The following is a 57,671-nucleotide window of genomic DNA, read 5'->3' on the forward strand; positions in this document are numbered from 1 at the left end:
CCACATACTCCCCCCACACCTCTCAGCGTATTGCAGATCTCACCGAGCGTGATGTCATTCTCCACGCACTCAATGAACAACGGCATCAAATTCTCTGTGCCTTTGGCCGCATCCACCAATTTGCCTAATAACTCATCAACTCGTTCCTGATTTCTCGTCTCTCTCAGCTTCTTCAACTTCTCGCGCTGTCCCAACTCAATCGACGGGTCAACCTGCAAACGTTCCAACGTGAGAACCTCGTCCACGTTGAATTGATTGACACCGACAACGATATCTTCTTTTCTTTCAATGGCTTGCTGCGCGGCGTAGGCGGCGTTTTGGATTTCGTTTTGCATGTATCCGCGTTCAATGGATTGCAGCGCGCCGCCCATCTCGTCGATCTTGGCGATGTAGTCGAGCGCGCCTTTTTCGATCTCGTCGGTCAGATGTTCGATCAGGTACGAACCCGCCAGCGGATCGATCGAGTCCGCTACGCCTGATTCGTAGGCGATGATCTGCTGGGTACGCAGCGCCACGCGGACAGATTTCTCGGTCGGCAACCACAAGGCTTCATCCATTGAATTGGTATGCAAACTTTGCGTTCCGCCGAGGACGGCGGACAGAGCCTGAAGCGTGACACGCACTACATTATTTTCAGGCTGCTGCGCGGTGAGCGTGGAGCCTGCGGTCTGTGTGTGGAAACGCAATTGCCAACTGGACGGCTTCTTTGCCTTGAACCGTTCGCGCATGATCCTTGCCCACATGCGGCGCGCGGCGCGGAACTTGGCGACTTCTTCGAGCAGGTTGTTGTGCGCGTTGAAGAAGAACGAAAGCTGGCCCGCGAAGGCGTCCACGTCCAAACCAGCTTTGAGCGCGGCTTCCACATAGGCAATGCCGTCCGCAAGCGTGAAGGCCACTTCCTGCACAGCGGTGGAGCCAGCCTCGCGGATGTGATAGCCCGAGATCGAGATCGTGTTCCAATACGGAACTTCTTTTGCACAGAAAGAAAAAATATCGGTGATGAGCCGCATGGACGGAGCAGGCGGGAAAATATACGTCCCGCGCGCCACGTACTCTTTGAGGATGTCATTCTGGATCGTGCCGCGCAACTGGTGCATGTCCGCACCCTGGCGCTTCGCCACCGCAATGTACATCGCCAGCAAAACGCCCGCAGGCGCGTTGATGGTCATGGATGTTGAAACTTTATCAAGCGGAATCTGATCGTACAACTGCATCATGTCATGGATGGAAGAAATGGACACGCCCACCTTCCCGACCTCTCCCTGCGCGATCGGATCATCCGCATCATACCCAATTTGAGTTGGGAGGTCGAAAGCGACACTCAGCCCCGTTTGGCCTTGTGCGAGCAAATAGCGATAGCGCTTGTTGGACTCTTCCGCTGTGGAAAAGCCCGCATACTGACGCATCGTCCAAAAGCGCGAACGATACATCGTCGGCTGCACTCCGCGGGTGTAGGGATATTCTCCAGGGAAGCCTAATTTCTCCTCGTAAGCAGAGTCAGCTTCGGGCGGGAGCGAGAGGCGCGGCACTTCAAGTCCAGATGAATATTCAAAGCGTTCCTTGCGCTCTTTGAATTTTTCCAAAGACTTCTTGAGCGTGTTTTCTTTCCATTTGTTGTATTGATCGTTAAGGGTCATTTTTCACCTATTCTGGAGTCCGACAGCTTGCTGTCGAAGGAAAGATTTTAAGTAAATCGTGCTCCTTCATTCCTTCGATCCAAAGTTTTCTTCAAGTATAAAGCCAACCCAAAATTAGATGTAGGACAAGTGGCACGCTATTCAATGAGCAATGTCCCCATTATTTATCGTACTCCCGTGCTAGAATTCTTCCATCCCGCTTCGAGGCGATCAATGAATCTCATTTCCCGTATCAAACAATCATCCCGTGAACTCATCCTCTTTGCTTCCGCCGCGCTGATGCTTGGCATGGCATTCAGCATGGTCGATGCGACCTTTAATAATTTTCTCAACGACAAATTTGCGTTGACAGGCTTTCAGCGTTCCTTTTTGGAGTTTCCGCGCGAACTGCCTGGATTTTTGGTGGTCTTTGTCTCGGCGGCATTGTGGTTCTTCTGCTCACGCCGACTCAGCATGGTGGCGATGATCCTCAGCGCCGTGGGGGCCGCATTGATCGGTTTTGCATCATCGAATTATTGGTTGATGATCGCCTGGCTTTTCATCTACAGCATGGGACAGCATCTCTTCATGCCGCTCGCCTCCACCATCGGCATGGAACTTGCGCGCGAGGGACAGGATGGGCGCCGTCTGGGACAGATCAACTCCATCCGCAACCTGGCCGCCATTCTGGGAAGTTTCAGCGTGGTATTGGGATTCAAATATCTCGGGTTCACTTTCCAGCACACCTTCGCCATTGCCGCTGTGCTTTTGGGTATCGCCGCTTTCCTGTTGTTCATGATGAAGCCTGAACCAGTCGTCGAAAAGCGCGGCTTTTTACAACTGCATAAGGAATACCGTTTGTATTACATCCTGAATGTGCTGTCGGGTGCGCGCAAGCAGCTCTTCATCACCTTTGCCCCCTGGGTATTGGTCAGCGTATTGAAACAGCCGACCCAGCTCATGGCAACGCTATTCACCATTGGCGGCGTGATCGGGATCCTTTTCCAGCCGCTGCTTGGCTGGGCCATTGACAAACTCGGCGAGCGGATCGTACTGGCTTCAGAAGCGGTCATCCTTGTTTTTGTCTGCATCGGCTATGGATTTGCAAAATTCATCTTCCCCGCTGATACCGCCTATCTGGTGGTGTGCGCCTGCTTCCTGATCGACCAGATGATCTTCTCGGTCGGCATGGCGCGCGCGACCTACATGAAAAAGATCGCACTCCAGCCCGATCATATTCAACCCGCATTGACCGCCGCTGTGACGATTGACCATGTCTTCTCCATCACCGCCGCGCTGGTGGGTGGACTCATCTGGAATACATTCGGTTTCCAGTACGTTTTTCTGCTCGGCATGCTGATCGCTGTGGTTAATTTCTTTACTGCGCTTCGGGTGCGCATTCCAGCCAAAGCCGCAGCCTAGCCTGTCAATTTGACTTTGCTTCACTCGCATAGTATCGATATAAGAACCACACGGATATGGCGCCTAATATGTGCCACAGGGCATGTCCCTGCATGAGACTGCGTTCAAAGCATACGGTGCGGGTATTGTCCAATATCCAAATGATATATGCGCCCGCCAGAAGACCGATACCAACTTGTAATAACCGTAAATCAATTTGCGGTTTATTTTTTGCTCGGAAATAATACTCAAAGACCAGCGCAATGATCAGCACGATGGCAAAGGCGTATCTGCGCGTATCGGGGATGGCGATCTGTAACCAGCTTAGAAAAATGTTGAGGGTTAGAAACAGGCCAAGGGTTGTAATGATGCGCAGCTTCCAGATCCGCTCGAAGGCGTAGACCAGCATAAATGCCGCGAGCAGGAACATCCCAAAGACATCGAAGAACTGACCGATGAAGGTCAATGAGGCGTGATAGAACGCGCTGCCAACGCCGACGATGATGCTGGCGATTCCCATCAGGATGGAATACCCAACTGACAAACGATTTCCTTTGCGTGCAGAAGCAATGATGAACATCCCGCTGAATACAAATGCCAAAGATGAGTAAGTGTTCGCCGCCTGCCGAATGGGACTGTGCGTGTTGGAGGCTTCGCAAAAGCAGCCTGTCTTCAAACAAGTGGCGGGATACCAGCTTTCCCAAGTGTTCGGATTTAACGATAAAAAGATGGCGATTGTTAGCGCCGAGATCAGAATGGCTGCCAGGAGGGGGAACGCAAAGCGTGAGGGTTTATTCATTTACCTTATGTAAAAATTGGAGCGCGGACTTCAGTCCGCGTTTTCCCAATGTCTAACCACGGAGGCGCTGAGACACTGAGAAAACCATTCAAAACTCTGTACCTCCGTGTCTCAGTGGTTCAAAACCAGAGGAGCGAATTGCTCGGTTTATTTGTTATTCTGCAAAAGTCGCAGTCCGAAAAAAAATAGGCTGTTCGAAAAAAGTACGTAAGGTGCGTTATCTGGAGAATTACTGGCAGCCGATCCTACTTCTTATAACGCGTCATGCCATCCAGCAAGTCCAAAACCATTTCCTTCAAGTCGCCGCGATTGGGCAGGGATCCGATCAAGCCGTACATGGGAGCCATCTTGCTCGGCAATCCGCCTCCGCCCCCAAGCAGGGACGAGGCTTTGTCCATCAGGCGCGTGACCCACGCTTCGGGCAGGATCTTGACGAGAAAATTTGCGGTCTTGACCAGCAATTGATTGGCGGTCTTTTCAATGCTCGGCTTGCGGACTGCGCTCGCCGCGTCCGCGAGATCATTCAAAAATTCATCCACCACTTCAACATGTCCGAACTGCACGGTCATGTGCAATGTGGGCGGGAACTGCTGGCGGTCAAGATGCCAGTTGCGTTTTGTCAATTCATCGGCCAGGGCGTACACATCCAGACCGTCGGAGCCGATCGCGAAGACGCTCATCTCCGGGTCGCTGATGACTTTTATTCCGGGCGTGGCATTCACGCCGTCCTGAAAACGCCGCGCAGCTTTCATGACCAGGTCGGTCATTTCGAGATAGCCCGATTCACCCAGATAATTAAGCACGGCCCACGCCGCCGCGATCGGAGCGCCGGGGCGTGTTCCGCCCATGGATGGTGACGGATAAATTCCGCCGGGCCAATTGATCGAGACGAACATTTGATGACGGCGTAACTCCGCTGTTTTGTACAAAATGACCGACGCGCCTTTGGCGGCGTACGCGTACTTGTGCAGGTCCGCTGAGATCGAGGTCACGCCCGGCACAGACAGATCAAAGTCAGGCACGGGATAGCCAAGCTTACGCACAAAAGGCAGCATGAATCCGCCGACGCAGGCATCCGTGTGAAAGAGGAATCCGTGCTCCTGGGCGATCGCCGCCATCTCGCGGATCGGGTCGATCACTCCGTGCGGATAGGCCGGGGCGGAGCCGACCATCAGGATGGTGTTGGCAGTCACAGCCTGACGCGCTGACTCTACATCGGCGCGGTAATCAGCCCGCAGCGCGGTGCGGACCGGCTTCACATCAAAATACTGCGCAGCTTTTTCGAAGGCGGGATGTCCGCTGAGCGGCAGGATCATCTCCGGTTGTGTGATCTCGGGACGGTTTTTTCTTGCCCAATCGCGCGCGGTCTTGACCGTCATCAGGAGTGATTCTGTTCCCCCGGAAGTGACCGTGCCTGCGGCATTGTCGTCCCCGCCCAAAAGCGAAGCCGCCATTGAAACGATCTCGGTTTCAAATTTTCTTAGTGAAGGAAAGGCTGTGGGATTCAAACCGTTCTCGGAGAAAAATAAAAGCGACGCTTCCTTGAGCAGGTCATCCACATCGTGCCCGGCGTGATAGACCAGACTGAAGGCGCGTCCCTTTTGCCATTGCACATCATGGTCGCGCGCGGCGCGCATGGCGGCAAGGACTTCATCTTTGGTTTTACCAGTGGAAGGGAAAGGGAGTGTCATGCGAATAGTTTAGCATGCTTCATTCGCATTTACAAAAAAATCTCTTGCGCATGTCATTGCGAGGAGGGTGCTCTCCCCGACGAAGCAATCTCCTTCGCGCATGGAATTGCTTCGGGCACACCTGCCCTGGCGGGCGGTGTCAGGGAAAACAAAATCGCCCTCGCAATGACATAAACTAAGGCAACGGATGCCAAAGCATCGCGAATAAAATTGCCAGCGAGGCAAACAGCGCGCCGATGGCTGTAAAGATCACACTGATCTCAGTGGTCTCAGTAATCGTCATTAATCGCGTGGGAAGATTTTTAAAAACTTCCTCCAATTCACTTGCGCTCGCGGCGAGATGATACGTGCCGCCGGTCAAGTCAGACACCTGCTTGAGCGTTTCTTCATCGATCTCCCTGCGGAATCCGCCGCCCCCTCCGCCGAATGATCCGCCAAATTGGTCAGTAGTACTTTGAGACTGAAACCCTCCACAGCTCGGGATGGTGTTGTTGTGGTCTGTACCAAACCCAATGGTGTAGACCCTGATCCCGCGATCAGCGGAGAGCTGCGCAGCAAGCAATGGATGCGCGCCTGTGGTATTGACCCCGTCTGTCAGCAGAACCACAATAGCCGGGATATATTCTCCCTGCGGCAGTGGCTGTGGTTGTTCCCCGGAATACGGACTGAGCACGCTGTCATCAAACTCAGCGATCGCGTCAAGAGAAACAAGGATACCTTCCCCAATGGCGGTCCTGCGGGCGGTAGATAAATTTTTTATGGCGGTTTCCAACAATTCACGATCGGTGGTGGGAGGCTGGATTACCGCGGCAAACCCGGCGAATGCCACGATCCCGATCTGCGCATTCGCATCCTGTAACTGGACAAAGGTCAACGCCGCAGATTTCGCCGCCTCCAAACGGCTCGGCAAAATATCGGTGGAGCACATGCTCCTCGAAACGTCGATCGCCAAAATGATCGTTGAATTTGAAGATGGGACTTTTATGGTGGAGGTCGGGCGGGTCAACGCGACAGTCAGGCTGGACAACGCCAGCAGGAACAACGCGAACGGAAGATGCCTCCGCCATTGAGATTGTTTTGGCAGCGCCTCGCGCACAAGCGATAAGCTCGAATAGCGCACAGCAAAAGGCTTGCGGCGGCGCAAGATCAAAATGTAGATAAGGATCAATACCGGGATCAAGACCCACAAATATAGGAATCCAGGCCAGAGCATTTCCATAACAACCTCTTTTATTTATGAGAAATGTCGCTGCGAGGCGCTTTTGCATTTAGCCGAAGCAGCCTCCTGATAACTAGCAGGTTGCTTCGTCGGGAAGAGCACGAGCCCTCCTCGCAACGACATATCACTACGGCACATGACTAAACCAAAGCAGGGATAACATACCGCCAACCAGCAGGATCAGGATGCTCAGACCTGCGAAGATGGCGGTCACTTCTGTTTCATCCTGAGCGATCACAAGCTGCGGTTCAATACTTTCATAGATCGTCTCCAGATCTTCTTCTGTTTGAGCGTTGAAGTACAGTCCCTGAGTGAGTCCGGCGATTTGCTGGAGCGCGGCTTCATCCACTTTGGTATGGACGGTGAATCCGTTGACTTCGAGATCGATCCCCTCCACACTGCCGATGGCGACCGTATGAATTTTCACGCCCCGCTCAGCGGCGAACTGCGCTGCCTCCAAAGGATCAGGGTTTACATTATTTTCGCCGTCGGTCAGTAAAACGATCATTGCAGAGTCTTCCGCGACCGGTTCTGGCGCGGGGGTTGGAGTCTCGGGTTGTTGATCACCGCTGACGATTGGCTCCTGCCCGGTAATGGTCGCGATCGTATTCAGGGACACAATGATCCCGCTTGCGAGAGAAGTCCCGCGCTGGGGTTTTAGACGATCTATCGAAGCAAGAATCGCAGCCTGGTCGTTTGATGGCAACTCAACAGAAAATCCGCTTTCACTGAAAGCAACGACACCAACTTGTACAGAGGATGGCTGGCGTGACACAAAATCTTTTGCGACCGCTTTCGCCGCTTCCAACCTGGTCGGCTCAAAATCTTCCGCAGACATGCTACCGGAGACATCGAACGCGAGGATGACGATGCCCTCCACTTTGGGGAGTCCCAGCACCATTTGCGGCCGCGCCAATGCGACAAATAAAATTGCCAGCCCTAGCAAAAATAATATTGCAGGAATGTGGCGGCGCGAACCAACTCCACGCCCTGAGGCTTGCTGCACCAGGCCAAGACTGCCATAACGCACAGCATATTGACTGCGACGTTTTTGCATGCGCAGATACAACAAGACCAAAAGCGGAATTGCCATCAAAGACCAAAGCAATGCGGGCCAGATGAATGACATGATCATTTCCGCTGCTGGCGGCGGATCGTCGCAAAACGCACGATCGCGCGGATCAGATCTTCTTCGGTCGAGAGCGGCAGCGCATCCACGCCGGCGCGCTTGAAGGTCTCAGTCAATGTTTTTTCGCGCTGCGCCGCAACTTCTTTAAAACGCTGGCGGAATTTTTTATCGTGCGTGTCCACATACAACTGCTCGCCGGTCTCCGCGTCCTCCATCACGATCGTGCCGATATCGGGCAGTTCCATTTCGCGCGGATCCCACAAACGGATCACGATCACCTCATGGCGCTGACTCAATAAGTTGAGCGACTTCTCCCAGCCCGGCGCGCTGATGAAATCTGAGATCACAAAAACAAGCGAACGCTTTTTGATGGCATTCAATCCGCTATTGAATAACGGAGCGAGATCGGTGATCGAGCCTTGCTTTTGACGCGGCTGTTTCAACAGATCATTGATGATGCGCAGGACTTGATTCCGTCCGCCTCTGGCCGGGACCGTGTGCTGGACGCTGCTCCCATACATCATCGCCCCGACTCGGTTCCCGTGACGGGTCAATATCCGCGCGAGTGTGGCGACAAAATCAATTAAGACATTTCTTTTTTGATTATCGAGCTTGCCAAAATCCACGGAGGGACTCAGGTCAAGCAGGAACCACGCGATGACTTCGCGGTCTTCCACATACTTGCGGACGTAAGGCGTGTTCATGCGCGCGCTGACATTCCAATCAATGTAGCGAATATCATCCTCGGGTTGATATTCGCGCAGATCGGCAAAGTCCACACCGGAGCCGTAGAACAGACTGCGATAATCACCCTGCAGATAACCGTCCAACCTGCGGATGACCTGCCAGTCCAGCCGATGCAGGATTCGTTCAGGCGTTGGCGCGGATGTTGAAATGTTCATTCAATGGCACCACAGGAACTGGAATGCGGTCAAGGATCTTGGTCAATAGATCATCACTGCTTATATTGTCGGAGAGAGCTTCATAAGTCAGCACCAGTCTGTGACGGATCACATCCAGCGCCATATCGAGCACGTCCTGCGGAAGTGCATAATTCCGTCCACGGACAAATGCCAGCGCGCGCGCAGTCAGGATCAAGTTAATCGAAGCGCGCGGGCTTGCGCCGAACATGATGTAGCGTTCCAGATCAGCCACACCTACATCCTTTGGCTTGCGCGTGGCGGTGACGATCTTCACGGCATATTCCATGAGCACCGGGTCCACATAAACCTGGTCAACTAGTTTTTGCAGATCGATCAATTGATCGGTGGTGATTATCTTTTGCGCTTCGGCGAAGGCACTGGTCATGCGTTCCACGATGACAAATTCCTCTGTCGCAGTTGGGTAGCCCACCAACACCTTAAGCATGAAGCGGTCAACCTGCGCTTCGGGCAGCGCATATGTCCCTTCCGTTTCAATCGGATTCTGGGTCGCAAGCACAAGGAACGGACTCGGCACTTTGTGAGTCTCTCGGCCAATGGTCACCTGTTTTTCCTGCATCACTTCAAGCAGTGCGCTTTGCACTTTGGCAGGCGCGCGGTTGATCTCATCGGCTAACAATAAATTAGTAAATACAGGGCCAAGGGAAGTATTGAACTCGCCTGTCTTTTGGTTATAGATGCGAGTTCCGATCAGGTCGGCAGGGACAAGATCGGGTGTAAATTGAATGCGCTTGAATTCGCCGCCGATCGCATCCGCCAGGGTTTTGATCGCCATGGTTTTCGCGAGGCCCGGCACACCTTCCACAAGGATATGTCCGCGCGCCAGCAGAGCGACGATCAAGCGTTCCAACAAATGATCCTGTCCAACGATCACCTTCTTCACTTCATACAATAATCGTTCCATCGGCAGTTTGCTATTTAAGTTTGAATCCATTTGTCATCTCCTAATTTTTTTAGTAGGGGCGACCCGCCCAGCGAAAGCCAGGTTGACAGCAATGCGGTCGCCCCTGCTGCAAGGTAAATAATTAATACGGCGGAGAACCCATCCCGCCAATCGCGGTCATGATCGGCACGGCGAAACCAATGCCGACAAAAAAATTATCTTCGGTTGGATTTAAGATACCTGTAACAATTCCGATCACGTGGCCATCGCGATTTAAGAGCGGTCCGCCCGAATTACCGGGGTTGATGGCGGCATCCACCTGGATCATGCCTTGAATTTCAAAATCACTGCCTTTCGAGCGGAACACACGGTCAAACCCTGAGATCACCCCCGAGCTCATCGAGCTGTACAAACCGAACGGATTCCCCACCACAAAAGCCTCGTCACCCACCCGCATCGAGTTCGGATTCCCCAAAACGGCCGGGACAACACTAAGCGGTGTGTCGAGCGCCTGAATCACAGCTATATCATTTTCCGGCTGTTCAAGCACGATCTCAGCTTCGGATTCAGTACCATCTGCAAAGGTGACTTTGATGGTCGTTGATCCTTCAACAACATGCAAACTGGTAAGGATATTCCCAAATGAATCGACAACGACGCCGCTTCCCAACCCGTGATCTGCCTTGGCGTTCTTATGGGTTTCCTCCACCTCGATCAGCACAAGCGACGGGCGAATGATCTGATACACATTGGCAGAATACGCGGCAGGAGGCGTGGCGGATGCCAATGCGCTTGCAACTGAGTCATTCACATCACCGACAGTTAATTGAGTTGGTTTGACAAACAGGAGGTTGTAAAGAATAAAAGCCAGCAGCGCAGACAGAATACCAGAGCCGAACGGAACCCCGCGTTTCAGCCATGCAAAAAATATCTTAATGCGCCCCCGCAATGAATCAGATCGTGAAACAGATGGTTCGTTCATGCGCTTTTCCTTTACCTTTAAAATTGAGCAGGAAGGGCGTACACGACGGGTCAAGTAAATGCTTCAGTGCATATTGGAAAATAGCCTTGCTTCAAAAATATAAAGCAATTATCTTAGATAAAGATGAGTGAATTTGTCCAATTCTTACATCCCACGGCAAACCAAAGAGTAAATTAAATTTTCCGCAAGGCGAACAGGTATATCCCGCCTGAGACAAACAATATCAATAGGATACCCAATGGACTTGCCAGCCAATTGGGACCTGCAAACATCAAAGGAAATCCTCCCAACAGAACCGCAACGCCCAACACCAAACTTGCGGCTAGAGCGGGTGATGATGGCATCAATCGTCCCAGCGCAGCAAGTGAAAGCGGGGTGACAGATTGCAGGAAGAATACGCCTGCCAGCAAAAGCCAAAGCGTATCAGCCCGAAAAGCCAGCAGAAAGGCGCTTGATAGCACAGCGATGATCGTGTACCTGAGCCAACCGAATCGATCTGCCGCAAAGCCGCCAAATAATTTTCCAAGCCCGGCTGCCAATGCAATCAACAAGGCCATTTGACTGTATCCCGTCGCAGTTGATTGGACGCCCGTCCAGACGATGGATCGCAAGGCAACTGCCAACACAAGCGCAAACGCGAGCAGCTCGAACTTCATTCCGCTGGAAGCTGGATCAGGTTGCGGTGAAATGTCCCGGACAATGGGGAAGAACCAAAGCAGCGCAGCCAGTATGCTCAGCGTAAGCACAAATGCAATGATCGTGGTGACTGAAAAATAAAAGCCCAACTGAGAACCAATTGCCAATCCGATCACTCCGAACGCGGTAAAAACTGCGGGACCCGCCGCGCGGTTGGGTGTGCTGGTAAGCGCAACCGATCCGCCGCCGGCATGGAAGATCGCAGATCCCAACCCGGCGAGTAGAATCCCCCACGTTAAACTGAACCATGTCAATGTTAAAGAAAGAGCCGAGAGGAATAATCCAATTGAGGCGGCGCGGCGCGGTACGTTATATGTATCCAATATCAAACCGACAACCGGCTGCAATCCGAATGCCAGTACGTTGTAAAACAGAATGTAATCAATAGCGGGGAGCGAGCTGAGCATCAATACTTGCACAACCAGGAATCCAGCCACAGCATCAGAGGCGCCGTGAGCCAATCCGGTCAATGCAGGCAGGCTGAGGCTTTTCATCAGGCGTTCAGCAGAAGGATGGGCAGAAGGATTATCAAATAGCTTGCGCTGTTGGCAGCCAGGCTGACGATCCAGTTTCGAATCCTGCCATCACGCTTCATCAACATCAATACACCGCCCTCAATCACTACTGAAAGGACAAATCCGATCGCCAGCAAAATGTACGGATCGGAATAAAAACCCACCACGATCAATACACCGCCGAAAATTGTGGAAGTCACATTCATCAACAAGGATGCCAACAGACTCCGCCCAAATGTTCCCCACTTGAACAGAAGCATCACGACCGCCTCGGCAACAGAGATGACAATGGTCAAAACGATCAAAGCGGCAAAACTGAAGGCTGCTACCGCAACCAACGTTGCCGGCCCGGCTACATCGTATGGAATGGAAGTAAACATGAGTTCTCCTTTATATCCTTTTGAATTCCTGTAAGCGTCGAAGCGCTTCACAAGTTAAAAACCCCGTTATTCAACGGGGCTTTTAACTTCTACTGCTTTATGCTTGGGAAAAGGCCATATCTCTCCCTCTACTCCTTTTGCGAGAAAAAAATCTCCCGCGCGGACAGTTTGTATTCCTTCGAGTGAGTGGACCACCACCATCTGATCTTCATCCCCGTCTGTTAGATCGGTAAGAGGCACAAGCATGGTGATGGCGCTCTTAATGCAATACCCCGGGCTGACAATAACATAAGATTTATCAAAAATCGCCGCATCCACAGGCCAGACATCATCAGGCGTGTCCACTTCGCTGACAAGCATGTCCCCTCTTGTCACGGTCAGACGCGCGCCCCACGGGGTAAGGACCTCCATCGTTTGTGGTTCATCATCCGCCGGTAAAAATGGGAAAACCCGCCGCCGATCCAGATTGCGATGGGGTCTGAAATTCAATGACTTTAAGATCGGGTCATCCGGTGTAATAACAATTGGATCTTTCATAGATACTCCACAAAAATGATATCCTTTCATATTGTAATTTGTAAACAGGAGATAAGCAATCTGATATTTTCACACTTGTATGCGCCCGGTCCCTGTGCTATAAGAAACCCCATGAACAAACTCATCATCATCGTCGGCCCGAGCGGAGTCGGCAAAACCACACTGGCGCGCGCCTTATGCCAGAAACAAGGTTTTGCAATGGCGTATGAGCAGCACAGTGAACGGCCATTTCAAACTCTTTTCAAACAAGATCCGAAATACGCGCTTGCAAATCAAATGGATTATCTGATGGTTCGCGCAGAACAGGAATACATATTACGTCAAAGCGATAAACCTGCATTAATGGATGGCGGACTCGATCTGGATTTTTTCGGATTCACGCGCCTCTTCCATTTGCACGGATGGCTAAGCGATGAGGAATTCAATCTCTGTCAGCGCTTCCACACATTGACCCGCAGCCTGCTCCCGCCCCCGGACTTGATCATCGCGTTGAGCGCATCCGCCAAAACCATCAGCGAGAGACTGTCCGCTCGAAACAGGATCAATATCGCGTCTAGTGAAGATGCGGAGTCGTTAAGCAGATTCACCAACGAGTGGCTGGAATCCATTTCAGAAGATCAGATCATCAGACTCGATATCTCACACGAAGGCATGGACTACGCTCACAGCGTTCCCATCATTCTTGATAAAATTAGATCATGATCCACCTGCGCTCCATCACGAATAAAGATGCTAATGAAAAAGAGGGCTTTCCTTTCAACGTGCCTGTCATCCGCGCACTGCGGGAGATCGAGTTCCACGCGCCTGTGACTTTTTTCGTCGGCGAGAACGGTTCAGGCAAATCCACCTTGATGGAGACCATCGCGTGCGCGGCAGGTTCTGTGACCGTTGGAAGTGAAAGCGTAAAAACCGACCCGTCACTCGCGCACGTCCGCAGCCTTGCCAACCACCTGCGCCTCACGTGGACAAAACGCACACACCGGGGTTTCTTTTTACGCGCAGAAGATTTCTTTGGATACGCAAAACAAATGGCGCACACCCGCCAGGAATTGGAAGACGACTTAAGAAAAGTAGAGGAAGAATATAAGGGTCGTTCAAAACTCGCCAAGGACCTTGCGAAATTACCGCATGCAAATGAACTGCACGCGATAAAGAGCCGCTACGGTGATGGTCTGGACACGCGCTCGCACGGTGAAAGTTTTCTGGCATTGTTCCAATCGCGCTTTATTCCGAATGGGCTATATCTTCTTGATGAGCCTGAAGCGCCCCTTTCCCCCATCCGCCAACTGGCATTTCTTTCCGCGCTCAAACAAATGATCGCCCAGGATTCGCAGTTCATCATCGCCACCCACTCACCGATCATTATGGCATTCCCAGACGCGGAGATATTAAGTTTCGACGGCGGGCAGATCCGCAGGGTGAAGTATGAAGAGTTGGAGCATGTCACTTTAACAAAGGCATTCCTGAATGACCCGCAAGCGTATCTCAGACATTTATAACCTTTCAAAAACGCAAGGTGCAAAAACAAGCCAGGACGGGAAAGATAAACGAATTGTCATACAATACAGCTATCAGTCGTTAGGATGCCCCCCTCATCCTGGCGGCTGATATTTTTTAAGGATTTTTTAAATGCGAGAATTCGTTGAACATTGGAAGCAGCAAGCCCGTCAACTGAAGCTCGAAGTCTACGCGCTCTATCTGGCCTATCAAGATCCGCGCGTTCCCTGGTCTGCAAGAGTTTTTACGGCTTGCGTGGTCGGATATGCTTTCAGCCCGATAGACCTGATCCCGGATTTCATTCCCGTGCTGGGATATTTGGATGATCTGATCTTAATTCCTTTTGGAATTAAGATCGCAATATCCATGATCCCGGCAATTGTAATGACCGAAAGCCGCGCGAAAGCACAGGAGATCATTCGTCAAGGCAAACCTGTAAATCGAATAGCCGCCGTCATTATTGTCTTGATCTGGCTTTTCCTTGCGGCATGTATCATCGCTTTTATTGTGCAAAATTGATTTCGTAATACCCACCCATCTCAGCGCATCCATATCACATGACAAACAGAACCATTTCCCACATTATCGAACCACAGCTCGTTATCGAAGGTGCGGGCGTTTTATTAAGGCGTTCCATCTCTCCGCGCGCCAGCAACGAATACGATCCCTTCCTGCTCTTTGACCATTTTGCATTCAATAATCCGCTCGAAGGTCCCATTCGCGGATTCCCCACCCACCCGCATCGCGGCATCGAAACCGTCACCTACATGCTCGAAGGCTCGGTCAACCACCGCGACAGCCTCGGCAATGCGGGCAAGATCGGCGCCGGCGATGTGCAATGGATGACTTCGGGTCGCGGCATTCTGCACGAGGAAATGCCCCGTCGCAGTGAAAACGGTAATATTTACGGATTTCAACTCTGGGTGAACCTGCCCGCCGCGCAAAAGATGAGTCAACCGCGCTATCAGGAAGTCGCTGCCAACGCCATCCCCGTGGTTGAAAAGGATGGAGTGACCATTCGACTCGTGGCTGGAGAATTTGACGGTGTCCGTGGACCTGTGACCGAGATCGCCGCCTCGCCTCTTTACATGGACGTGAAGCTGGCACCCGGTTCGAGTTTCATTTATCCAGTCCCAAGCGGACACACCACCCTCGCGTACGTCTTCGAAGGCACGGGCGAATTTGGTGAGCAAATTGTCGAATCCGTCAGCATGGTTGTCTTCAACGATGACGGCGACCAGATCGAAGTTAAGAGCGAGAGCGGGGTGCAGTTCATGCTCATCTCAGGCGCGCCTTTCAAGGAGCCCATCGTTCCCTACGGACCGTTCGTCATGAACACCGTCGAAGAAATTCAACAGGCGATCCAAGACCTGCGCAACGGAACGTTCGTAAAGTAATTTCATATTCACAATGAAAAAGAGATCACCAGATATAATTTGGTGGTCTCTTTTTTTTCTATCAATCCATGGAGAAAACATGACACAGGTGCTGTACGGCGAAAGACTTGGCAAGCAAGGCGAACTTCGGGTTGGATGCTCGGCAACCATCTTCGATGAAAAACGTGAAAAGGTTCTGCTCACCAAACGCACAGACAATGGACGCTGGTGCCTGCCAGGCGGTCACATGGAGTCGGGCGAGTCTGCGGCTGAGGCATGTGAAAGGGAAGTGTTGGAGGAAACAGGTTTGAATGTGCGCGTGACGCGCCTGATCGGTGTGTACAGCGATCCAAATCAACTGGTCATTTACCGTGATGGAAACAAGGCATTCTTTGTGATCATGAGTTTTGAAGCAGAGATCATCGAAGGTGAACTTGGACTGAGCGACGAAACAACCGACGCAGGCTATTTTTCACTGGCCGAGATGGAGAACATGCCCATACACGCCAATCACAAAGCCCGCGTGGAAGATGCACTCATCGGCGGCGAGACGTTGATCAAATGATCTTTCGCCACTTTATAAATCTGCAAGTGTTCTCTATATAACTTTATCGGAGGCGCTATGCTTGCAAACTTATCAGATCGTTTTTACAAATGGACAAAGGGCTGGCTGATCATCGTTCTGTTCATATTGGATGCGTTCTTCGGCGGATTTCTTTTGCCCCTCATTCAAGGCATGCTGCAGGATGGCAAAGGCGGGGTGATGCCGCTCGACCTGATGCTCTTTGCCCCGCCAGAAAAAATATTCGGCATGATCGAAAGATATGGCGAATTCAACCGCCCGTTCTATCGCAATGTGGAACTGACGGTGGATATCATCTACCCCATTGTGTATCTATTTTTCTTCGGCTTGTTAATCTCATGGCTTTTTCAACGTGGATTTGCATCCAGCAGCCCGATGCGAAAATACAACATCATGCCTTTGGGCGCGTGGTTCTTTGATCTGTTTGAAAACATCGTTATTGTGATCCTGCTCTCGGTATTTCCATCGCAACCGACAGCGTTCGCGTGGATTCTCATGCTCCTGACTACAGTCAAATGGCTGTTCGCAGGCGCGAGCATTTTATTAATATTGACCGGCCTGGTTATGGCGATCAAGAATAAATTCAGAATTCAAATATAGGGGCGAGGTGACCTCGCCCCTACAACACCTTCATCCACCAAACACCGGTGCATTCAGGCAGGATCACCCAATTATTCTTCTTCACCTTATCCCCCAACTCATCGCCAAAGAAAAAACGCGAAAGGAATTCGGCTTCTTCAATCGAATCAAATTTGTAGTCTGTGCGGATCCATTTATGCTGGAAACCGACTTCATCCAGCCAGGGATAATACTCCTTGAGATGTTCCAGCTTGATCGGCGACTCGTTGCCCGTGCCCAGCGATTCAAACAGGACGATGTAGCTGTTCGGTCTTAAGACGCGTTTCATTTCGCCCAGCCATTTTTCCAACTCAGTCCGCGCGGATAGAGGATTCCATTCGGCGAGATAGGCAACGCTCCAGCCTGAGACTACCAGGTCAGCAGATGCATCTTCCACTGGCAGTTGGCGATGATCGGCGACATCCACCTGCCAATTGGTCAATCCGCTGGCGGTGAATTTTTCGCGGCAGACCCGCAGCATCTCTTCGGAAATATCAAAGGCGCGGACGCGGGAAACGTAAGGGGCAAGCATACAGGCCAATCGTCCAGTGCCAGCCCCGAGGTCGTAAACGATGCGATTTTCAAGCAGAGTGATCTCACGCAGGGCGCGCAGGATATTTCCCTGATGATCTTCGCGGGCGATCAACGCTTCGTATTTGTCCCCTTCAGTCTTGTAGATTTCTTCTTGTGTGGGCATATCACAATTATAATGTGCGCCATGGACCAACTCTCCCCTTCCGCTCAAAAGATACAAAATTTACTCAACTCGCTTGGATACACCTATCACGTGATCGAGCATGTTGAATCGACGCGCACGGCGCAGGAAGCCGCGGACCGCGCAGGCTGTGAGCTGGGACAGATCGTCAAGTCACTGATCTTTCGCGGCAAGACCAGCGGCAAGCCGATCCTGGTGCTGACCAGCGGCGCGAACCGCGTGGATGAAAAACGTATCAGCGGGTACGCGGGGGAATCCATCGGCCGTGCAGATGCCGATTTCGTCAGAGCAGTTACGGGCTATGCCATCGGCGGCGTGCCTCCCATCGGTCATACTGAAAAAATGGAAACCTATCTCGATGAGGATTTCCTGCCGTATCAAACCATCTGGGCGGCGGCGGGAACTCCGAACGCCATCTTTGAACTAAAGACGGAAGACCTTCAAATAATGACAAATGGAAAGATCGCACAGGTAAAGCCATGATCGAAGAAATTTACAATTTTCTAAAACTAAGTGACAGGCTGTTCAGCAGCGGGATGCCAACCCCGCAGCAAATTTCATCCATTGCTCAAGACGGCATACAGGTTGTGATCAATCTGGCCACTTCCAATTCAGAAGGCTGGATGCCTGATGAGCGCGGACTGGTCGAGGCGCAAGCCATCACCTATTATGAAATTCCCGTGGATTGGGACAACCCGACTTTAAACGACTTGAACAATTTTGCCGCGCTGATGGATAAACATCCGCACGAAAAGATCCTTGTCCATTGCCAGGCGAATTTCCGCGCTTCGGGTTTCATCGCGTTGTATCGCTTCAATCATCTGGGCTGGGCGGAAAATAACGCCTTCAGGGATCTGCAAAAAATATGGAATCCCGCTGAATATCCCGTCTGGCAAGAGTTTATTGAAAAAGGTTTGAGGTCACAGTCCTGAAGAGGGATTGTCCAGTGATAAAAACTTATTCAAGGAGAAGCACAACATGGGAAAATATTTTGATCTGGTCTATGATGGTCCGCCGTTTGTTCTCTTTGGCACGCCGCATCTGATCGCGATCGGCATCATTACGCTGTGTTGTTTTTCCTATTTGTATTTCCGCAATGTCTGGGGTGAAAGGGAAAGGAACATTGTCCGCTGGGTGTTTGCGATCGCGATCGTGGTGAACGAAACCTCCCTGCACATCTGGTCGATTTATTGGGGCATCTGGAATGTCCAGACCATGCTGCCTTTGCACATGTGCGCCGTGCTGATCTGGCTCTCGGCTTATATGCTGGTGACCAAGAATTACGCGATCTATGAATTCGTTTATTTCATGGGGATCGGCGGAGCCATGCAAGCCGTACTGACTCCCGCCGACGCCGCCGCGTACAACTTCCCGCATTACCGCCTGATGCAAACCATCTTCGCGCACGGACTGTTGATCAATATCGCCATTTACATGACCGTGGTCGAGGGATTCCGTCCGACCCTGCAATCCTTCAAGCGTGTTTTTATCTGGACGAATATCTATATGATCCCCGTCTTCTTCCTTAATCTGGCGCTCGGCAGTAATTACCTTTTTGTGGCGGGCAAACCAGCGTTCCCCACCCTGCTGGACGCGCTCGCGCCCTGGCCGTGGTATATCTTTGAAATGGAAGCCCTCGGATTCGCCATTTTCTTTATCCTTTACATTCCATTCCTGATCAAAGACTGGCGGGCAAAACAAAGCCCCGCAATCGCATAAGGCAAGCCCAAAGGAGAGACCATGACCACACAAGAAAAAGAAGAAATCCGCCCCATGACCGAGGAAGCTGATTTTTTGCAGATCAAAGCCATTGACCATGTCCACTTTTATGTGGGCAATGCCAAACAGGCCATGTATTACTGGTGGAAGGCTTTTGGATTTAAACCCGTGGCGTATTCAGGCCTGGAAACTGGCAACCGCGAATTCGCATCCTATGTCCTGGAATCAGGGACTGCGCGCTTCGTTGTGTCCGCGCCGTATTCGCCGTCCAGTCCGCTCGCGTCGCATCACATGCTGCACGGTGACGGGGTCAAGGTCATCGCCATGGAAGTGGAGGATGCCGAAAAAGCATGGCAGGCCACCACTTCCCGCGGTGCTAAATCCGCGTGGAGCCTGCGCGAAGAAAAAGATGACCACGGCATTTATCGCACTTCCGCCATTTACACGTATGGTGAAACCCTGCATGTCTTTGTAGACCGCTCCCAGTACAAGGGAGTCTTTGCCCCCACCTACCGCCCCATCAAAGACAAAGCGACCCAATCAGCAGGGCTGGCCGCCGTTGACCATATCGTCGGCAACGTGCAACTCGGCAAGATGAATCAATGGGTCAACTTTTATCATCAGGTGATGGGCTTCCGTCAGCTCATGCACTTTGACGACAAGGACATTTCAACCGAATATTCCGCGTTAATGTCCAAGGTCATGCAGAACGGCAACGGGCGCGTCAAGTTCCCGATCAACGAACCCGCCGAGGGCAAACGCAAGAGTCAGATCGAAGAATATCTCGATTACTATCTCACGCCCGGGGCACAGCACATCGCCATCATCACCGGTGACATTCTCGATACGGTGGAACAACTCCGCATGAACGGCGTTGAATTTTTGCGCGTGCCCGACACCTATTATGAATTGCTGCCCGAGCGCATCGGCAAGATCAAGGAAGATTACAAAGCCATCAAGGAACTCGGCATTCTGGTTGACAAGGACGATGAAGGCTATCTCCTGCAAATTTTCACGCGTCCCATTCAAGACCGTCCCACCATGTTCATCGAGATCATCCAAAGACACGGCGCGCAGGGATTTGGAAAGGGCAACTTCAAAGCCTTGTTTGAGTCACTGGAACTGGAACAGGAACGGCGCGGCAACTTATAAATGTCAAAAGTCTTGCCGACCTTCGACTTTCAACTTTTGACATTCAACTCCTCTCATGATATTCGCAACCATCAGCACGCCTCACTCCGCGCCTCAGCCTGCCCTTGTTTCAAAGAACAGAGTCTACCCGTTACCCTTCCCCGACATGCGCGCGGTGATCCAAACTGGCGCGGACAAGATTCAACTTCCTGAAGTCTCCTTCGCAATGAATGAAGTCAAATTTCATGCGCCGCTTCGTCCAAACACATTGCGGGATGCCTACGCCTTTGAACAGCATGTCAAAACTGCCAATCAAAACCGCGGACGCGAAGTGCCTGAGGAATGGTACAAGTTCCCTGTTTTCTATTACACCAATCCCAACAGCATTTTCGGACCTGAAGATGAGATCCCATATCCGCATTACACTCAGGCATTGGATTTTGAATTGGAGATCGCGGTCATCATCGGCAAGGGCGGGATCAACATAAAATCTGAAGACGCTTCCAAACATATTTTTGGGTACACGATCTTCAACGATTGGTCAGCGCGGGATGTACAGCGTGAAGAAATGAAAGTTGGGCTTGGACCCGCCAAAGGGAAGGACTTCGCCTCGTCTTTGGGACCAGTCATCGTGACGAGCGAAGCGCTTGCCGATAAAGCAGTGGATCGAACGGGCGTGTACGATCTCACCATGACGGCAAAAGTCAACGGAGTTGAAATGTCCAGAGGGAATTTTAAAGATATATTCTGGTCATTCGGAGAAATTATCGCGAGAGTATCAGATAGCTGTGAATTGCAAGCTGGCGATGTGATCGGGTCGGGAACAGTTGGCACGGGATGTTTATTGGAATTGACGAAGACACAAGGTCCATGGCTGAACGAGGGCGATGTCGTGGAACTTGAAATTGAAAGAATTGGGATCTTGAAGAACACGATCGGAGGGAAGAAATGAAAAGGAAACTATTTGGATGGGCGGGAATATTATTTTTGACACTGGCATGCGGATTGTTCACACCTGCCGCCGCCCCGACACAGCCAAGTGTGGAAACCATCGTCGCTGAAACATTTCAAGCGCTGACAGTGACTGCACCCGCTGCTGAAACGCAGGTCCCTGTGCCAACCCAGATCAACGGGACAGTGGTGGCGGTTAACAATATTTCTTTTGTCATTCCAATGGGAGTTGGCAGCGGCGCCCAAGCCGAGTTCATTGAAGCCGTACCGCCATCCAATGACATGCCGTGGTGGGAGATCGGTCCCGCCTACAACCAGTATTTGATCCAGAGTTATCCGCTGGCTGGCGCTTTCCATGAACCCAGGATATTTGTCTATCCGGTCAGCGAGTACGTTCAAATGGTTCCAGATGTGGGCGGCATTGTTGACGAACTCAAAACGATCGTAAATTCTCCCAACGCCCCCATGCCTGAAAACCTGCCGTTCTTACCAGCCTTCAACGCGGCGCAGATTTTTCACTCCAATGAACAAGTCATTCAGTTTCAAAGCGGAACAGGGATCCGATTCCTAACTCAATACGCACAGGCTCCATATCCTGTGAACAACAATAGTTTATTCTATACATTTCAAGGAATAACCAGCGACGGCGCGTTTTACGTCTCAGCCATTCTGCCGATCAACGCCGCCTTTCTTTCAGCAGATGGAAATCCTGAAACACCGCTCCCAGCGGACGGCATTCCCTTTGATTGGGAAAACTTTGAGAACACGCCGCAGCATTTTGAATTGGCAAAACAAAAACTGAATACCACTGACCCAAACGCGTTCAGTCCTTCCCTAACAAGTCTGGATACGCTGATACAATCCATTAAGATCAGCGTCCCATAAAATACTCAATCTCAAAGTAATCGGAGGTAGGAATGAGAAAAACAGCCATCCATGATTCAGAAGTTTACAGCAGTGACGTATTCCGCATTCTGGCTGAATATGAGATCTCGCGCTCGGCGCGATACCCGAGCCCCATGGGAATGCTCCAGATCGAAATGACACCCAACGCATCCAATGCAGACGCACTGCGCGCTGCGCCCGCCGTATTTATCTCGGCCCTCAATGCGCATCTCCGATCAGTGGATATCACCTCCGCTGACGGAAGCGAATTCAAAGTCCTGCTGCCCACTACAAACTCCACGGGCACCGAAACTGTCTGCGAAAGACTGCTTTCTGTCTTTAAGAATAAATATGAAACCAACTTCGGTTCAGTCTCATTTTCGCTTCACATTGGCGCCACCAGCCACAATGGCGGTCCATCACTTACGACCGCGGGTATTTTTCAAAATGTCGAAGCCGCGCTCAAGCAATCCAAACTTAAAGGACCAAACACGTACGTCATGATCTCATAATTTATTGTTAGAACTCACGGAGAGCAAAATGCCTTTTTATCATAAGCTCGGCAGTATCCCCCACAAGCGGCACACGCAATTTAAAAAACCAGACGGCAAATTGTATCGCGAGGAAGTGATGGGGTTGGAAGGCTTCTCTTCGATCCAGTCGATCCTTTATCATCACTTCCTGCCGCCGCGCGTGAAGATGATCGAAGACCTCGGTCCTGCCAGCCCTGAATATGTGGACTACGGCCCGATCCGCCACCGCGCCTTCAGAACCGCTCAGACTCCGCCCGGGGCTGATCCTGTCAGCGGGCGGATCCCGCTCCTCGGCAACAACGATGTCATCCTCGGCGTCTCGCGCTCCCAAAACAGCATGGACTATTTCTACCGCAACTCGCAAGCCTACGAGACCTGGTTCGTGCATGATGGCAGCGGCACACTGAAGAGTCAATTTGGCAGCTTACCGTTCCGCAAAGGCGACTACATCGTGATTCCCTTCGGCGTGACCTGGCAAATGCAACTAAACGAAGAATGTAAATTCTTCACCATCGAAAACCCAAGTCAGATCGAACCGCCCAAACGCTACCGCAATCAGTACGGCCAACTGCTTGAACACTCGCCGTACTGCGAGCGGGACATCCGCGTTCCTGAAGAGTTGGAAACACATACCGAGCGCGGAGAATTTGAGGTCCGCATCAAGGTGCGCGACAGATTATCCCGCCACATTTTGGATTACCATCCGCACGATGTCATTGGCTGGGACGGTTATCTCTATCCGTGGATATTCAACATCGAGGATTTTGAACCGATCACCGGACGCCTGCACATGCCGCCCCCAATCCACCAAACCTTTGACGGACATAATTTTGTGGTGTGCTCCTTCGTGCCGCGCCTGTTTGACTATCATCCCGAAGGCATCCCCGCGCCGTACAATCACTCCAACATTCAATCGGATGAGGTTCTTTATTACGCTGAAGGCAATTTCATGAGCCGCAAAGGCATTGACCGCAGTGACATCAGCCTGCATCCGTTCGGGCTGTCACACGGCCCGCAGCCCGGCATGACCGAAGCCAGCATTGGCAAATCGGAAACAAAAGAACTGGCTGTTATGGTGGATACCTTCCACCCATTGAACCTGACTAAACAAGCATTGGAAATGGAAAAACCTGAATATATGTCCACCTGGCTCGAAGGCGACGGAGAATAGATCAATGAATACATCTACAACAGAACCCAAGTTCAAAAAGTTGTCACAAAAAATAGTTTCAGATATGAAACGGCTGTCTGTGCCCGGAGTGGCAATTGGCATCTGGCACAAAGGCAGGGAATACTCCGCGGGGTTCGGCGTGACCAGTGTCGAGAATCCGCTGCCAGTCACGCCCGACACGCTATTTCAAGTCGGGTCGATCAGCAAGACATTCACAGCCACCATGCTGATGCAGTTGGTTGAGCAGGGCAAAGTTGATCTTGATGCGCCTGTCAAAAAATATATCAAAGACTTCAAGTTACAGGATAAGAATGTTGAAAAGCGAGTCACCATCCGCCACCTGCTCACCCACATGGGAGGCTGGGTCGGAGATTATTTCAACGACTTCGGCAACGGCAACGATGCGCTCGATAAAATGGTGAAGGATATTGCCAAACTTCCGCAGATCCAGCCGCTCGGGAAGATCTGGTCTTACAACAATACAGGTTTCAATATTGCGGCTCGTGTCATTGAGATCGTGACAGGCAAATCTTATGAACAAGCCGCGCAGGATATGCTCTTTGACCCGCTTGAATTAAAGATGTCATTCTTCTATCCAAGTGACATCCTCTTCACGCATCGCTTTGTGGTCGGACATTACATTAAAAACAAGAAGCTCCATGTCGCGCGTCCCTGGGCGATCGGGCGCGCCGGGAACGGCATCGGCGGTGTGGTCAGCACCGTGAAAGACCTGCTCGCATACGCGCGCTTCCACATGGGCAGCGGCAACAAAATTATCAAAAAGAAATCGCTGGAAGCCATGCGCGTCAAACAGGTCAATGCCGGTATGCGCGGCGATATGGGCATCACCTGGTTCATTCGTGAAGTTGGCAATGTTAAGTTCTATGGTCATGGCGGCGCGACGCACGGACAGCAAGCCTATCTCTTCTTCATCCCCGAACAGGATTTCGCGCTCGCCATTCTGACCAACAGCGATGAAGGCGGCATCATCACAGCCAACACGATCGGCTGGGCGCTCGACCTGTACTTCAACACAAAAATAAAATCTCCGTCGCCCATCGAAAAACCTGTGGATGAGCTCAAGGAATACTTGGGCAGATACAAGATCGGAACGGAATGTTTTGACTTGAAACTCAAAGGAAAAAACATTGTATATCACCACATCCCGCTCGGCGGATTTCCCACGCCTGAGACTCCGCCCGGCCCCGCCTTGCCGCCCATGCGTTTTGCATTTTACGAAACAGATAAAATGATCGGATTGGACGAGCCGTATAAAGGCGCCTTGGGTGACTTCATCCGCGACGAGAATGGACGCGTGGAATACTTCCGCATCGGCGGGCGCGCTCACAAAAAGATGGAATAACATGGAACTCGACCCTGCAACCATTCCCTACCAATCTGTCTATAAGATCATGACCGGCTCGGTTCTGCCCCGACCGATCGGCTGGATCTCGACCATTGACATGGACGGCCGCCCGAACCTGGCTCCGTTCTCCTTCTTCAACGCCGTCTGCTCCAATCCGCCAACCGTTTTATTCTGTTCGTCGGTCCGCGGGTCGGATGGAAAGGCAAAAGACACATTGAACAATGTCCGCGCCACGAAAGAGTTCGTAGTCAATATTGTCACGGATGAATTATTTCAAGCCATGAATGCATCATCCATTGAAGCGCCCGCGGATTTTAATGAATTCGATTATGCGGGTGTAACCCTTGCCCCATCTGTTTCTGTCAAACCGCCGCGCGTAGCAGAAAGCCCGATCCACTTTGAATGCAAACTGCGCGAGATCATTGAGATCGGAACCGACCCGGGCGGCGGTTCGATCGTGATCGGTACCATTGTTCATATCCATGCTAATGATGAAGTCATGATCGGCAGAGATAAGATCAATTTATCAGCGCTGAAACCCATTGGCCGACTGATGGGAAACAGCTACTGCCGCGTGACCGATATCATCGAGATCGAACGTCCAAAAAATATTTTGGGAGGGAAGGTGTGAAAAAAGTCGTTCTTGCATATTTAATTCTTACTGGGCTGCTCCTCTCCGCCTGTAATTTTCCCGGAAGACAGCGCGGCTTCACAGGAGATCATGATGACCGCCGCAGCACTGACCGTTGACGCTGCGCTTAAAACTCCGCAGGCAACTCCCACGCTTGCAAGTACGCCAACCATTGTTACGGGCGAAACACAGGCAGCTACGCCAACGATCTCCACTCCCAATCCTTCCGGGCCAGCCATGGCAAGTGTCGGTGATGTTACCAACTGTCGCAGCGGTCCCGGTGTTAATTATGAACGCATTACTCAAATACTTCCAGCAGATCAAGTACAGATCGTTGGATTCTTCCCGCCTAATTATTGGATCGTAAATACAACCCTGGGGCAATGCTGGTTATCCGGTGAATTTACTACCCCCTCGGGAGATTTCAAAGCAGTACCCACGGTCACTGCGCCGCCCACACCAGAGGGAGACATCCCTGAAGCACCCACCTTTCCCAACAATGGCTGGTCGTTTTTATGCTATGGACCGGGACAGGCGGATATCGCTTTAACCTGGAGCGATAAAGCGGATAACGAAACGGGCTATCGCGTCTTGCGAAATGGCGAGATCGCTGCCGAACTACCCGCCAACTCCACAAATTTTGCTGAGACGATCCCGCTTAATTCAGGTCAGAGTGTGGGTTATCAAATTCAAGCCTATAATCCAATCGGGAAATCCAACAGCGCCACTGCAAATATTACCTGTCCATAATGAATTCGTGAAAAATAAAAAATCCCCAATGTCAATTGACATTGGGGATTTTGATTTAAGCTTCGAGTTGTTCTTTTGATTTCTTGGTTTGCTTGCCGCGTTCATCTGTTGACAGAATACGCTTGCGGATTCTGTATGACTCTGGGGTGATCTCGAGCAATTCATCATCAGAGAGATATTCGATCGCTTCGTCCAGAGACATCTGTCGGGGCGGTACGAGGCGGATTTCCATATCACCGCCGGAGGCGCGCATATTTGTCAGGTGTTTCTTTTTGCACACGTTGACAGACAGATCACCACCGCGTGCATTTTCACCCACCACCATACCTTCGTACACTGCGACACCAGGCCCGACAAATAACTGACCGCGTTCCTCGGCAGCTTTCAGGGCGTAGGCAGTTGTCGTTCCAGCTTCCCATGCAACAATGGACCCTTTGGTGCGTGATGTGATCGCGCCGGCCAATTCATCGTACCCATTGAAGATCGTATGCATCACACCTTCGCCGCGGGTGGATGTGAGGAATTGATAACGGAAACCAAGCAAACCACGGGTCGGGACGATATACACAATACGCGTCATTCCCTGACCTGCGTCTGCCATTTCCATCATTTTGCCGCGTCTGCTCCCAAGCATTTCCACAACAACGCCGACTGTATCGTTACTGGTTTCAACATGCACTTCTTCAAATGGTTCAAGCAATGCACCATCATCCGCTTTGTGATAAATAACCTCAGGACGTGATACCTGGAATTCATAACCTTCACGGCGCATGGTCTCGATAAGAATACCCAAATGCAATTCACCGCGACCGGAAACCAGGAAGTTTTCGGCGGATTCGGTTTCTTCCACACGCAGGGAAACATTGGTGCGCAGTTCTTCAAACAATCGTTCACGCAGCTTGCGTGAAGTACCCCACGTCCCTTCCTTACCGGTAAAAGGAGAAGTGTTCACACCAAAGGTCATGCGGACAGTTGGTTCTTCAACTTTAATGGTCGGCAAAGCGACGGGCGAATTCGGGTCGGCAAGTGTCTCACCGATGGCGATCCCTTCCAACCCGGCGAGAGAGATGATATCACCGGCTTGAACTTCATCAATTTCAACTTTGTTCAAACCTTTAAAGGTGTAAAGATAACGCGCGCTCTCGGGTAGGATGCTGCCATCCAATTTCATGCGCGCCATTTTCTGTCCAGCTTTGATCGTGCCGGCAAAGACGCGCCCAATTGCGGTCACGCCGCGGTAATCGTCGTAGCCCAACATGGTGACTAGTAACTGCAAAGGCGCTTCAGGATCCACTTTTGGGGCGGGGATATGCTTGAGGATCACGTCAAACAAGGGCTGTAGATCATCTCCGAGGTCAGGAGTAAGACCCGCTTTTCCAGCAGTCGCCTGAGCATAAACAACAGGGAAATCCGCCTGTTCTTCTGTGGCGCCAAGCTCGATGAAAAGGTCAAAAGTTTCGTTAAGCACACGAGCGGGCTCGGCATCTTTACGGTCCACTTTGTTGATCACAACGATGGCTTTGTGTCCCATTGAAAGAGCCTTCTTTAAAACAAAGCGTGTCTGCGGCATGGGACCTTCCGCCGCATCCACAAGCAAAAGAACGCCATCCACCATGTTCATAACACGTTCCACTTCCCCGCCGAAGTCGGCATGCCCGGGAGTATCCACGATATTGATCTTGATGGGTTGATTGGTGATTGGATCGTTGAGTGTGATCGCTGTATTCTTGGCGAGAATGGTAATGCCGCGCTCGCGTTCGAGATCATTTGAATCCATCACGCGTTCTTCAACGCGCTGGTTTTCGCGGAAGGTATGAGATTGACCAAGCAGGCCGTCCACAAGGGTGGTCTTGCCGTGGTCAACGTGTGCGATAATGGCGATGTTACGAAGGTCTTTTCTTTCGATTTGCATGGTTATTCCTATGGATGCGACTCAGCGGTCGCTCTAAACATTGGTTGACACAAAAAAGACGGGAACTCCCGCCCTTTGATGGTATACACACAAAAACCCCCGACGGGAAAGCCGAGGGTTTGAAGTACTCCTAAACGTAGTCGAAGGGTCGGCGTGCGGGTTATATTCTATCAGATACCTGATAATTTGGGCAGGGATTTACCTGAACAAAAATCAATTACAGTCTGCCAGCAGTGCCCGCTTTTTTCAGGTCTCGAAAATTCCATAACACCTGCCAGATTCGCATTGCGGCTTCCATTTGGATCTTGAGAGACATTTTCGATTTCCCCCAGCGGCGATCTGCAAAATAAATGGGAGACTCTCCGATCTTGAACTGCAGACAATGCGCGAGATACATCATCTCGACCAAAAAAACATAGCCGCTGGATTGTATACGTTCCACCGGCATTTGCTGCAGAGTCTCGCGCCGCCACATGCGATAGCCCGTGGTTACATCATGTAATGGAAGCCCCAGGATGGTGCGTGCATAAAAATTACCAAATGCCGAGAGATTTTTTCGCCAGAGCGGCCAGTTCTTGTCTACTGAACCGCCGGGCACATACCGTGAACCGAGGACCACATCACAAGACTCGAGGAGTTTCGACATCTCGACCAGGGCGGCCGGATCGTGGGAAAAATCCGCATCCATCTGGACCAATACCTGCGCATCCCCATTTAATATTTTCTGAAACCCATTCAGATAAGCCGACCGCAAGCCCATCTTTCCCGGCCGATGAAGAACCTCCACACGGCCAGGATATTTTTTGGCCAGATCATCCGCCAATTTCCCAGTTCCATCAGGGCTGTTGTCATCCACGATCAACAAGCTCAAATCAAGCGGAAGCGAAAATAAAGCGGAGACCAGTTTGGGCAGGTTCTCCGCTTCGTTATATGTAGGTGTGATAACTGTAATTTGCAATCAAACTCCTATTCCACCAGGCGCATCAGCTCAGCTTTAATTTGATCAACCGTTGTAAATTGATCCTTAAGAGAAGCGATCTCCGCCAGTTTTGAGACAAGACGTAATTCGTTTTTTGCCATCTGATCCCGGTCTCTGACCGGATAGAAATATTCCACAGATTGTGTAAGACGGGCACGTAATTTTTCACTCAGCGAGGCAAGATTCGATTGCGACAGAACGAGGATGAAATCAGCAGTGTTTAAATGCCCGAGGAAATCCTCCGGCCGGCCGGCTTCCCGCATGGTATTGACGATCATAAAACTAATGGCGCGCAGAACATCATCAGATGCGACAAAGCCATACGCCTCACGGAAGGCATCCATATTTTCGATCGACACAAAAAGCAGGCTAAGCCCTTCTTTACCGATCACTTCGAAAAGTTTTTCATCGACCACGGCGCCCTCTGGTAAACCCGTAATAGGATTGGTGAGGGACCCCTGATGCACACGTTTAAGTGCGTTACGCACACGCAAACGTAATTCCTGCACATCAAAAGGCTTGGTGATGTAATCGTCCGCGCCAAGTTCAAGCCCTTGCATACGGTCTGCGCGATCGCGTTTTTCGGTAAGGAAGATAATGGGAATATCGGCTGTACGGCGGTCACCCCGTACCCGGCGTGCTACTTCATAACCGTCTATATCGGGAAGCCGAATGTCTAGAATAACAATATCAGGATGTACGGTCTGACAGGAGCGCACCCCGTCTTCGCCCCAATTGACGGTGAACACTTCATAACCTTGGACGCGAAAATAGGCGTTCAGCATTTCTGCCACGTCCAAGTCGTCTTCAATGATTAATATTTTGGGCTTGATGTCTGTCACGCCAGACCTTTTTATTGTTATGAAGTGGGCTCTTTTTGTACAATGAATTCGCAAACAGTATCGCCGGCAGCGATGCATTTGGATTCGTTTACTCGAAATTCGTTCCCGCCGGAGACCCACTTGAGCGATTCCTGCAGAAGACCTGTGGAAATAAAGCAGACAGGTTTGTCCACACCTGTACGCCCCCAACAACATGGACATTTATGGATGGTCCACACCCATTCTGTATCCTTCTCTTCCACGGTAGTCTGCTGGTCACTTAATTGGGTGAATATCTTGGCAAAAGCCGGCAGGCCAATTCTCAGCTTGGATTGAAGCGGAAGGACAACAAATGCTAGATCCGCTGCGCCAGCCAAGGCGCCAAAATTCTTAAGCGCATCAGAAAAAGTAGCACGTCCGGCTCTCAGGGCTAATCCACGCCCGCCGCGCGGACCGTACATTTCTTCCAGGGAAGAACCGATGGCAGAGAGCTCTGCAAAATCGAAGCCTTTGTCTAAATTATCGGGGGGATAGTTTTCTATATAATGATTCAAACCAGCCAGGTTTAAAATGGCATTTAATCCATTCTTCCCCATGACCTCTTCCAATGACTTGATCGTAATCAGGCCAAATTTATTAGGGTAATACATTCCACTTTTTTGAAGGGGGGGCATTGGCAACTCCACTAACTAAATCAACTTCGATAGATCTTCGGCGGCACGGCGCATATCAAGGAAGATCAAGCCAAGTTTGGCTTGTTCACGCGCCAAAGCGGTAAGAACAGCTTCATCACCGACAGACATCAAAACAACATACCCTTTCAAGCCCTTAATATAGACCTGTTCCAAAGTACCGCGCCCCAATTCACTTGCAATACGTTCGCCTAATGAAAGCATGGCCGCAGACATGGCTGAAACGCGATCTTCCTCCACACCTTGCGGAAGGGCAGACGCAATACTAAGACCGTCAACACTAACCACAGCGGATGCCTCTATGTCTGGCGATGAAGCCTGTAATTCACGCAGGCGATCTACCATGAGTTGCGTTCGATTTTTAGTCAACCGGCCCTCCTAATGAAAAATAAACGCCCTTGATTTCTAGACGCTGATTTAAGGCACTTTCTATTTTAGAACATGGCTATCATTGTGTCAAGTTCGGTATCTTGTGGGGCATCAAAAACAAGCGACAATATTACGAGTATAATTTTCTTTATGAACTTATTAATTACCGGAGCCGCGGGATTCCTCGGCTCTTCTCTTGCAAATCACCTAGCCCGCGAGGGACACCAGGTCCGTGGATTGGACGATCTCTCTACTGGGGATCCTCAGGCTCTTGTGCCGGATGTCCACTTTACACGCGGGGATGTGAATGACCGTCCCAAATTATGGACATTGCTTCAGGACGTGGATGTGGTTTACCATCTCGCGGCACGTGTTTCGGTTCAAGAATCCGTGCTATATCCGCGCGACTATAATGCTGTCAACGTGGGCGGAACAGTGGCTCTGATGGAAGCGATCCGTGACGTGGGAGTCAAACGAGTCGTTCTGGCATCGTCCGGAGCTGTATACGGCGATCTGGGAGACTCAACACTAATAGAGTCCGCCACACCCAATCCACGCTCACCCTACGCTGTCTCAAAACTCGCCGCAGAGTATTACGTTCGCACAATTGGCGGATTATGGGGGATCGAAACTGTCAGCCTGAGAATATTTAATGCGTATGGACCAGGTCAACACCTGCCGCCATCACACCCACCGGTTGTGCCGCATTACCTTCGCCAGGCTATGCGCGGCGGAACGCTGGTCGCACATGGCAATGGAAACCAGACCCGCGATTATATATATGTAGATGATGTTGTCAGTGCAATGGCTGCCGCATCCACCGCGCCGAATATCAACAATCTGGTCATCAACATTGGCTCTGGAGTCGAAACCTCGATCAAGGAACTGATCCGCACAGTATTAGATGTTTCAAACAGCAAAACCAATGTAGTTTACAACAGCCAAACATCAGGCGGAGTCTCCCGTATGAGGGCAGACATGAATCTGGCGAAGGAAAAATTACGCTTCCAACCTTCGATCAAATTAGAGGATGGACTGCGGTTAACCCTGCAACGGGACGCTCGATTTAAATAAGGTTTACACAAAAAACTTTATGATTCTTCCCAGCACTTTTTATACCCATCCCACGTTGACCGTTGCACGGAGTTTGCTTGGCGCGCGGCTGGTGCGGATTTTGGATGGGGTGAAATTAGTCGGCTTGATCACTGAAACCGAAGCGTACTTTGGCTTTGATGACCTAGCCAGCCATGCAAAGGCGGGCAGGACAATCCGCACGGCGCCAATGTTCGGTCCGCCGGGACACGCGTATGTTTATTTCACCTATGGAAACCATTGGATGCTGAATGCTGTCACGGAAAAAGAGGGATTCCCCGCGGCCGTACTGATCCGCGCAATACACCCAATCGAGGGAATCGAGGAGATGGCGACACGGCGTCAAGGTCGTGATACATTGGGTCCGGGGCAAATTGACCCAGGCCATGGGCATTACCAAAAGCGAGAACAATATCAATTTGACAGAAGCAAATTCCAGTTTATGGATCGAGACTGGGCAATCCTTCCCTGAAAAAAGCGTGACGATTGGCCCTCGGGTGGGTTTAAATAAAACACCAGAGCCTTGGTTGTCCAAACCCTGGCGTTTTTTATTAAATTATCGAGGAGATTAACATGGGATTGCTGGATGGAAAAAATGCTTTAATTTTTGGACTCGCAAACGAACGATCCATTGCCTGGGGCATTACGCAGGCTTTCAAACGCGAGGGTGCGAATATTGGTATCAGCTACGCGGGTGAGATGCTGGAAAAACGAGTAAAACCGCTGGCTGAACAAGTCGACTGCAAATGGGTTGAAGAGTGCGATGTTACCAAGGATGATCAGATCGCGCTGACCGCAGAAAAAGCGGCCAACCATTTTGGAAAGATCGATGTACTAGTTCACTCGATCGCCTTTGCGGGGCGCGAAGAATTGAGCAAGCCATATTACGCAACCAGCCGTGATGGATTTAGAACCGCGATGGACATCAGCGTATTCTCCTTTGTGGCATTGACCAATGCCTTTTTGCCAATTCTGAATCCCAACGCCTCAGTCATGTGTCTGACCTACTACGGCTCGGTCAAAGTCGCACCGCATTACAATGTAATGGGCGTAGCCAAGGCCGCGCTGGAATCATCCACAAGATATCTGGCATATGACCTTGGTCCTCAAAAGATCCGCGTGAATGCGATCTCAGCCGGACCGATCCGTACGTTAGCGGCGGCGGGCGTGGGCGGTTTCCGCGATATGTACAAGCACTTCGCGGACATGTCTCCCATGCGTGAGAATGTGACAATCGAAGATGTTGGCAACTCGGCAGTTTTCCTTGCCTCGGACCTCTCCAGACGCATCACTGGCGAAATATTATATGTGGATTCCGGCTTCAATACGGTCGGTGTGCAGATGAGCGCGAAGGAAGAAGGGAAGAGCGAGTAAAAAATCAGGGATTAATGATCGAAGATCTGGGCGGGCTCGCGTTTCAACGCAGAGTCCGCCCTTTTTGTTTTCTACGGTAAAATTACTTACATGTTCAAACGCAATACCATCCCCACAGAAACCTCCCAACCCGTCCAGGCTGTTGAGCGCATCACTTCCATCCTAGGATCAGGCGTCGTCTGGCATGGCAGTATCAACGGTTCAGGCGGTGTCCGCATCGAAGGTGCGTTCGAAGGCGAGATTGCCTTGCGCGGGATGCTGATCGTCGGCGAGACAGGACGTGTGACCTGCCAAAACGTGCGTGCCAACACAGTTATCGTGGCAGGTGCGGTACGCGGCAACATCACCACTCAAAAACTGGAAATCCGCGCTTCTGGACGAGTATGGGGGGATGTGGTTACAACTGCATTCGTGACGGAAGAAGGGGCTTTTCTGCGTGGACAAATTCGGATGGAAGAAACCGTCGAACTTGACCTTGAGCCTGCTCCCGAGTCCACACCTTCAGAGGCAGCCACAGCAGAATCGATCATGCAGGCAGCTAATTCCATCCCTGCCGTTGAATCAACTCAAAAATTAATGCGTAAGAACAAAGATGAGAAATAATTTTCCAGACCCTAAAGGTCTCAGAGACCTTTAGGGTCTTTTTATAATCCATGAAATACCGCGAACTCCAAATCCAAACCCAGCGTGACTTTCCAAATAATGCGCGCACTCCCGGCTTCGGCTGGCTTGTCCGCGCAGGATATGTGACTCGTGAAAACGAGATCCTGCCGCTTGGAGAGCAAGTGCTCAGCAGATTACAAGATCTATCAAAAAATCCTAACTTCATCTCACTTCTCGACCTCTCCATTATTTCAAACGAGATCGAAACATATTTCCCCATTTCAACTGGTCCCTTCGAGATCATTCATTGTAAATCCTGTAAATATACGGAACGGATTGAACTTGCAAAGTTCAAAAAGTCTCCACCCGTCCAGGAAGGGCAACTACCAATTGAAAGAATAGCCACTCCAGATTGCAGTACAATCGAATCCCTTGCCAATTTTCTAAACCTGCCAAAAGAGAAAACCGCCAAAGCCCTGATGTATACCCGTACATCCGATCATCAATTTGTGTTTGTAGTAATCCGTGGGGACATGAACCTGAGTGAAGCAAAACTAAAAAACGTCATCGGCGAATTCAGATTGGCAACACCTGAAGAAATAATGAGCGCAGGCGCAACGCCTGGATACGCATCTCCCGTTGGATTAAAAAATGGCCTCATCGTTGTAGATGACCTCATTACGCAGTCACCCAACCTCACGGCGGGAGCGAACGAGGCGGGCTATCATTTACTGAATACAAATTGCGGCAGGGATTATTCTCCTGAGATCGTCGCCGACCTGGTTCAAGTAAAGCCAGGTGACTTTTGCGACCAATGCGACGACACCCTATCAATCATCTCATCCATCAACTTGGCTACGCGATCAAACTTCAATTTTGACAATATTCTCTTAGCTTTGGCGGATACTCATCACGACGATAAAGGATTAACTTTTCCCAAGTCCATGGCCCCATTTGATGTGTATCTCATGCACATACCCGGCAAGGAAATAGATACGCTCTTGAAGGCTGGTGAAATTTATGACCAGTTTCAAAGCGCCGGATTGGCGGTTCTATTTGATGACCGCGATGAACGCGCAGGGGTCAAATTCAATGATGCAGATCTGATCGGCTGCCCTGTCCGGGTGACAGTGGGCGAGAAAAACCTAAAAAACGGAATGGTAGAATTGAAGCCACGCAAAGACGGCGAGAACAGGTTAGTGAACTGCCAAGAGATCCTCATTGCGCTCCAAACCCAGACATGTTAAATAGCAGCCATTTCCCTCCACCCAAACAACGAGGCATGATTCTGCATGGGGTATTCATTATTATCCTGACCGTCATCACGATTTCAGCATTCATCAAACTCTCAAGCGCAGAAGTCGGTCCTATATTTCTAATCTCACTACTCGTTGCGCTTGCATCTTTTGTACCGATCCCTTTTTTTCTATATCGTTTATATTCACTCTGGCGCGCGGATTATTATCTCAGCCGCGATAGTTTAAAGATCAATTGGGGGTTACGCATCGAAGATATTCCGCTGACAGATATTGAATGGATCCGCTCAGCAGATGACCTCACAAATCCCGTCTCACTTCCATCCTTTCCCTTGCCAGGTGGATTATTGGGGATGCGCCGTCACCCTGATCTTGGCATGGTTGAATTTCTCGCATCCGATGCAAAAAAGCTCCTTCTTGTAGCAACCGCCAAACGCGTCTTTGTTATATCTCCTGAAGATCCCACAGGGCTTGCGCAAACTTTTGCGCGCACTACCGAACTGGGGAGCACCGCCAACGTCGAATCAAAATCTGTGTACCCATCCTTTGCTGTGATACAAGCTTGGGAAAGCGGGCTTGCGCGGTACCTATGGCTGAGCGGCTTATTCCTTAATATTGGCTTGTTCATTTGGGCCAGCTTGATCATTCCATCCACACCGCGCGTGGCGCTCGGACCGCAATTTATCGGCAGCACGCTCGAAACGGTCTCATCGTCGCAGCTGATCATCTTTCCGCTTGCCAGTCTTTTACTCTCAGTCGCGGGCTGGATCGCAGGTTTGTATTTTTATCGCTGGGAAAAAGAGCGTGTGTTAGCATTTATTGTTTGGGGCTCAAGCACATTAACCAGTTTGCTATTCTTGCTGTCAGTACTTTTCATCATTACAACACCCATCTAATATGTCATTGCAAGAGCACACCTTGCCCGAAGCAATCTTATCGCATTAGCAGAGATTGCCCGCAAAGCCATAATAAACATATGCAACTACTCATCGGATTTACTCTCGCCCTCATCATCGCGTATCTCGCCTATCGCGCGCGCAGCTTAAGCAAAGGTGGGGCAGTTGCAGCGACATTTACCGGCACAATCATTTTTGGAATTGGAGGATGGGAATGGGCTATTTTATTACTCACATTTTTCATTACCTCATCTGTTCTCAGCCGCGCCTTTAAGAAACGCAAACAAGGTCTCAACGAAAAATTTTCAAAAGGACACGAGCGTGATGCCGGCCAGGTCTTTGGGAACGGCGGCATCGCCACTGCATTCGCAGCACTGCATTATTTTTACCCAGAATCAATCATCCCATGGCTCGGATTCGCCGCAGCACTCGCCGCAGTCAATGCCGACACGTGGGCAACTGAATTGGGCGTGCTGAATCCGCATCCCCCAAGAATTATCACCAACTTAAAAAAAGCGGTGGAAAAAGGCACTTCAGGCGGGATCTCATTATTCGGAACGCTCGCATCCCTGGCGGGTTCGGCGCTAATTGGAATACTCGCCTCTGCGCTTAACCCGACAGTTGATTCTGTGTCAACATTTTTTATCGTCACTCTGGCAGGACTCGCCGGCTCCTTGTTTGACTCTTTCCTCGGCGCGACAGTGCAAGCCATATACTTTTGCCCAAAGGATCATAAAGAAACCGAGAAACATCCATTGCATACCTGCGGCACACCCACCACCCTGATACGCGGTTGGGGATGGCTCGATAATGATTGGGTCAATTTTGCATGCGGTGCATTCGGTGTACTAGTTTGTCTCTTACTCAAAGGACTCTTGTAATCATGACATCCTCATCAAACCCCATCCTCGTCACAGGCGCCAGCGGATTTGTCGCGCTGCACACCATCATCCAACTTCTTCAGCAGGGCTATAAAGTCCGCGCCACATTGCGAACGAATTCACGCGAAGCCGAAGTCCGCGAGACGATCGCAAAACAAGTTGATCGAAACGACAGACTCGAAATCATCACAGCAGACTTAACTCAGGACGCAGGCTGGAATGAAGCCATGAACGGTTGCGACTTCGTTTTGCATATCGCATCCCCATTTCCACTTTTTGAGCCAAAGGATGAAGATGAACTGATCATTCCAGCCGTTCAAGGGACACTGCGTGTCCTGCGGGCCGCGCACCACGCAAAGGTCAAACGGGTTGTGCAGGTTTCTTCGGTTGCAGCAATATCAGCAGGTCACGGGGGGGAAGACCGCGCCTTCAACGAAGAGGATTGGTCTATTATTGAAAATAATATCGGGGCGTACTCAAAAAGCAAGACCCTTGCAGAACGCGCCGCGTGGGACTTTATCAATGGCTCAGAAAATATCAACAAGATGGAAATGGTGTCCATCAACCCGCCGCTGATCTTTGGACCCGTTCTCAACAAAGATTTTCCCACTTCAGCAGAAATGATTCGCACCTACATGCTTGGACAAATCCCCGGGGTGGGACGCATCAAAGTGGGTATTGTTGATGTGCGCGATGTCGCTTCCGCCATACTCCTCGGCATGACCACTCCTGAAGCGGCCGGGAAGCGCTTTTTGTGTTCTGCAGACACGATCTGGATCAAAGACCTTGCCGATCTGCTTTACAAGAACTACGGAAAACGCGGTTATAAGATACCCCGAATATTATTCCCATCCATTGCCATAAAGATACTGGCGCTTTTCGATAAGAAGATCGCCCTGGTCGTCCAAAGCCTGGATTGGGATTTTACGCTTTCGAATGAAAAAGCAAAGAATATCCTCAAATGGACTCCACACTCAAAAGAGGAAGCCATTCTCTCGATGGCAGAAAGTCTGATCGAACAACGGTTTTGTTTGTATAATTGCAGGAGCAGACATGAATTATCTACCAAATGAATCCCGCTATACCTCCATGCGCTACAACCGCTCCGGCCGCAGCGGACTCAAACTTCCCGCCATTTCACTTGGCTTATGGCATAACTTCGGCGGCGTGGACACATTCAGCAACAGCCGTAATATGCTTTTGCGCGCATTTGACCTGGGCATCACGCATTTTGATCTGGCCAATAATTACGGCCCTCCCCCCGGTTCCGCCGAAGAGACCTTTGGGCAGGTCATGGCAAAGGACTTAAAACCCTACCGTGATGAACTCATCATCTCATCCAAAGCAGGCTATACCATGTGGGATGGTCCTTATGGAGACTGGGGCTCGCGCAAATATTTGATCTCCAGCCTCGACCAAAGCCTGAAACGCATGGGGCTTAATTACGTGGATATTTTCTACCATCACCGCCCCGACCCTGAGACTCCGCTTGAAGAGACCATGCGCGCGCTCGATCACATTGTCCGCAGCGGGCGGGCGCTTTACGTGGGTATCTCAAATTACCCCGCAGACAAAACACGAGAAGCCGCAAAAATTCTGCGGGAACTCGGCACGCCGTGTTTGATCCACCAGCCTGTTTACAGCATGTTCAACCGCTGGGTGGAACCCGAATTACTCAACACGCTCAAAGAGGAAGGTATTGGCTGCATCCCGTTCTCGCCGCTTGCGCAGGGATTGCTCACCAACAAATATCTTGGAGGCAATATTCCTGAAGGCTCACGCGCCTCAAAAGCACACGGCTTTCTAAACCCGCCAATATCACGGATGATAAATTAGCCAAAGTAAATAAACTGAACGAGATCGCCCAATCCCGTGAACAGACTTTGGCTCAAATGGCTTTAGCATGGGTTTTACGTCATGAATGCATGACATCTGTTTTGATCGGCGCCAGCAAAGTGGAACAGATCGAAGATGCGGTGGGAACGTTGAACAGGCTGGATTTCACAGCCGAAGAGCTGGAACAGATCGAAGTTATATTGAAATAGAAAAAACTCCGGGTTCAAAATGAACCCGGAGTTTTGATTTAACTACCCTCTCCAAATCTTGAAATCCTTCAAACCTGATCCGCCCAAAAATTCACGCACAATTGAATTTGCTGGAACCAGACTCGCATCCAGCGGCAGGAACCATTCAAGGAAGGCGAGCAATCTGCGCGCTTCAATATACTCAGGAGCGCGGTATTGCACCTGCCGAAGCAGGGGTTCAGCAAATGGTCTGAGCACAGACAGCTCATAGACCAGCGCGGAATTAAACATCACATCTGCATTTTCCTGATATGGGAAAATGTGGCGCTTCTCGCCCCGCCGCACTGATTCCCAACGGCTGATCGTCTGCGCGGCAGAATATCCGCGCTCGCGGGCATCCCGCACCATGCGGCGGATGAGTCGCGTGTCGGTCGTCGAGACTCGATTGTGGCGGTCAAGGTTGAGCTGTGTCAATGCGGAGACATATACTCGAAACGCCGCACCAGACCAACGGTCAGAAATGAGGCGCGGATTCATTCCATGAATCCCTTCCAAAATAAGCGGCTGCCCATCCTTCAATTGGATGATGTCGCCCGCCTCGCTCTTCCCTGACTTGAAGTTGTAACGCGGCAACTGGACCTTTTCTCCAGCGAGAATTTTTTCAAGATCTTCTGCGAGACGGGGTAAGTCCAATGCCTCGAGATTTTCGAAATCAGGCTTGCCATCTTCCCCCAGCGGAGTCTTGTCACGGTCAATAAAATAATTATCCAGTTCAAGCGGATAGGGCGAGATGCCGCGCGCAAGTAATTGAATCGCCAATCGGCGGGAAGTGGTTGTCTTCCCAGAGGACGATGGACCAGCAATCAGGATAATTCTGGAATTTTTTTGAGCGATCTGCAGGGCAATATCCGCGACGTTTAGTTCATGCAAGGCTTCAGAGACAAGCAGTATCTCATCGGCACGACCTGACAGAACCGCATCATTGAGAGCGCCGACATTATCAATGTTGAGACTCTCCAGCCAATCGCCATATTGGCGAAAGGTATTGATCAGTTTGGGGTAATCACCCATCGGCTCAAGATCCGTGGGCGCATGTCGGCGCGGGAATTGAATGGTAAATCCGCCATTAATAAGATTCAGGTCAAACCATCGCAAATACCCAGTGGATGGAACCATATAGCCGTGCATGTAATCCATTTGACCATTGAGGCTGTAAAGCGTGACGTAATCTTTTTGGCGGTATGCGAACAAACGGACTTTATCGTCATAGCCGCGCATCTTGAAATATTCTATGGCGACCTGCGCAGGAACTTCCTTGCGCTCGTACGGATGGTTTTCTTCGACCAGCTTCTGCATGTGGAGCTTGAGTGCGTCTAGTTCGTCTTGTGCAAGAGCGCCGCGTTCTGTAACCTGACAATAAAATCCACCCGAGGAAAGCGAATGATCGATCGTAAGTTTGCCATTCGGGAAAAGATCCATAAACGCCATTTCCAACAGAAAGACAAGTGAACGCCGATAAATGCGCGCACCGTCAGCTGAGTCCATGGTGACGGGGGTGCAGCGCGCTTCCATCTCGATTAAATATGACAGTTCATGGATCTCATTATTGATAATCGCCGCGACAATCGGCGCGCTAAAATCATCTTTGACCGTTTGCAGAAATTCCCCCACAGATGCTCCACGCGGACCTTCAAGCACACGTCCATCAGAGAGATGGAGTTCAATATTTTTATTGGGTGGAACGATATTTATTGACATGGAATTCATTGTCAAAGGTCAAGCTGATTTTTGACTTTTAACCTGGGATAAAAGTTTCTCGGGTTGATTTGCGTATTCTTCGAGCGGGATTTCCTTGTTTGTCAAAGCCAGCAGTGTTTCAGTTAGCGCTGCATTGACAGGCGTGGGAACATTGAATTCCCTGCCTGCGCGCACCACTGCGCCGTGCAGATATTCGATCTCGCTTTGGCCGCGCCCAGAATACAGGTCAATATGAAAAGAGGGCATCTTGGCGCCGCGACCGCTGCCAGCGGCACGAGATAGAAATGGCTTCGAAAGCCAGAGCGGAAACTTTGCGGCAAGAGCCAGTAATTTCACAGGCGTACCCGGCAGATCTGTCACTTGCAGATTTTGCGCCGCCATAACCGCCAGACATTCGCTCAACATATCTATTTCAAGTTTATATAATTTGTTGTTGGCGAAGACTTGCGCTGCTGTCATATTAAGTATCGCGGAGGTTGGATTGGCGATCAGGTTGGTTAGCATCTTCGACCATTTCATCCCATGCGGTTCAGGATACAACCGACAATTCAAAAATGCGCCGTCCAACGCGGCGACAAGTTTTTCAGAAAGCGGATGTCCAGCCGCCACACCAACACCGCGCAGTTTTTCCAGCACGATATCGCCAACCCCGCGGCGCCCGATCGCTGAGGTGACCGTGCCATAGATGACCTTGTCCGCCCCAAGTTCACGCGCGATCAGTTGTTCATTCTCAACACCGTTGGAGAGGCAAAGCATGGGCGGAAGTTTATCGGCAAAGGGTTTCATCCCATCCAATGCAGCAGCGGTGTCGAAGGATTTCAACGCAAATAACGCAACATCAAATGGACCAAATTTCAGGGCTTCCTCCAGTGAAGATACCATTACGAAAGAGCGTGGGGAAACGATAAAGGCGTCCTTTGTTTTTCGTCTTTCATCAATGGTCAACTCGAGGCGCAAACCCCGCTCGCGCAATTCGTCCACGATCTTTTGCTGTTCAACAAAAATAACATTATGACCGGCGAGGATAAGAGAACCGCCAAAATACGTCCCGATGGCGCCAGCGCCAAAGACAAGTACATTTAAGCGTTCGGTTGGTTTTAAGTTGGGTATGGATGATTGCAAAGCTGCCTCTGAAAAGATTTATTCTTTAGTGTGAAATTACCTGTTTACGCTCAACCCCTAATCCGTATCTTTCCAATGGGCATGATCATTAATCCGATCGATCGCCCAGCGATGCTGGTGCGGATAATACATCAACTGCGCGAAGGCGGTGTTACCAAACCGAAAGCGCGTACCTGAATTATTCGCCTGCGGAGCAACCCCAATAACCGCATGCATGAACTGATTCAAGAGGCCGCCATGTGACACGATCAAATAGCGCGCAGGTTCACGCTTAAGCAGGCTTTGTAATGCCTGTCCTGCCCGCAGGAATAATTCCCAATCGCCTTCCCCATCACCGCCAACAGGGTCATACGGCGTGCTGAATTGGGGATGGGTGAAGTTTTGGCGAACTTCATGCGCTGTAAGCCCTGAAAAATCGCCATTGTCACGTTCAAGCCAGAGCGGATCAAACTCAACAGTCACATTGAGTGTGGCTGCGATAATTTCGGAGGTCTCTTTTGTTCTAATAAGCGGACTGGATATCAGCAGATCGAATTTAGCATTTTCATTCTTCCAGCGTTCAGCAAGAGCCCGTGCCTGTGCACGGCCAGTATCTGTGAGTGGATAATCGGCCTGTCCCTGCCAGCGTGCTTCGGCATTCCCGACCGATTCGCCATGACGGACTAAAGTGATATGAAAAGGCTGGGGTCTATTCTCCATCTTTTGGCTTCTCCCCCTTTATCAAGTAAATTGGCCGGCGCTTCACTTCCTGGAAAATATAGCCTACATACACACCGATAAAGCCAAGCAGAATCATAATAATACCGCTTGCGATAAGCATGATCGCCATCAACGAACTCCAACCAGCCACGATTCGTTCAGTTTGTCCGGTAAGCCATAAAGCTGCCACATAGATCATTTGGGCCGCAGCCAAAACAAGGAACCCCAACCCCGTGCTCAACCCGATATACAACGGCGCAAGCGAAAAAGAAAAAACAGCATCTGAGGCCAGGCGGAACATTTTTCCCAATGAATATTTCGATTCACCGCCAACGCGGGCTGGTTCTTGATATGGAAGGATGACACTGGAATATCCCATCCATGAGATCATGCCGCGCAGGAAGCGGTGGTACTCACGCATTGAACGCAGACCATCAAGCGCAGCGCGGGAAAGCGCACGAAAATCTGCGGCACCGCGCAACACCTGTGTACCACTTACCACGTTGATCAAACGGTAGAAAAGATTGGATGACCACTTCTTAAATGATATCGAGCCACCATCATCCATACGTTGAGTTTGAACAATATCATATCCATTCCGGATGAGATCGATCATTTGCAATATCAATTCAGGCGGGTGTTGACCGTCACCATCCATTGTGATGACAATCTCACCCAACGCAGCGTCTAGTCCAGCCGTCAGTGCGGCTTGATGTCCAAAATTACGACTAAGTTGAAGCACGGAAATACGCGGGTCGCCCTCCGCAATTTTTCGGAGCGCAGCAACCGTCCCGTCGTTGGAACCGTCATCTACATAAATAAATTGAAAATCGTATGGAAGAGAATCCACAACATCACGGACATGCGTGTGGGTTTGTCCCACGATGACCGCTTCGTTATAAACAGGGATAACCAGATCAACTTTGAGCTTATGTTTCGGAGGCACGCAGGAATTTTACCATGCGCATCAAAACCCGACCCCGTGCCTGTCGTCCAATAAACGGAGGGTACGTTCCGCTTCGGCAGTTCTCTGTACCCCATCCCAGCCGAGGGATTCGCCCAAAATATCGGCAAGTTCAAAGATGCTTTCCTTCGTCAACTTACCAAGCATGGCAAGCATGGTACGGCGCAGGACAATATCATCAAGGTGACGAACTTTTTCATACTGCACAAGGAACTGTATCTCACGGCGGGTGTAACCGGGCAGAGACTTTAGCGCTTCATCCGTTCCGCGTTTGATAAAATTAGCGATGGCCTCGGCACGCGTGCCATATCTTTCAAACAAGGGGCGGAGCACAGTCTGGTCGAGTCCAGTCCAGGCAGCCAAGCTTTCAAGATGCTTTTTCCGATCCTCCTCGCTGCGCGGATAGCCGCGCCCACCGCCAATGGGCAGGTCGGTTGTGTATTTTTGGCGGGATTTTCCAAGGAACGCAAGAACTTTGTCTGTGACTTGCTCACTAAATGCCCGGAAGGAAGTCCACTTGCCGCCAACCAGAGAATAGACGGGGAAACTCAGATTTGTCCAATCACCGCTCAATACTTCGATATGATGATCACGGCTGTATTGCCCCGTGGTTTTCCCGCTGCCGCTATTCGCCAATGGACGCACGCCAGTAAAGCGGAAGACGATCTGTTCACGGGTTAATTTGATGGATGGGAATACCCGCGAGATCATTTCAATAAAATAATCCACCTCTTCTTCAGTACAGCGCGCTTCATCAGGGTTTTCTATCTTTATATCAGATGTACCGATCAAGACACGGTCAAATAATGGGAAGATCAATACAATGCGCCCATCTTTATTCTCAAAGAAAAACTCATTCCCGCCAATTGCAGCGCGTAACTCGGGATTATCCACAACAAGATGTGAGCCTTTGGTACCGCCAACATATCTGGTTGACAGACCAAAATTGTGGTTTGTAAAATCGATCCACGGACCGGCAGCATTGATCACAAGCTTTGGGTGAACTTCGAAGGTTTCATCGGTCAACTCATCGCGCAGAATGACCGTATTCTTTTCGCCATTGACCATGCTGACATAGTTCAGCGCACGCGCATTAGGGGTTTCCGATTCCGCATCCAGGACAATTTCAAGAGCCAGTCTTTCAGGATCTGAGATCAACCCATCATAATATGTCGCGGTATTAACGATCTCAGGATTAAGCTGCTTCCATTTACTCAGCGAACTTCCGCGGGATAGCACCGTATGTCTCGGCACAGTCCGATTTTTTCCCGTGTAGGCATCATACATGATCAAACCAAGTTTGATGATAATCGAACCACGTTCAGACGGTTTGTCAAGCCAGCCTAAAAATTTAAGCGGAGCGTTTAGCATCCCGGAAAAATATTTAAATATGGGGATCGTCGTCGGCAACGGGCTGACAATATGCGGCGCGTTCTGGATCATGCGGTTACGTTCGCGCACGGCTTCCCGCACCAAACGAAATTCACCGTTCTCCAGATAACGGATACCGCCATGCGCCATATGTGAGGATGCGGCACTCGCCCCAGAGCAAAAATCGCCGCGATCAATAAGCAGCACATCCACACCATTGAGACCCAGGTCGCGGAACGTGCCGATCCCGTTAATCCCTGCGCCAACGATGAGCACAGAAATTTCGGGGTTATTTTTTATTTGAGCTAGAATTTCTTGTCGGTTCATGTCGGTTCATGTTGAACGATTAAAGTTCAACCCTCTTATTTATTCGATCCAATCAAACGTTCGTGTAACGGCTTTTTTCCAACCAGAGTATAAACCCTCACGCCGCTTTGTTGTCATGTTTGGCTTCCACTCTTTATCCCTGCCCCAATTGGCGCGCAATTCCTTGTAATCCTTCCAAAAGCCAACCGCCAATCCCGCTGCGTATGCCGCACCGAGCGCAGTGGTCTCTGCGATCTTTGGGCGCACCACAGGCACGTCCAAAATATCTGATTGGAACTGCATCAACAAGTCATTGAAGACCATGCCGCCATCTACTTTTAAGGCGGTCAAAACCACGCCCGGAATCCTTCTCCATCGCATCCAACACTTCGCGCGTCTGATATGCGGTGGCTTCCAAAGAAGCGCGCGCAATATGGCCTTTGTTTATGTACCGAGTCATGCCCAGAATAGCGCCGCGCGCATCATATCTCCAATAAGGCGCATACAATCCAGAGAAGGCAGGAACAAAATATATGCCGCCGCTGTCCTCAACTGATTTTGCGAGTGCTTCCACATCTACAGAGGATTGGATCAGTCCCAAATTGTCTCGCAGCCACTGGATCAGCGCTCCCGCGATCGCGATCGAACCTTCCAAAGCGTAAACTGCCTTTTGGTTCCCGATCTTATAGGCGAGCGTTGTGAGCAAGCCTGCCTTGCTTTGAACAGGTTTCTCGCCAGTATTCATCAGCATGAAACAACCTGTTCCATAGGTATTCTTGGCCTCACCCGCACTGAAACAGGTTTGACCAAAAAGGGCAGCTTGCTGGTCACCCAAATCTCCCGCGACAGGAATCCCCTGTAATCGCCCTGCTTTGACATTTCCATACACTTCAGAAGATGATCTGATCTGTGGAAGCATCGCGCGTGGAATCCCCATCAACTTCAGGATCTCGTCATCCCAATCCAGTGTTTTGAGGTTCATCAACAATGTACGTGAGGCATTGGTCACATCGGTAACATGCTCGCCGATCAAATTCCAAATGATCCAGGTGTCAATATTGCCGAACAACAACTCCCCGCTTTTCGCCCTGGCACGCGCGCCTTTGACATTATCCAATATCCATTTGACTTTTGGCCCTGAAAAATATGTGGCTAAAGGCAGGCCAGTCTTTTTTCGGAAACGATCCTGCCCGCCGTTTTTCGCGAGTTTGGCACAAATCACATCCGTGCGCGTATCCTGCCAGACGATGGCATTATAAATTGGCTGACCAGTATTCCTGTCCCAGACCAGTGTCGTCTCACGTTGATTCGTAATGCCGATAGCCGCGATCTCACTTACTTCTGTCATATGACCACGGTCCATCTTCTCAAGCGCGCCCCACATTACTTCCTGTACGCGAGTCCATATCTCCATTGGATCATGCTCAACCCAGCCTGGCTTTGGAAAAATTTGGCGGTGTTCCTTCTGGTCAACAGCAGCTACGTTTCCATCATGATCAAAGATCATGCAGCGGGTACTGGTCGTACCTTGATCTATTGCAGCAACATATTTTGGCATGGAACTTTTCCTTATCTTTTTAAAATTCGAAAAAATAACGTTGAAAAAAGAGCCGATCAATTACGAAGCTTTTTGCAATTGTAAAACAAAAAAGATTAAATACTGATTATCACTTAGCCACTGTATTCACTTTGCCCTAATTGTATCTAAAACACAATTCCCGCCTTTCGACGGGAATTATCAGATTCTGTTTCGGAACTAAACCAAAATAAATTTATCAGCTTTCGCACCACAGACCTTGCATGGCTCGGTTGGTTTTCCCAATTCAATATTGCCGCAGACCGGGCAAAGATAGAACTCCACATCGGTCATGTCCTTTCCCGCTTTCACCGCTTCCAAAGCAAGCGCATACAATTTGGCATGGACGGCTTCTGCATCCAACGCATATCCAAACATTCGTCTGGCTTTGTGGTCATCAGCTTTTGCCTGTTCGAACATCGGTGGATACATGGTAACGGTCTCGTAAGTCTCGCCTTCAATGGCTGCCTGCAAATTATCAGCAGTGGAACCGATCCCCTCCAATGAGGCCAAATGCCCCTCAGCGTGGATCCGCTCTGCCTCCGCAGTGGTGCGGAACAAACGCGCCACATTCGGGAAGCCATCCCTTTCTGCTTTCTTTGCAAATGCGCGATATTTCTGGTTAGCCTGACTCTCCTGCAAACGACTCTTTCAGGTTTTCAATTGTGGTTGGCATAATATCTCCTATGGACTGACTAGTTTGAGAAATTCTTCACAATTATTATATCGCAGCATCTCACACTATTCAACGTGAGATGAATAAGCCCAAAAATTTGTCATGTCAACCACAGGAAACATGCTTCAGCGGCCGTAGAATCGATCTGGGGAAGAATGCTGCGGAAAAAAATATCCCTCAGCATGACACATCTTTTTAGCCATTATTGAAGTTATTCAACCTGATGTTCTTGAATACTTCACACGCCTGTATTTGCACTCCCCTCGTGTATCCTAATGCTGGAGAGATAAAAAAAGTAGTTTCCAATTTTCGTGGAAACTACTCTCTCATTTTGTGCAATTCAGACTGATCTATTTAGGCTTCAGCGGGAATTTCTTCAGCATCATCCATTTCGTCTTCATCATCTTCGATTATTTCATCTTCGCTTTTGAAAAAATTATAGACAAGCACCGCAAGTGTTGAACCGATCAATGGACCGAAGAAATAGATCACGTATGTATAAACATTTGAAAAGCTCGGGAGGGCAAAAATCGCCGGACCGAAAGTCCGCGCAGGATTCATGGAAGCGCCTGTAAATGGCAATCCAGCCATGATGGCAAAGGCATATGTCATACCGACCGCCAACCCTGCAAATTCGCCGCGCTTGCCTGAAACAACGGTATGCAAAAATGTGTTAACGAGCAGGAAAGTTAAAATGACCTCGACACTCATCGCCATGATTGGAGCCGCATCCGTCAGCGCTCCCACTGTCGCGCCGGGGTCAATGGTGGCGCCAACCACGCCCACAAAAAGCTTAAGCAGATACGCCGCCAATGCTGCGCCTGCGAATTGCGCGATCCAATAAAATGCGGTCTGCGCCCATTTAATGGTACCGTTCAACGCGAGGCCAAACGTCACAGCCGGGTTCAGGTGTGCGCCCGAGATATGTCCGTAGGCATAAATAAAGACGGCCAAAACAAAACCTTCCGCAAGCGCGATACCGACCAACCCAGCGTTTACGATCGCCGCTCCCATCCCCACGAACACAAGCGTAAAAGTCCCGATAAACTCCGCAACAAACACTTTCACATTAGACATTATTTTCTCCATAAAAAATGATTTGAGGGATACAACCCTCATGACTTCGATACGCTACGCAAAAGCTGTCCATTCACGCGCACCTGCGAGGAACGACCTGCCCGACATGACTTTCTTGCCCGCGGGTTGAATTTCCTCAAGAACCAGTGCGCCATCCGCAGACATGACAGCGGGTCTGCCCTCGACCGTGAATCTGCTTCCGCTAGCCAATCCTTTTTCTACGCAGACAACGGATGCGCGCGCAACCTTGAGTGGATTCCCGTCCCATTCAAACCATGCGCCCGGCCATGGATTCATCGCGCGTACGCGTCGTTCCAATTCAATGGCTGGCTGTGTGAAATCCAATAAGCCATCTTCTTTCTTCAGCATGGGAGCGTAGGTTGCGCCTTCTGCGGGCTGAGGTTGTGTCTTTAGTTTTCCAGAAATGATATCCGAAAGATTTTCGTTAAGTAGAACAGCTCCCAGTGTGGATAATATTCCTAAAACCGAACCAGTCGTATCGTCAGGTTTGAGGCGGATGGATCGCTTAACATACGTCGGACCGGTATCCAATCCCACATCCATTTTCATGATGGTCACACCCGTCTCTTCATCGCCTGCCAATATCGCAGCATTGATCGGAGCCGCCCCCCGCCAGCGTGGAAGTAATGAGGCGTGTACATTGATGCACCCAAACTTTGGAAGTTCAAGAACGTCTTTTTTCAGGATCTGACCAAAAGCGGCAACAACGATCAGGTCAGGCGCCCATGCTCGGAGCTGCTCCATCGGTTCAGGCAATCGTAATTTTTCGGGCTGGATGACAGGAATATGTAGAGTAAGGGCTAGAGGTTTTACAGGCGGCGCTTTCAATTCCCTTCCGCGACCCGAAGCGCGGTCTGGCTGCGTGACGACGCCAACAACTTGATATGAATTTGCCAATGATGAAAGAGTGGGCAAAGCAAATTCAGGGGAACCCATGAATACAACGCGAATGGACATGGGTTTGATTTTAACATATACATAACCCTTGAATAAAATTACCTGCAAGGCATAAAAGGAGAAAAGGATTACCAGTACTCATGGATATTTATGTTGGTTGCATGATAAGGGGATTGGTTGTAAAATAATAAAAATTCAAACCAATCTATTCGGAGGAGTTAATTATGTCTCAAGAACCAATGTCCCCTGAGATCACCAGTGATGATAAGTTATGGGCAATGCTCGGCTATCTCATCCCTATCATCGCTCTCGTTGCTCTTTTTATGGAAGATAAGAAAAACCGTCCATATGTTAAGTTTAACGCGGTCCAATCTTTGGTAGCAACCGTTGTGCTTTCCATCCTCTCGACAGTTACCTGCGGATTTGGCGCTGTCCTTTTCCTCATCATGCTGTGGTGGGCCTATCAGGCTTATCAGGGTCAGGATGTGAAGATCCCGATGATCTCTGATTTTATTCGCAATCAAGGTTGGGGATAAATTTTCCGAAATAATAAAAAAACTCGCGGCTGATGCCGCGAGTTTTTTTATTTAAACTAGCTTATCAAGATTTACGGGATATTACCTGCAATATCAGAACCGATCCTTATTTCGATATCCACGGTGGAGGCTGGGTCCGAGACGAATTTGATCTGTTTATCTGTGAACCCGAAAGTGGTCTGCAGGTACTTCACTGTGTAAAGTTTGGAGCCGTACACGATCACAGTGGTTTGAGAGTATGCTTCTGCCGCAGAACCTACTTCCGTTACATTCATGCCCTGAGACTGAAAGTAGGTGCCTGCACGCTGGTCAAGACCTGGGGTAAAAGTACCATCCAAGACGCGCACTCGAGCCGCTTCCTCACGCATCAAGGCGGGAACATCACCCTGCGCGATCGGGCTGAGCGGACCGGTAGATGTAAAGATCTCATCGCGCAAAACACGGATCTTATCCGCAATCGGTTTCATAATACTGGCGTTCTGTCCGCCAAGGGTGACATTATCAAATGTCACCATAGTGGTATCGATCACACCGGATTTAATACTGTCCCGTGAAATATCTTTGGCAAGCACAGCCAGTTTAAGGGCATCATCAAAGGGCATGTTGGTATGAATACCATACGACAATTCCTGATACATTTGCGGCGCTTTGGCGATCAGGGACGGAAATACCTCAGGGTCAAACACCTTTTTCTGCAAGGCAAGAACAACTTCCTGCTGGCGTTTGGCGCGGTCAAAATCGCCACCTGAAGTGTGACGGTTGCGGGCATAAGCCAGCACCTTCCAGCCCTGGCAAAGTTGTCTTGTACCGCCCCAGGTAAGCTTAAAGTGATCAGTACCTGAGCCGACCGGATCAAGGATCATATCTTCAGTTGGGTTGACTTCGATACATCCAAGCATATCAACCACGTCGGTGAATACGGCAAAATCAACCTGCAGGAAATAATCAACTGGAACACCGATAAAATTGGAAACGGTCTTCATGGCAAGCGCAGGACCACCACCCGGCAGCTGCGCACCTTCTCCGCTGGAATAAGCAGTGTTAATACGGCTGTATCCAAAGCCCGGGATATTCACCCACATATCACGTGGAATGGACAACATACCCGCAGTTTTGGTAAGCGGATCGATCGTGATCAGCATCATCGTATCGGAACGCGGAGGGCCATCCTGTGATTCAAGGTCACGGGCATCCAAGCCAATGAAAAGGATATTGATGCGGCTCGCGCCATCCCAGGCAGGCGGCAGATCAACAATAGGAGCAATAACCGGCGTGGGGGGTAGATCTGCAGGCGCAATGGGCGTGCCCTCAGGATTAAACTGACTGGTCCCATTTGATTGACCACATTGGGCAGGAGCGATCCCCGGCAAATTGGTTAAATTCCAACACGCGGTCAAGTTCCCCACAAAAATATACGCACCTACACTTAGTGCTATTGTAAAGACCCAAAAGACCAACTGTCCAATGGATAACTTTGGAAATCTTATTTTCTTCAAAGAGTCACGATTCATTATTTTGTACAACCTTATGGCTTGCCGTATACCATATCCAATCCGAGTTTCTGCAAGCCTTCCTGTGCCCAATAATGCAGCACAGCGGATTCTTCATTTAGAACTTTCATCATCACAGGGATCGCGCGATGATCTCGTAGATCGGATAATGCACGCAATGCCAAAATTTGGACGCCCATCGGCGCCCCTTTCATAATCTCAAGCAGATTCGGTACCGAAGGGCTTCCGATTTTAACAAGAGCAGTTCCCGCCAGCCCCGCTGTCAGTGCATCCGCATCAAACAGACTCCGGCTCAATGCATCAACCGCGCTTTCATGAGGATGATTGCAGAGCGCCAGCGCTGCAGCGGCTCGCACTTCCGGGGTTGAGTCGCTGAGGAGCGGAATCAGGTCCTCGGTCCGCGTGTGAGGCGAAGCAGCGAGGGCGCGTACCGCCCACCAGCGAGAATCAGCATCCTCGGCGCGAGCCAATTCCAGTAAAGCTGGAATCGCCGTCATTCCCAACTCAACGATCGCGGGAATGGAATTTTCTGCGCGGACATCGTCTCCACTGGTTAATTCAGCCAGCAGTGCGTGCATTTTTATTTGGAAGGCGGCGGAACTGGGAGCGCGTCTTGTGCGGTGTTGACCCACTTATCCCCTTCGTCGATCAACATGACGGGGATGTCGTCCACGATCGGGTACTTGCGGCTGCAATCCTGACAAACAAGCCACGTATCTTTATGCAAGACCAGCAGGCCCTGCTTTTCGCGCACGCAGTTTGGGCAACGTAATATTTCAAGAAGTTCTGTGCTAACCATAGTTTCTCCTTTTACTAAAAAGATTGTACCATGTGAATTCAGGTCGAATTTTAATTGCTGGGCGAGAGGCATTGATTGTTTTTTCTGGCTTTTTTCTCGGGGTCTTCTGTGTCAGGCCCATACTGACAGATCGCCTGCCACGGTTGGTAATGAGTTTGGAATTGATCTGTAAAATAAACCTGTCCATTGATCCAAACCGTACGGGTGACATTGACATCTGCGCCCTGTGCGGCGTAGTCAATTTGCTTGATCTCGTTCTTTCTTAATTCTGAATTCTCTTCAAAAAGCGGTTCGGGTGGCGGAACGACATTGGAAGGACCAGTCGTTTCCCATGTGACACTACGCCCGTCAGAAGTGGAATACAACTTCCAGGTAATGCTACGCGCGCCAACATTGACATAGGTTTCCATCAACAACCACGAAGTTGAATCGTTCACAAATTTAAAATCAACGAGCGGGAAGTAGACGGTTGCATCCATGCCGGCAAAATTCGTGTCAACTGATCCGCTGGCATCCATTTCATAGTATGAAACTCGATACGCATGGGAATATCTCTCAGCAACAGGATAACCTGCAAAGAATACGGTTCTGAAAAGGGTGGTGCTGACCTGACAGACGCCTCCACCCACCCCTTTGATGGTGCGCCCGCCATAAATGATCAGCGCCTCGGCAAATCCGTTTTCAAGACTCACGTCACCCAGCACACTGCCCATGGAAAATGTCTCGCCGGGCGCCACCAATAATCCATGATAACGCTCAGCGGCAGCGACAATATTCTGGATGCGCGCATCGCTGGAGCCGTAGAAATAAGTGGTCTGTTCACCGACCAATTGCACGACGCCTAATTCCGCGCCAGTGGCTGTATCAGCTACCGCGGGTTGTTCTTCTGAAACGGAAAGCGCAACCGTGTGCTCTCCACGCAAGAGCGCCTCATTAATGGCAGCGATGCTGGCTTCGACATCCATGGAGCGGCCAATCGTTGAAACAGCGATCGGCTCGATCTGGCTAGTACCATCGTTAAAAACAAACCTTGCATTATCAGGTTGTCGGTCTACGAATGTTTTTAATTCTGTCAGGGTATTCCGCAATGCCACACGATCCAACCCAACCTTCATCTGGGCTGTGCCGCTGGAATCATCGATCGTCACGCCAAGCATGTTCACCAACACAGAGACATCGTAGGTCCACGGACCAGGATCCCCTTCACGGAAATTCGGAAGCGTGAGATTCAACGGCTGGCTCAGGATCTGGCGAGCAGCTTCTGCCTGGGAGGAAACATCCAATAGTCTGGGAGCGGATTCCTGAATGACCAGCGCCACTTCGCCATCTCGGAAAGATTGCAGTTGTGCGCCGAGGTAGATCAGGGTCGCATCAAGATTAAAGGAAACGCCCCAATTGACCCGGCTCGGCAATAACATTCGTACCGTCCACGCGCAGACTGGCCTCAAGAACAGGCGTATCCACCTGAACAGCTATATTTTGCAAATAGGTGTACGCCACACGTTGGTCAAAGATGATCACAGGCGCAACATCCGAACCCAGTCCGCCCGCTCTAACTTGACTGGCGAGTGCGCCAAACACACCGCCGGAACGCCCGTATTTATAGGCAGCCAGTGAGCTCGCGGATGGATCAAAGACCATCCCCAGTTCCGCAGGAGATGCGACCCATAATTTGTCTGCATCACGGAATAATATTTTGCCGGTAATGGGATAGGACAAGGTTTGGTTTAACTTTAACGCGGCATCATTGGGAGCGAGGCCGAAAGGTCCACGCCTGCCACAGAGACGCCTGGGAAGATGCGTCCGGCATAAAATAGTTGGTATCCCAAAGTCCAGGTTAGGACAATGGCAAGAAACAAAAAAGTCCACCAACCAAGACGGCGATGATTTGCCTCGGCAGGTCGCGCCTGATAATAAATTTGGCATTCATGGAAAGGATTATAACGAAAAAACGATTTCGTTTGTGATAGGAACCAGTTTGAAGTATAAGATTTTAGGAGCATTGAAATCCATGTTTTAGATCTTTAGTGATCGACCCCAAAGAAAGCCTCCCACTTCCCCCCCCCCCCCCCCCCCCCCCCCCCCCCGCCCGGGCGCCCCCCCCCGCCCCCCCCGCCCCCGGGCCGGGGGGCGGGGCCGCCCCCCCCGCCCCCCCCCTTCCCCCCCCCCCCCCCCCCCCCCCCCCCCCCCCCCCCCCCCCCCGGCCCCCCAAGCCCCCCCCCGAAAACCCCCCCCGGGACCCACCCTCCCCGGGGCCCCCGTCCCCCCCCCCCCCCCTGCCCCCGGGCCCCCCCCCCCCCCGGCGGGGGCCCCCCCCCCCCCCCCCGGGGGGCCCGGCCCCCCCCCCCCCCCCCTTCCAACCGCGGGGCCCCCCCCCCCCCCCGCGGCCCGAAAGGACCCAGGGGAAGGGCCCCCCGGAGGACCCGGCCGCCCCCCCCCCCCCCCCCCCCCCCCCCCCCCCCCCTTCCCCCCGCCCCCCCCGGCGGGGCGCCCCGGCCCGGGCTTCCCACACCCCCCCGGCCCCGTTCCCCCGGGGGCGGGGACCCCCCCGGCCCCCCCCCCCCCCCCCCCCCCACATTCCCCTTGGCCCCGCCCCCGCCCCCCCGCCCCCCCGCGGCCCCCCCCCGCGCGGCCGGCGCCGGGCCGGCCCCCCCCCCCCCCCGCCCCCCCCCGCCCCGGCCCCCGTCCCCCTGCCCCCTGGCCCGCCCCCCCCCCTGCGGCCCGGGGGGGCCCCCCCCCGCCCGGCCGGGGCCCCCGCGGCCGTGCCGCCGGGGGGGGCCCGCGGCCCCCCCGCCCGGGGTGCCCGGCCCGGGGCGCGGGCGGGGGGCCCGGCGGGCCGGCGGGGGCCCCCCCCCCCCCCGCCCCGCCGGGCCGCGGCCCCGCCGGGGGGCCCCCCCCCCCCCGGCGGGCCCGGGGGCCGGCGGGGGGCGGCGCCCCCCCCCCCCCCCCCCCGGGCCGGTGGCCCCGCCGCCGGGGGCGGCGGCGCCGGGCCCCGCCCCCCCCCCCCCGCCGCGCGCCCCCCCCCCGCCCGGGGGCGGCCGGCCCCCCCCCCGGGGCGCCCCCCCCCCCCCGCCCGGGCCCCCCGGGGGGGGCGCCCCCCCCCCCCCGGCCCCCGCGGGGCCCGGGGCCCCGGGCCCCCCCCGGCCCCCCCCCCCGGCCCCGCGGGCCCCGCCCCCGCGCCGGCCCCCCGGCCCCACACCCCCCCCGGGGGCCCCGCCCGGGGCGGCCCCGGGCCGGCCCCCCCCCCGCCCCCCCCCCCGGCGCCGCCCCCCCCGGCCCCGGGCCGCCCCCCCCCCCCCCCCCCCAAGGGGGGCGCGGGGGGCCCCCGCCCTGCCCCGCGGCCCCCCCCCCCCCCCCGCCCGGGGGGGGGGGGGCGCCCCGGCGGCGGGGCGGCCCGCCCCCCCCCCCCCGCGGGGGGGGCGGCCCCCCCCGGGCCCCGGGCCGCCCCCCTTCCCCGGGGGGGGGGCCCCCCCCGCCCGGGGCCCGCCAGCCCCCGGGGCCTGGGCCGGGGGGGGGGGCCGGCCCCCGCCCGGGGCCGGCGGGGGGGGGGTCCCGGGGGGGGCGGGGGCCCCGGGGCCCCCCGCCCCAGGGGGGGGGGGGGGGGGGGGGGCTCCGGCTCCCCCCGGTCCCCCCCCCCCGGCGCGCCCCCGGGGGGGGGGGGGGGGGGGGGGGGGGGGGGGGGGCGGCGATTAACCGCCCCCTCTCACACCACCGGACATGCGGGTCCGCATCCGGCGGTTCAAAAAGAATAACGTACTTTGTTGTATCGTTCCAACATGCTTTCAAGCCCTAGGCTGCGCCAATACGCGTTGCTTAGGGCTTCATGTATCACTGGGCTGTGCGACATTCGCCACGGACTTGTACCAACTGCTCCAAGTGCCGCTCGTCCTTTTGGCACTCCAAGCTTCACAATTTCCCGATAGCGCGTCGTCCCTTTCTTCCAGCGTTTCCACTGCATCTGTCTCAGTCTCCGTCTAATCCATTCGTCCAGTCCCTGAAACACACTCGGCGTTCTTGCCAGTCGGTAGTATCCCATCCAGCCAATCAGATATCGATTGATTTGACGGATGAGTTCTTCCATCTCGCCTGAGCGCGTTCGCTTCGTCAGGTGGCGTATCTTCTCCGCAAAGCGTTCCTTCGTCCGGTTCGCTATTCGGATGAATACTTCTCCCTTCCGTTTCCAGAAACTGAATCCTAGAAATTTCGCCCGTGTCGCTCGTTCGACCTTGCTCTTCTTCGGGTTCACTTTCAACTTCAACTTCTTCTCCAGATACCGCTTCACACTTTCCAGTACCCGTTCTCCAGCTCTCTCCGTTTTCACGTAGATATTGCAATCGTCCGCATATCTCACAAACTTGTGTCCTCGCTCTTCCAACTCCCTGTCCAGATCATTCAGCATGACATTCGAAAGTAATGGCGATAACGGGCCACCTTGAGGTGTCCCTTCTTCTGTCTCCATCACCACTCCGTTCACCATCACGCCACTATTCAGGTACGCTCGGATGAGCTTCAGTACTCGCTTGTCTTTCACCACGCGCGCCACTCTTGCCATCAGCATGTCGTGATTAACTCGGTCGAAAAATTTCTCCAAGTCTATATCCACGACCCAGTCGTAGCCTTCTCGGATGTACTCCTGACTTTGCTGTACGGCTTGATGCGCGCTTCGCCCGGGTCGAAACCCGTAGCTCTGCGTTGAAAAGATTTCTTCGAACATCGGACTCAACACTTGCGCTATCGCTTGCTG

General features: G+C 51.7%; 58 protein-coding genes and 3 pseudogenes (1 of these 61 running past the window's edge). 28 read left to right on the plus strand and 33 right to left on the minus strand.

Features of this window, described 5'->3' with window-relative positions:
• Positions 1–1,637 (minus strand): methylmalonyl-CoA mutase family protein (locus tag IPL17_RS01640; RefSeq protein ID WP_345305335.1); only part of this gene is annotated, 1,637 nt, incomplete at its 3' end.
• A gap of 213 nt (positions 1,638–1,850) precedes the next feature.
• On the opposite strand from IPL17_RS01640, the gene IPL17_RS01645 reads away from it, so the two are divergent.
• On the plus strand, positions 1,851–3,038 hold the full coding sequence (locus tag IPL17_RS01645) for an MFS transporter (RefSeq protein WP_345305336.1): 1,188 nt from the start codon (positions 1,851–1,853) through the stop codon (positions 3,036–3,038).
• A gap of 4 nt (positions 3,039–3,042) precedes the next feature.
• On the opposite strand, the gene IPL17_RS01650 is transcribed toward IPL17_RS01645, so the two are convergent.
• The 10 genes from IPL17_RS01650 to IPL17_RS01695 all read right to left on the minus strand — a co-directional run bounded on the left by IPL17_RS01650 (position 3,043) and on the right by IPL17_RS01695 (position 12,789).
• Complete coding sequence (locus IPL17_RS01650; RefSeq protein ID WP_345305337.1) at positions 3,043–3,816, minus strand: ceramidase domain-containing protein; 774 nt, start codon at positions 3,814–3,816, stop codon at positions 3,043–3,045.
• A gap of 245 nt (positions 3,817–4,061) precedes the next feature.
• Positions 4,062–5,507 carry an aspartate aminotransferase family protein gene (locus IPL17_RS01655; protein ID WP_345305338.1) on the minus strand — a complete coding sequence of 482 codons (1,446 nt, stop codon included), beginning with the start codon at positions 5,505–5,507 and terminating at the stop codon, positions 4,062–4,064.
• 175 nt (positions 5,508–5,682) lie between these two features.
• Positions 5,683–6,726 carry a VWA domain-containing protein gene (locus tag IPL17_RS01660; RefSeq protein WP_345305339.1) on the minus strand — a complete coding sequence of 348 codons (1,044 nt, stop codon included), beginning with the start codon at positions 6,724–6,726 and terminating at the stop codon, positions 5,683–5,685.
• A 127-nt stretch (positions 6,727–6,853) separates the two neighbouring features.
• The gene (locus IPL17_RS01665; protein ID WP_345305340.1) at positions 6,854–7,855 is read right to left on the minus strand and encodes a VWA domain-containing protein; all 1,002 of its coding nucleotides are present in this window, start codon (positions 7,853–7,855) and stop codon (positions 6,854–6,856) included.
• A gap of 2 nt (positions 7,856–7,857) precedes the next feature.
• Positions 7,858–8,757 carry a DUF58 domain-containing protein gene (locus tag IPL17_RS01670; protein ID WP_345305341.1) on the minus strand — a complete coding sequence of 300 codons (900 nt, stop codon included), beginning with the start codon at positions 8,755–8,757 and terminating at the stop codon, positions 7,858–7,860.
• A complete protein-coding gene (locus IPL17_RS01675) occupies positions 8,726–9,730 on the minus strand; it encodes a MoxR family ATPase (RefSeq protein ID WP_345305342.1) in 1,005 nt (334 codons plus the stop codon). Before IPL17_RS01675 ends, IPL17_RS01670 begins: the two co-directional genes overlap by 32 nt.
• Before the next feature lie 91 nt (positions 9,731–9,821).
• Positions 9,822–10,661, minus strand: coding sequence for a trypsin-like peptidase domain-containing protein (locus tag IPL17_RS01680; protein ID WP_345305343.1), 840 nt, complete (start codon positions 10,659–10,661; stop codon positions 9,822–9,824).
• Between the two features lie 173 nt (positions 10,662–10,834).
• Positions 10,835–11,851, minus strand: coding sequence for a hypothetical protein (locus IPL17_RS01685; RefSeq protein WP_345305344.1), 1,017 nt, complete (start codon positions 11,849–11,851; stop codon positions 10,835–10,837).
• Positions 11,851–12,252, minus strand: a complete 402-nt coding sequence (locus tag IPL17_RS01690; protein WP_345305345.1) for a hypothetical protein — start codon at positions 12,250–12,252, stop codon at positions 11,851–11,853. The genes IPL17_RS01685 and IPL17_RS01690 overlap by 1 nt, the downstream gene beginning before the upstream one ends.
• A gap of 66 nt (positions 12,253–12,318) precedes the next feature.
• Complete coding sequence (locus IPL17_RS01695) at positions 12,319–12,789, minus strand: hypothetical protein (protein ID WP_345305346.1); 471 nt, start codon at positions 12,787–12,789, stop codon at positions 12,319–12,321.
• Positions 12,790–12,900: 111 nt separating this feature from the next.
• Between IPL17_RS01695 and IPL17_RS01700 the strand changes: the two genes are divergently transcribed.
• The 6 genes from IPL17_RS01700 (at position 12,901) to IPL17_RS01725 (ending at position 16,845) form a co-directional block, all read left to right on the plus strand.
• Entirely contained in the window at positions 12,901–13,491 is a 591-nt protein-coding gene (locus IPL17_RS01700) for a deoxynucleoside kinase (RefSeq protein WP_345305347.1), read from the plus strand.
• Positions 13,488–14,288: an AAA family ATPase gene (locus tag IPL17_RS01705; RefSeq protein WP_345305348.1), complete on the plus strand. Its 801-nt coding sequence runs from the start codon at positions 13,488–13,490 to the stop codon at positions 14,286–14,288. Before IPL17_RS01700 ends, IPL17_RS01705 begins: the two co-directional genes overlap by 4 nt.
• 130 nt (positions 14,289–14,418) lie before the next feature.
• On the plus strand, positions 14,419–14,805 hold the full coding sequence (locus tag IPL17_RS01710) for a YkvA family protein (protein WP_345305349.1): 387 nt from the start codon (positions 14,419–14,421) through the stop codon (positions 14,803–14,805).
• A gap of 38 nt (positions 14,806–14,843) precedes the next feature.
• Positions 14,844–15,683 carry a pirin family protein gene (locus tag IPL17_RS01715; protein ID WP_345305350.1) on the plus strand — a complete coding sequence of 280 codons (840 nt, stop codon included), beginning with the start codon at positions 14,844–14,846 and terminating at the stop codon, positions 15,681–15,683.
• 79 nt (positions 15,684–15,762) lie between these two features.
• Entirely contained in the window at positions 15,763–16,227 is a 465-nt protein-coding gene (locus IPL17_RS01720; RefSeq protein WP_345305351.1) for an NUDIX domain-containing protein, read from the plus strand.
• Positions 16,228–16,284: 57 nt separating this feature from the next.
• Positions 16,285–16,845 (plus strand): hypothetical protein, encoded by a 561-nt coding sequence (locus IPL17_RS01725; RefSeq protein ID WP_345305352.1) that lies wholly within the window; start codon positions 16,285–16,287, stop codon positions 16,843–16,845.
• 19 nt (positions 16,846–16,864) lie between these two features.
• On the opposite strand, the gene IPL17_RS01730 is transcribed toward IPL17_RS01725, so the two are convergent.
• Positions 16,865–17,560: a class I SAM-dependent methyltransferase gene (locus tag IPL17_RS01730; protein WP_345305353.1), complete on the minus strand. Its 696-nt coding sequence runs from the start codon at positions 17,558–17,560 to the stop codon at positions 16,865–16,867.
• 21 nt (positions 17,561–17,581) lie between these two features.
• Here IPL17_RS01730 and IPL17_RS01735 point away from each other — a divergent pair, with 21 nt between their 5' ends.
• The 11 genes from IPL17_RS01735 (at position 17,582) to IPL17_RS01785 (ending at position 26,715) form a co-directional block, all read left to right on the plus strand.
• On the plus strand, positions 17,582–18,061 hold the full coding sequence (locus tag IPL17_RS01735) for a YbaK/EbsC family protein (protein WP_345305354.1): 480 nt from the start codon (positions 17,582–17,584) through the stop codon (positions 18,059–18,061).
• Positions 18,058–18,510 carry a protein tyrosine phosphatase family protein gene (locus IPL17_RS01740; RefSeq protein ID WP_345305355.1) on the plus strand — a complete coding sequence of 151 codons (453 nt, stop codon included), beginning with the start codon at positions 18,058–18,060 and terminating at the stop codon, positions 18,508–18,510. Before IPL17_RS01735 ends, IPL17_RS01740 begins: the two co-directional genes overlap by 4 nt.
• A gap of 46 nt (positions 18,511–18,556) precedes the next feature.
• Positions 18,557–19,297: a TIGR02206 family membrane protein gene (locus IPL17_RS01745; RefSeq protein ID WP_345305356.1), complete on the plus strand. Its 741-nt coding sequence runs from the start codon at positions 18,557–18,559 to the stop codon at positions 19,295–19,297.
• 21 nt (positions 19,298–19,318) lie between these two features.
• A complete protein-coding gene (gene hppD, locus IPL17_RS01750; protein ID WP_345305357.1) occupies positions 19,319–20,449 on the plus strand; it encodes a 4-hydroxyphenylpyruvate dioxygenase in 1,131 nt (376 codons plus the stop codon).
• Positions 20,450–20,504: 55 nt separating this feature from the next.
• Complete coding sequence (locus IPL17_RS01755) at positions 20,505–21,380, plus strand: fumarylacetoacetate hydrolase family protein (RefSeq protein WP_345305358.1); 876 nt, start codon at positions 20,505–20,507, stop codon at positions 21,378–21,380.
• On the plus strand, positions 21,377–22,264 hold the full coding sequence (locus IPL17_RS01760) for a hypothetical protein (RefSeq protein WP_345305359.1): 888 nt from the start codon (positions 21,377–21,379) through the stop codon (positions 22,262–22,264). Before IPL17_RS01755 ends, IPL17_RS01760 begins: the two co-directional genes overlap by 4 nt.
• 32 nt (positions 22,265–22,296) lie before the next feature.
• Entirely contained in the window at positions 22,297–22,776 is a 480-nt protein-coding gene (locus tag IPL17_RS01765) for a diguanylate cyclase (protein WP_345305360.1), read from the plus strand.
• Between the two features lie 28 nt (positions 22,777–22,804).
• Positions 22,805–23,968 carry a homogentisate 1,2-dioxygenase gene (locus IPL17_RS01770; RefSeq protein WP_345305361.1) on the plus strand — a complete coding sequence of 388 codons (1,164 nt, stop codon included), beginning with the start codon at positions 22,805–22,807 and terminating at the stop codon, positions 23,966–23,968.
• Between the two features lie 4 nt (positions 23,969–23,972).
• Entirely contained in the window at positions 23,973–25,331 is a 1,359-nt protein-coding gene (locus IPL17_RS01775; protein WP_345305362.1) for a serine hydrolase domain-containing protein, read from the plus strand.
• 1 nt (position 25,332) lies between these two features.
• Positions 25,333–25,965, plus strand: a complete 633-nt coding sequence (locus IPL17_RS01780) for a flavin reductase family protein (protein WP_345305363.1) — start codon at positions 25,333–25,335, stop codon at positions 25,963–25,965.
• A gap of 93 nt (positions 25,966–26,058) precedes the next feature.
• Complete coding sequence (locus IPL17_RS01785) at positions 26,059–26,715, plus strand: SH3 domain-containing protein (protein WP_345305364.1); 657 nt, start codon at positions 26,059–26,061, stop codon at positions 26,713–26,715.
• Between the two features lie 55 nt (positions 26,716–26,770).
• Here the strand turns inward: IPL17_RS01785 and typA are convergent, their stop codons facing one another.
• The 5 genes from typA to IPL17_RS01810 form a co-directional block, all read right to left on the minus strand.
• Complete coding sequence (gene typA, locus IPL17_RS01790) at positions 26,771–28,627, minus strand: translational GTPase TypA (protein WP_345305365.1); 1,857 nt, start codon at positions 28,625–28,627, stop codon at positions 26,771–26,773.
• A 217-nt stretch (positions 28,628–28,844) separates the two neighbouring features.
• The gene (locus tag IPL17_RS01795) at positions 28,845–29,585 is read right to left on the minus strand and encodes a polyprenol monophosphomannose synthase (protein ID WP_345305366.1); all 741 of its coding nucleotides are present in this window, start codon (positions 29,583–29,585) and stop codon (positions 28,845–28,847) included.
• Between the two features lie 8 nt (positions 29,586–29,593).
• Positions 29,594–30,448 (minus strand): response regulator, encoded by an 855-nt coding sequence (locus tag IPL17_RS01800; protein ID WP_345305367.1) that lies wholly within the window; start codon positions 30,446–30,448, stop codon positions 29,594–29,596.
• Positions 30,449–30,465: 17 nt separating this feature from the next.
• On the minus strand, positions 30,466–31,101 hold the full coding sequence (locus tag IPL17_RS01805) for a V4R domain-containing protein (RefSeq protein ID WP_345305368.1): 636 nt from the start codon (positions 31,099–31,101) through the stop codon (positions 30,466–30,468).
• Positions 31,102–31,116: 15 nt separating this feature from the next.
• Positions 31,117–31,464 (minus strand): roadblock/LC7 domain-containing protein, encoded by a 348-nt coding sequence (locus IPL17_RS01810; protein ID WP_345305402.1) that lies wholly within the window; start codon positions 31,462–31,464, stop codon positions 31,117–31,119.
• A gap of 174 nt (positions 31,465–31,638) precedes the next feature.
• Between IPL17_RS01810 and IPL17_RS01815 the strand changes: the two genes are divergently transcribed.
• The 9 genes and pseudogenes from IPL17_RS01815 (at position 31,639) to mgrA (ending at position 39,635) form a co-directional block, all read left to right on the plus strand.
• A complete protein-coding gene (locus tag IPL17_RS01815) occupies positions 31,639–32,562 on the plus strand; it encodes an NAD-dependent epimerase/dehydratase family protein (RefSeq protein WP_345305369.1) in 924 nt (307 codons plus the stop codon).
• A gap of 19 nt (positions 32,563–32,581) precedes the next feature.
• Positions 32,582–33,052 (plus strand): DNA-3-methyladenine glycosylase, encoded by a 471-nt coding sequence (locus tag IPL17_RS01820; protein WP_345305370.1) that lies wholly within the window; start codon positions 32,582–32,584, stop codon positions 33,050–33,052.
• Positions 33,053–33,153: 101 nt separating this feature from the next.
• Positions 33,154–33,954, plus strand: coding sequence for an enoyl-ACP reductase (locus IPL17_RS01825; RefSeq protein WP_345305371.1), 801 nt, complete (start codon positions 33,154–33,156; stop codon positions 33,952–33,954).
• 90 nt (positions 33,955–34,044) lie between these two features.
• Positions 34,045–34,557, plus strand: coding sequence for a polymer-forming cytoskeletal protein (locus IPL17_RS01830; protein ID WP_345305372.1), 513 nt, complete (start codon positions 34,045–34,047; stop codon positions 34,555–34,557).
• Between the two features lie 50 nt (positions 34,558–34,607).
• The gene (locus tag IPL17_RS01835; protein ID WP_345305373.1) at positions 34,608–35,804 is read left to right on the plus strand and encodes a YbaK/EbsC family protein; all 1,197 of its coding nucleotides are present in this window, start codon (positions 34,608–34,610) and stop codon (positions 35,802–35,804) included.
• Positions 35,798–36,709, plus strand: a complete 912-nt coding sequence (locus tag IPL17_RS01840) for a PH domain-containing protein (protein ID WP_345305374.1) — start codon at positions 35,798–35,800, stop codon at positions 36,707–36,709. Before IPL17_RS01835 ends, IPL17_RS01840 begins: the two co-directional genes overlap by 7 nt.
• An 80-nt stretch (positions 36,710–36,789) precedes the next feature.
• Positions 36,790–37,590, plus strand: coding sequence for a DUF92 domain-containing protein (locus IPL17_RS01845; RefSeq protein WP_345305375.1), 801 nt, complete (start codon positions 36,790–36,792; stop codon positions 37,588–37,590).
• Between the two features lie 2 nt (positions 37,591–37,592).
• A complete protein-coding gene (locus IPL17_RS01850; RefSeq protein ID WP_345305376.1) occupies positions 37,593–38,663 on the plus strand; it encodes an aldehyde reductase in 1,071 nt (356 codons plus the stop codon).
• Positions 38,644–39,635: pseudogene (gene mgrA / locus IPL17_RS01855) on the plus strand (L-glyceraldehyde 3-phosphate reductase). Before IPL17_RS01850 ends, mgrA begins: the two are co-directional and overlap by 20 nt.
• A 42-nt stretch (positions 39,636–39,677) precedes the next feature.
• On the opposite strand, the gene IPL17_RS01860 reads toward mgrA, so the two are convergent.
• The 9 genes and pseudogenes from IPL17_RS01860 to fmt form a co-directional block, all read right to left on the minus strand.
• A complete protein-coding gene (locus IPL17_RS01860; protein ID WP_345305377.1) occupies positions 39,678–41,372 on the minus strand; it encodes a nucleoside kinase in 1,695 nt (564 codons plus the stop codon).
• Positions 41,373–41,390: 18 nt separating this feature from the next.
• On the minus strand, positions 41,391–42,494 hold the full coding sequence (locus IPL17_RS01865) for a 2-dehydropantoate 2-reductase (protein WP_345305378.1): 1,104 nt from the start codon (positions 42,492–42,494) through the stop codon (positions 41,391–41,393).
• A 57-nt stretch (positions 42,495–42,551) separates the two neighbouring features.
• Positions 42,552–43,193 carry a histidine phosphatase family protein gene (locus tag IPL17_RS01870; protein ID WP_345305379.1) on the minus strand — a complete coding sequence of 214 codons (642 nt, stop codon included), beginning with the start codon at positions 43,191–43,193 and terminating at the stop codon, positions 42,552–42,554.
• Entirely contained in the window at positions 43,183–44,139 is a 957-nt protein-coding gene (locus IPL17_RS01875; protein ID WP_345305380.1) for a glycosyltransferase family 2 protein, read from the minus strand. The genes IPL17_RS01870 and IPL17_RS01875 overlap by 11 nt, the downstream gene beginning before the upstream one ends.
• 21 nt (positions 44,140–44,160) lie before the next feature.
• Entirely contained in the window at positions 44,161–45,855 is a 1,695-nt protein-coding gene (locus IPL17_RS01880) for a glycerol-3-phosphate dehydrogenase/oxidase (protein WP_345305381.1), read from the minus strand.
• A gap of 39 nt (positions 45,856–45,894) precedes the next feature.
• Positions 45,895–47,392 (minus strand): annotated as a pseudogene (gene glpK, locus IPL17_RS01885) (glycerol kinase GlpK).
• A gap of 198 nt (positions 47,393–47,590) precedes the next feature.
• Positions 47,591–48,086 (minus strand): annotated as a pseudogene (locus IPL17_RS01890) (rubrerythrin family protein).
• Between the two features lie 354 nt (positions 48,087–48,440).
• Positions 48,441–49,163: an aquaporin gene (locus IPL17_RS01895; RefSeq protein WP_345305382.1), complete on the minus strand. Its 723-nt coding sequence runs from the start codon at positions 49,161–49,163 to the stop codon at positions 48,441–48,443.
• Between the two features lie 54 nt (positions 49,164–49,217).
• Positions 49,218–50,141: a methionyl-tRNA formyltransferase gene (fmt, locus tag IPL17_RS01900; protein WP_345305383.1), complete on the minus strand. Its 924-nt coding sequence runs from the start codon at positions 50,139–50,141 to the stop codon at positions 49,218–49,220.
• A 164-nt stretch (positions 50,142–50,305) separates the two neighbouring features.
• On the opposite strand from fmt, the gene IPL17_RS01905 reads away from it, so the two are divergent.
• Positions 50,306–50,617, plus strand: coding sequence for a hypothetical protein (locus IPL17_RS01905; protein WP_345305384.1), 312 nt, complete (start codon positions 50,306–50,308; stop codon positions 50,615–50,617).
• Between the two features lie 71 nt (positions 50,618–50,688).
• Here the strand turns inward: IPL17_RS01905 and IPL17_RS01910 are convergent, their stop codons facing one another.
• The 7 genes from IPL17_RS01910 to ltrA form a co-directional block, all read right to left on the minus strand.
• A complete protein-coding gene (locus IPL17_RS01910) occupies positions 50,689–52,128 on the minus strand; it encodes an LCP family protein (RefSeq protein WP_345305385.1) in 1,440 nt (479 codons plus the stop codon).
• A gap of 14 nt (positions 52,129–52,142) precedes the next feature.
• Positions 52,143–52,706 (minus strand): HEAT repeat domain-containing protein, encoded by a 564-nt coding sequence (locus tag IPL17_RS01915; RefSeq protein WP_345305386.1) that lies wholly within the window; start codon positions 52,704–52,706, stop codon positions 52,143–52,145.
• Positions 52,707–52,708: 2 nt separating this feature from the next.
• Entirely contained in the window at positions 52,709–52,927 is a 219-nt protein-coding gene (locus IPL17_RS01920; RefSeq protein ID WP_345305387.1) for a Trm112 family protein, read from the minus strand.
• 50 nt (positions 52,928–52,977) lie between these two features.
• Positions 52,978–54,345 carry a VanW family protein gene (locus IPL17_RS01925; protein WP_345305388.1) on the minus strand — a complete coding sequence of 456 codons (1,368 nt, stop codon included), beginning with the start codon at positions 54,343–54,345 and terminating at the stop codon, positions 52,978–52,980.
• Positions 54,305–54,646, minus strand: coding sequence for a peptidoglycan binding domain-containing protein (locus IPL17_RS01930; protein ID WP_345305389.1), 342 nt, complete (start codon positions 54,644–54,646; stop codon positions 54,305–54,307). Before IPL17_RS01930 ends, IPL17_RS01925 begins: the two co-directional genes overlap by 41 nt.
• Before the next feature lie 14 nt (positions 54,647–54,660).
• Positions 54,661–54,930 (minus strand): hypothetical protein, encoded by a 270-nt coding sequence (locus tag IPL17_RS01935; RefSeq protein WP_345305390.1) that lies wholly within the window; start codon positions 54,928–54,930, stop codon positions 54,661–54,663.
• Between the two features lie 1,736 nt (positions 54,931–56,666).
• Positions 56,667–57,671 carry the 3' portion of a group II intron reverse transcriptase/maturase gene (ltrA, locus tag IPL17_RS01940; protein ID WP_345305391.1) on the minus strand. The gene runs 225 nt beyond the window's last position, so 1,005 of the gene's 1,230 nt are visible here — the last part of the coding sequence; its start codon lies off the right edge, out of view — the gene reads right to left on this strand; it ends in the stop codon at positions 56,667–56,669.

The sequence above is a fragment of the Candidatus Villigracilis saccharophilus genome, from assembly GCF_016711665.1.

Excerpts from the sequence above, each read along its gene's own strand:
- IPL17_RS01725 (WP_345305352.1), top strand. The coding sequence starts at position 16,285 with ATGCTTGCAAACTTATCAGATCGTTTTTACAAATGGACAAAGGGCTGG.
- IPL17_RS01925 (WP_345305388.1), bottom strand. The coding sequence starts at position 54,345 with ATGTTATTGCCGAGCCGGGTCAATTGGGGCGTTTCCTTTAATCTTGAT.
- IPL17_RS01830 (WP_345305372.1), top strand. The coding sequence starts at position 34,045 with ATGTTCAAACGCAATACCATCCCCACAGAAACCTCCCAACCCGTCCAG.
- IPL17_RS01870 (WP_345305379.1), bottom strand. The coding sequence starts at position 43,193 with ATGGAGAATAGACCCCAGCCTTTTCATATCACTTTAGTCCGTCATGGC.
- IPL17_RS01690 (WP_345305345.1), bottom strand. The coding sequence starts at position 12,252 with ATGTTTACTTCCATTCCATACGATGTAGCCGGGCCGGCAACGTTGGTT.
- IPL17_RS01715 (WP_345305350.1), top strand. The coding sequence starts at position 14,844 with ATGACAAACAGAACCATTTCCCACATTATCGAACCACAGCTCGTTATC.
- IPL17_RS01785 (WP_345305364.1), top strand. The coding sequence starts at position 26,059 with ATGACCGCCGCAGCACTGACCGTTGACGCTGCGCTTAAAACTCCGCAG.
- hppD (WP_345305357.1), top strand. The coding sequence starts at position 19,319 with ATGACCACACAAGAAAAAGAAGAAATCCGCCCCATGACCGAGGAAGCT.
- IPL17_RS01680 (WP_345305343.1), bottom strand. The coding sequence starts at position 10,661 with ATGAACGAACCATCTGTTTCACGATCTGATTCATTGCGGGGGCGCATT.
- IPL17_RS01755 (WP_345305358.1), top strand. The coding sequence starts at position 20,505 with ATGATATTCGCAACCATCAGCACGCCTCACTCCGCGCCTCAGCCTGCC.
- IPL17_RS01730 (WP_345305353.1), bottom strand. The coding sequence starts at position 17,560 with ATGCCCACACAAGAAGAAATCTACAAGACTGAAGGGGACAAATACGAA.
- IPL17_RS01935 (WP_345305390.1), bottom strand. The coding sequence starts at position 54,930 with ATGCTCCTAAAATCTTATACTTCAAACTGGTTCCTATCACAAACGAAA.
- IPL17_RS01695 (WP_345305346.1), bottom strand. The coding sequence starts at position 12,789 with ATGAAAGATCCAATTGTTATTACACCGGATGACCCGATCTTAAAGTCA.
- IPL17_RS01835 (WP_345305373.1), top strand. The coding sequence starts at position 34,608 with ATGAAATACCGCGAACTCCAAATCCAAACCCAGCGTGACTTTCCAAAT.
- IPL17_RS01665 (WP_345305340.1), bottom strand. The coding sequence starts at position 7,855 with ATGTCATTCATCTGGCCCGCATTGCTTTGGTCTTTGATGGCAATTCCG.
- IPL17_RS01920 (WP_345305387.1), bottom strand. The coding sequence starts at position 52,927 with ATGGTTAGCACAGAACTTCTTGAAATATTACGTTGCCCAAACTGCGTG.
- IPL17_RS01700 (WP_345305347.1), top strand. The coding sequence starts at position 12,901 with ATGAACAAACTCATCATCATCGTCGGCCCGAGCGGAGTCGGCAAAACC.
- IPL17_RS01845 (WP_345305375.1), top strand. The coding sequence starts at position 36,790 with ATGCAACTACTCATCGGATTTACTCTCGCCCTCATCATCGCGTATCTC.
- IPL17_RS01860 (WP_345305377.1), bottom strand. The coding sequence starts at position 41,372 with ATGTCAATAAATATCGTTCCACCCAATAAAAATATTGAACTCCATCTC.
- typA (WP_345305365.1), bottom strand. The coding sequence starts at position 28,627 with ATGCAAATCGAAAGAAAAGACCTTCGTAACATCGCCATTATCGCACAC.
- IPL17_RS01710 (WP_345305349.1), top strand. The coding sequence starts at position 14,419 with ATGCGAGAATTCGTTGAACATTGGAAGCAGCAAGCCCGTCAACTGAAG.
- IPL17_RS01735 (WP_345305354.1), top strand. The coding sequence starts at position 17,582 with ATGGACCAACTCTCCCCTTCCGCTCAAAAGATACAAAATTTACTCAAC.
- IPL17_RS01705 (WP_345305348.1), top strand. The coding sequence starts at position 13,488 with ATGATCCACCTGCGCTCCATCACGAATAAAGATGCTAATGAAAAAGAG.
- IPL17_RS01880 (WP_345305381.1), bottom strand. The coding sequence starts at position 45,855 with ATGAACCGACAAGAAATTCTAGCTCAAATAAAAAATAACCCCGAAATT.
- IPL17_RS01915 (WP_345305386.1), bottom strand. The coding sequence starts at position 52,706 with ATGCACGCACTGCTGGCTGAATTAACCAGTGGAGACGATGTCCGCGCA.
- IPL17_RS01840 (WP_345305374.1), top strand. The coding sequence starts at position 35,798 with ATGTTAAATAGCAGCCATTTCCCTCCACCCAAACAACGAGGCATGATT.
- IPL17_RS01775 (WP_345305362.1), top strand. The coding sequence starts at position 23,973 with ATGAATACATCTACAACAGAACCCAAGTTCAAAAAGTTGTCACAAAAA.
- IPL17_RS01760 (WP_345305359.1), top strand. The coding sequence starts at position 21,377 with ATGAAAAGGAAACTATTTGGATGGGCGGGAATATTATTTTTGACACTG.
- IPL17_RS01720 (WP_345305351.1), top strand. The coding sequence starts at position 15,763 with ATGACACAGGTGCTGTACGGCGAAAGACTTGGCAAGCAAGGCGAACTT.
- IPL17_RS01645 (WP_345305336.1), top strand. The coding sequence starts at position 1,851 with ATGAATCTCATTTCCCGTATCAAACAATCATCCCGTGAACTCATCCTC.
- IPL17_RS01765 (WP_345305360.1), top strand. The coding sequence starts at position 22,297 with ATGAGAAAAACAGCCATCCATGATTCAGAAGTTTACAGCAGTGACGTA.
- IPL17_RS01650 (WP_345305337.1), bottom strand. The coding sequence starts at position 3,816 with ATGAATAAACCCTCACGCTTTGCGTTCCCCCTCCTGGCAGCCATTCTG.
- IPL17_RS01905 (WP_345305384.1), top strand. The coding sequence starts at position 50,306 with ATGTCTCAAGAACCAATGTCCCCTGAGATCACCAGTGATGATAAGTTA.
- IPL17_RS01805 (WP_345305368.1), bottom strand. The coding sequence starts at position 31,101 with ATGCCCCCCCTTCAAAAAAGTGGAATGTATTACCCTAATAAATTTGGC.
- IPL17_RS01895 (WP_345305382.1), bottom strand. The coding sequence starts at position 49,163 with ATGTCTAATGTGAAAGTGTTTGTTGCGGAGTTTATCGGGACTTTTACG.
- IPL17_RS01685 (WP_345305344.1), bottom strand. The coding sequence starts at position 11,851 with ATGAAAAGCCTCAGCCTGCCTGCATTGACCGGATTGGCTCACGGCGCC.
- IPL17_RS01670 (WP_345305341.1), bottom strand. The coding sequence starts at position 8,757 with ATGAACATTTCAACATCCGCGCCAACGCCTGAACGAATCCTGCATCGG.
- IPL17_RS01810 (WP_345305402.1), bottom strand. The coding sequence starts at position 31,464 with ATGGTAGATCGCCTGCGTGAATTACAGGCTTCATCGCCAGACATAGAG.
- IPL17_RS01825 (WP_345305371.1), top strand. The coding sequence starts at position 33,154 with ATGGGATTGCTGGATGGAAAAAATGCTTTAATTTTTGGACTCGCAAAC.
- IPL17_RS01770 (WP_345305361.1), top strand. The coding sequence starts at position 22,805 with ATGCCTTTTTATCATAAGCTCGGCAGTATCCCCCACAAGCGGCACACG.
- IPL17_RS01655 (WP_345305338.1), bottom strand. The coding sequence starts at position 5,507 with ATGACACTCCCTTTCCCTTCCACTGGTAAAACCAAAGATGAAGTCCTT.
- IPL17_RS01780 (WP_345305363.1), top strand. The coding sequence starts at position 25,333 with ATGGAACTCGACCCTGCAACCATTCCCTACCAATCTGTCTATAAGATC.
- IPL17_RS01745 (WP_345305356.1), top strand. The coding sequence starts at position 18,557 with ATGGGAAAATATTTTGATCTGGTCTATGATGGTCCGCCGTTTGTTCTC.
- IPL17_RS01675 (WP_345305342.1), bottom strand. The coding sequence starts at position 9,730 with ATGGATTCAAACTTAAATAGCAAACTGCCGATGGAACGATTATTGTAT.
- IPL17_RS01910 (WP_345305385.1), bottom strand. The coding sequence starts at position 52,128 with ATGAATCGTGACTCTTTGAAGAAAATAAGATTTCCAAAGTTATCCATT.
- IPL17_RS01815 (WP_345305369.1), top strand. The coding sequence starts at position 31,639 with ATGAACTTATTAATTACCGGAGCCGCGGGATTCCTCGGCTCTTCTCTT.
- IPL17_RS01850 (WP_345305376.1), top strand. The coding sequence starts at position 37,593 with ATGACATCCTCATCAAACCCCATCCTCGTCACAGGCGCCAGCGGATTT.
- IPL17_RS01660 (WP_345305339.1), bottom strand. The coding sequence starts at position 6,726 with ATGGAAATGCTCTGGCCTGGATTCCTATATTTGTGGGTCTTGATCCCG.
- fmt (WP_345305383.1), bottom strand. The coding sequence starts at position 50,141 with ATGTCCATTCGCGTTGTATTCATGGGTTCCCCTGAATTTGCTTTGCCC.
- IPL17_RS01820 (WP_345305370.1), top strand. The coding sequence starts at position 32,582 with ATGATTCTTCCCAGCACTTTTTATACCCATCCCACGTTGACCGTTGCA.
- IPL17_RS01740 (WP_345305355.1), top strand. The coding sequence starts at position 18,058 with ATGATCGAAGAAATTTACAATTTTCTAAAACTAAGTGACAGGCTGTTC.